This window comes from Sporacetigenium mesophilum DSM 16796, assembly GCF_059569055.1.
On record NZ_JCANUR010000020.1, the window covers coordinates 1 to 44,533 of the forward strand.

General features: G+C 29.3%; 39 protein-coding genes, 2 rRNA genes, 1 pseudogene and 1 other annotated feature. Of the genes and pseudogenes, 6 read left to right on the top strand and 36 right to left on the bottom strand.

Going from position 1 to position 44,533, the window contains the following annotated elements; all coding sequences use genetic code 11:
- Nucleotides 1-392 precede the first annotated feature (392 nt).
- Both argC and argJ read left to right on the top strand, forming a co-directional pair.
- Nucleotides 393-1,430, top strand: coding sequence for an N-acetyl-gamma-glutamyl-phosphate reductase (gene argC, locus BS62_RS13140; protein WP_496491738.1), 1,038 nt, complete (start codon nucleotides 393-395; stop codon nucleotides 1,428-1,430).
- A gap of 3 nt (nucleotides 1,431-1,433) precedes the next feature.
- Nucleotides 1,434-1,644, top strand: a binding site (T-box leader).
- Between the two features lie 47 nt (nucleotides 1,645-1,691).
- Complete coding sequence (argJ, locus tag BS62_RS13145; protein ID WP_496491739.1) at nucleotides 1,692-2,906, top strand: bifunctional ornithine acetyltransferase/N-acetylglutamate synthase; 1,215 nt, start codon at nucleotides 1,692-1,694, stop codon at nucleotides 2,904-2,906.
- 86 nt (nucleotides 2,907-2,992) lie between these two features.
- Here the strand turns inward: argJ and BS62_RS13150 are convergent, their stop codons facing one another.
- From BS62_RS13150 to BS62_RS13165, 4 genes are all read right to left on the bottom strand, one after another.
- Nucleotides 2,993-3,187 (bottom strand): small, acid-soluble spore protein, H family, encoded by a 195-nt coding sequence (locus BS62_RS13150; protein ID WP_496491740.1) that lies wholly within the window; start codon nucleotides 3,185-3,187, stop codon nucleotides 2,993-2,995.
- A 69-nt stretch (nucleotides 3,188-3,256) separates the two neighbouring features.
- Nucleotides 3,257-4,225, bottom strand: coding sequence for a WG repeat-containing protein (locus tag BS62_RS13155; protein ID WP_496491741.1), 969 nt, complete (start codon nucleotides 4,223-4,225; stop codon nucleotides 3,257-3,259).
- A gap of 272 nt (nucleotides 4,226-4,497) precedes the next feature.
- Nucleotides 4,498-4,827 (bottom strand): tRNA-binding protein, encoded by a 330-nt coding sequence (locus tag BS62_RS13160; RefSeq protein WP_496491742.1) that lies wholly within the window; start codon nucleotides 4,825-4,827, stop codon nucleotides 4,498-4,500.
- A 24-nt stretch (nucleotides 4,828-4,851) separates the two neighbouring features.
- On the bottom strand, nucleotides 4,852-6,801 hold the full coding sequence (locus tag BS62_RS13165; RefSeq protein WP_496491743.1) for an ATP-dependent metallopeptidase FtsH/Yme1/Tma family protein: 1,950 nt from the start codon (nucleotides 6,799-6,801) through the stop codon (nucleotides 4,852-4,854).
- Nucleotides 6,802-7,104: 303 nt separating this feature from the next.
- Between BS62_RS13165 and yjeM the strand changes: the two genes are divergently transcribed.
- Together yjeM and BS62_RS13175 are read left to right on the top strand one after the other, a co-directional pair.
- Nucleotides 7,105-8,601: a glutamate/gamma-aminobutyrate family transporter YjeM gene (yjeM, locus tag BS62_RS13170; RefSeq protein WP_496491744.1), complete on the top strand. Its 1,497-nt coding sequence runs from the start codon at nucleotides 7,105-7,107 to the stop codon at nucleotides 8,599-8,601.
- Nucleotides 8,602-8,759: 158 nt separating this feature from the next.
- Nucleotides 8,760-9,944, top strand: coding sequence for a cation diffusion facilitator family transporter (locus BS62_RS13175; protein WP_496491745.1), 1,185 nt, complete (start codon nucleotides 8,760-8,762; stop codon nucleotides 9,942-9,944).
- 39 nt (nucleotides 9,945-9,983) lie between these two features.
- Here the strand turns inward: BS62_RS13175 and BS62_RS13180 are convergent, their stop codons facing one another.
- The 26 genes from BS62_RS13180 to BS62_RS13305 form a co-directional block, all read right to left on the bottom strand.
- Nucleotides 9,984-10,178, bottom strand: coding sequence for a DUF1450 domain-containing protein (locus BS62_RS13180; protein WP_496491746.1), 195 nt, complete (start codon nucleotides 10,176-10,178; stop codon nucleotides 9,984-9,986).
- A gap of 21 nt (nucleotides 10,179-10,199) precedes the next feature.
- Complete coding sequence (gene ric, locus BS62_RS13185) at nucleotides 10,200-10,898, bottom strand: iron-sulfur cluster repair di-iron protein (RefSeq protein WP_496491747.1); 699 nt, start codon at nucleotides 10,896-10,898, stop codon at nucleotides 10,200-10,202.
- A 195-nt stretch (nucleotides 10,899-11,093) separates the two neighbouring features.
- Nucleotides 11,094-13,739, bottom strand: a complete 2,646-nt coding sequence (locus BS62_RS13190) for a calcium-translocating P-type ATPase, PMCA-type (protein WP_496491748.1) — start codon at nucleotides 13,737-13,739, stop codon at nucleotides 11,094-11,096.
- 149 nt (nucleotides 13,740-13,888) lie between these two features.
- Nucleotides 13,889-14,590 (bottom strand): Crp/Fnr family transcriptional regulator, encoded by a 702-nt coding sequence (locus tag BS62_RS13195; protein WP_496491749.1) that lies wholly within the window; start codon nucleotides 14,588-14,590, stop codon nucleotides 13,889-13,891.
- A gap of 95 nt (nucleotides 14,591-14,685) precedes the next feature.
- Nucleotides 14,686-15,897 (bottom strand): NAD(P)-dependent oxidoreductase, encoded by a 1,212-nt coding sequence (locus BS62_RS13200; RefSeq protein ID WP_496491750.1) that lies wholly within the window; start codon nucleotides 15,895-15,897, stop codon nucleotides 14,686-14,688.
- Between the two features lie 190 nt (nucleotides 15,898-16,087).
- Entirely contained in the window at nucleotides 16,088-17,008 is a 921-nt protein-coding gene (locus tag BS62_RS13205; RefSeq protein ID WP_496491751.1) for a DMT family transporter, read from the bottom strand.
- A gap of 165 nt (nucleotides 17,009-17,173) precedes the next feature.
- Nucleotides 17,174-18,373, bottom strand: coding sequence for a dicarboxylate/amino acid:cation symporter (locus BS62_RS13210; protein WP_496491752.1), 1,200 nt, complete (start codon nucleotides 18,371-18,373; stop codon nucleotides 17,174-17,176).
- A 414-nt stretch (nucleotides 18,374-18,787) separates the two neighbouring features.
- On the bottom strand, nucleotides 18,788-19,534 hold the full coding sequence (locus BS62_RS13215) for a DUF438 domain-containing protein (RefSeq protein WP_496491753.1): 747 nt from the start codon (nucleotides 19,532-19,534) through the stop codon (nucleotides 18,788-18,790).
- 234 nt (nucleotides 19,535-19,768) lie between these two features.
- A complete protein-coding gene (locus BS62_RS13220; RefSeq protein WP_496491754.1) occupies nucleotides 19,769-20,482 on the bottom strand; it encodes a CPBP family intramembrane glutamic endopeptidase in 714 nt (237 codons plus the stop codon).
- A gap of 200 nt (nucleotides 20,483-20,682) precedes the next feature.
- Nucleotides 20,683-21,591: a CobW family GTP-binding protein gene (locus tag BS62_RS13225; RefSeq protein ID WP_496491755.1), complete on the bottom strand. Its 909-nt coding sequence runs from the start codon at nucleotides 21,589-21,591 to the stop codon at nucleotides 20,683-20,685.
- 11 nt (nucleotides 21,592-21,602) lie between these two features.
- Nucleotides 21,603-22,622, bottom strand: a complete 1,020-nt coding sequence (locus BS62_RS13230; RefSeq protein WP_496491756.1) for a methylcobamide:CoM methyltransferase MtbA — start codon at nucleotides 22,620-22,622, stop codon at nucleotides 21,603-21,605.
- Nucleotides 22,622-23,296 carry a corrinoid protein gene (locus BS62_RS13235; RefSeq protein WP_496491757.1) on the bottom strand — a complete coding sequence of 225 codons (675 nt, stop codon included), beginning with the start codon at nucleotides 23,294-23,296 and terminating at the stop codon, nucleotides 22,622-22,624. Before BS62_RS13235 ends, BS62_RS13230 begins: the two co-directional genes overlap by 1 nt.
- Before the next feature lie 19 nt (nucleotides 23,297-23,315).
- Nucleotides 23,316-24,389 (bottom strand): uroporphyrinogen decarboxylase family protein, encoded by a 1,074-nt coding sequence (locus BS62_RS13240; protein ID WP_496491758.1) that lies wholly within the window; start codon nucleotides 24,387-24,389, stop codon nucleotides 23,316-23,318.
- A gap of 166 nt (nucleotides 24,390-24,555) precedes the next feature.
- Nucleotides 24,556-25,242, bottom strand: coding sequence for an alpha/beta hydrolase (locus tag BS62_RS13245; RefSeq protein WP_496491759.1), 687 nt, complete (start codon nucleotides 25,240-25,242; stop codon nucleotides 24,556-24,558).
- A 136-nt stretch (nucleotides 25,243-25,378) separates the two neighbouring features.
- Entirely contained in the window at nucleotides 25,379-27,622 is a 2,244-nt protein-coding gene (locus tag BS62_RS13250; RefSeq protein WP_496491760.1) for a PAS domain S-box protein, read from the bottom strand.
- A gap of 140 nt (nucleotides 27,623-27,762) precedes the next feature.
- Nucleotides 27,763-28,512, bottom strand: a complete 750-nt coding sequence (gene nagB / locus BS62_RS13255; RefSeq protein ID WP_496491761.1) for a glucosamine-6-phosphate deaminase — start codon at nucleotides 28,510-28,512, stop codon at nucleotides 27,763-27,765.
- The gene (gene nagA / locus BS62_RS13260) at nucleotides 28,509-29,657 is read right to left on the bottom strand and encodes an N-acetylglucosamine-6-phosphate deacetylase (RefSeq protein ID WP_496491762.1); all 1,149 of its coding nucleotides are present in this window, start codon (nucleotides 29,655-29,657) and stop codon (nucleotides 28,509-28,511) included. Before nagA ends, nagB begins: the two co-directional genes overlap by 4 nt.
- Nucleotides 29,658-29,877: 220 nt before the next feature.
- Nucleotides 29,878-30,681 (bottom strand): class II aldolase/adducin family protein, encoded by an 804-nt coding sequence (locus BS62_RS13265; protein WP_496491763.1) that lies wholly within the window; start codon nucleotides 30,679-30,681, stop codon nucleotides 29,878-29,880.
- Nucleotides 30,682-30,703: 22 nt separating this feature from the next.
- On the bottom strand, nucleotides 30,704-31,777 hold the full coding sequence (gene mtnA, locus BS62_RS13270; protein ID WP_496491764.1) for an S-methyl-5-thioribose-1-phosphate isomerase: 1,074 nt from the start codon (nucleotides 31,775-31,777) through the stop codon (nucleotides 30,704-30,706).
- A gap of 1 nt (nucleotide 31,778) precedes the next feature.
- Nucleotides 31,779-33,011: an S-methyl-5-thioribose kinase gene (gene mtnK / locus BS62_RS13275; protein ID WP_496491765.1), complete on the bottom strand. Its 1,233-nt coding sequence runs from the start codon at nucleotides 33,009-33,011 to the stop codon at nucleotides 31,779-31,781.
- A gap of 243 nt (nucleotides 33,012-33,254) precedes the next feature.
- Nucleotides 33,255-33,929 (bottom strand): Crp/Fnr family transcriptional regulator, encoded by a 675-nt coding sequence (locus tag BS62_RS13280; protein WP_496491766.1) that lies wholly within the window; start codon nucleotides 33,927-33,929, stop codon nucleotides 33,255-33,257.
- A gap of 132 nt (nucleotides 33,930-34,061) precedes the next feature.
- On the bottom strand, nucleotides 34,062-34,685 hold the full coding sequence (locus tag BS62_RS13285; RefSeq protein WP_496491767.1) for a class I SAM-dependent methyltransferase: 624 nt from the start codon (nucleotides 34,683-34,685) through the stop codon (nucleotides 34,062-34,064).
- A gap of 38 nt (nucleotides 34,686-34,723) precedes the next feature.
- Nucleotides 34,724-35,662 (bottom strand): 4-hydroxyphenylacetate decarboxylase activase, encoded by a 939-nt coding sequence (gene hpdA, locus BS62_RS13290; protein ID WP_496491768.1) that lies wholly within the window; start codon nucleotides 35,660-35,662, stop codon nucleotides 34,724-34,726.
- 4 nt (nucleotides 35,663-35,666) lie between these two features.
- Nucleotides 35,667-35,930, bottom strand: coding sequence for a 4-hydroxyphenylacetate decarboxylase small subunit (gene hpdC / locus BS62_RS13295; protein WP_496491769.1), 264 nt, complete (start codon nucleotides 35,928-35,930; stop codon nucleotides 35,667-35,669).
- Between the two features lie 3 nt (nucleotides 35,931-35,933).
- The gene (gene hpdB / locus BS62_RS13300; protein ID WP_496491770.1) at nucleotides 35,934-38,645 is read right to left on the bottom strand and encodes a 4-hydroxyphenylacetate decarboxylase large subunit; all 2,712 of its coding nucleotides are present in this window, start codon (nucleotides 38,643-38,645) and stop codon (nucleotides 35,934-35,936) included.
- Nucleotides 38,646-38,782: 137 nt separating this feature from the next.
- A complete protein-coding gene (locus tag BS62_RS13305; protein ID WP_496491771.1) occupies nucleotides 38,783-39,349 on the bottom strand; it encodes a TipAS antibiotic-recognition domain-containing protein in 567 nt (188 codons plus the stop codon).
- A 227-nt stretch (nucleotides 39,350-39,576) separates the two neighbouring features.
- Here BS62_RS13305 and BS62_RS13310 point away from each other — a divergent pair, with 227 nt between their 5' ends.
- Together BS62_RS13310 and BS62_RS13315 are read left to right on the top strand one after the other, a co-directional pair.
- Nucleotides 39,577-40,338 carry a hypothetical protein gene (locus tag BS62_RS13310; protein ID WP_496491772.1) on the top strand — a complete coding sequence of 254 codons (762 nt, stop codon included), beginning with the start codon at nucleotides 39,577-39,579 and terminating at the stop codon, nucleotides 40,336-40,338.
- 113 nt (nucleotides 40,339-40,451) lie between these two features.
- A pseudogene (locus BS62_RS13315) lies at nucleotides 40,452-40,997 on the top strand (DsbA family oxidoreductase); the annotation flags it as partial.
- Between the two features lie 39 nt (nucleotides 40,998-41,036).
- Here BS62_RS13315 and BS62_RS13320 read toward each other — a convergent pair.
- The 6 genes from BS62_RS13320 to BS62_RS13345 all read right to left on the bottom strand — a co-directional run.
- Nucleotides 41,037-41,399, bottom strand: coding sequence for a VOC family protein (locus BS62_RS13320; RefSeq protein WP_496491773.1), 363 nt, complete (start codon nucleotides 41,397-41,399; stop codon nucleotides 41,037-41,039).
- Between the two features lie 12 nt (nucleotides 41,400-41,411).
- Nucleotides 41,412-41,738 carry a thioredoxin family protein gene (locus tag BS62_RS13325; RefSeq protein WP_496491774.1) on the bottom strand — a complete coding sequence of 109 codons (327 nt, stop codon included), beginning with the start codon at nucleotides 41,736-41,738 and terminating at the stop codon, nucleotides 41,412-41,414.
- 42 nt (nucleotides 41,739-41,780) lie between these two features.
- Nucleotides 41,781-42,452, bottom strand: coding sequence for a DNA alkylation repair protein (locus tag BS62_RS13330; protein WP_496491775.1), 672 nt, complete (start codon nucleotides 42,450-42,452; stop codon nucleotides 41,781-41,783).
- 125 nt (nucleotides 42,453-42,577) lie between these two features.
- Nucleotides 42,578-44,023, bottom strand: coding sequence for an MDR family MFS transporter (locus tag BS62_RS13335; RefSeq protein ID WP_496491776.1), 1,446 nt, complete (start codon nucleotides 44,021-44,023; stop codon nucleotides 42,578-42,580).
- 171 nt (nucleotides 44,024-44,194) lie between these two features.
- Nucleotides 44,195-44,311: ribosomal RNA gene (gene rrf, locus BS62_RS13340) — 5S ribosomal RNA — on the bottom strand.
- A 47-nt stretch (nucleotides 44,312-44,358) separates the two neighbouring features.
- Nucleotides 44,359-44,533: ribosomal RNA gene (locus tag BS62_RS13345) — 23S ribosomal RNA — on the bottom strand; the annotation flags it as partial.

Genomic DNA, 44,533 nt, shown 5'->3' on the forward strand with positions numbered 1-44,533 from the left:
TACTTTCTCTTTCATCGGATTTACGTTTTATATTAATATGTAATATATCAAAATATTTTAAAACTTGCAATATATTTTTTATTAATTTTATTTAATATTAAATTTCTAGTTTTTTTCCTATGCTTTTACCAAGTTTTATGTTGTATTGATAAATAATATACTAAAATATTCTTTAATTTGCAATATATATTTTTATTATTTCATTTTGATAAATTTTTTATCTTTTATGAAAATGGCTAATTGCAAAACTTAAGACTTATTTTATATATTAAATATATATTTCAAAAATATTTTTATGTTGCATTTATAAAATTCATTTTGTATAATCATTCTTAAAATATTTTGAATATTTAAATGCATTTAAAATTCAATAACTAAAAGAAGGTGTAATTATGATAAAAGTAGGTGTAGTAGGAGCTACTGGATATGCTGGCCAGCAATTAGTTTGGTTTTTATATAAACACCCTAATGTTACAATTTCTTATTTATCTTCTAATAGTTATACAGATAATTTATTCTCTACTATCTATGGAAATTACTGTAATAATCTAGATATGTTGTGCATAGACATGAAAGAAGCTGAAGATAGACTTAATGAAATTGATATTGTTTTTATAGCTCTCCCTCCTGGAAAATCATTTAATATTGTTAAAAAGGCACTTGATTTAGGAGTAAAAGTTGTAGATTTAGGGGCTGATTTTAGAATAAAAGATGCAGATTTATATAAGAATTGGTACAATCTCGATCATGAAGCTATCGATTTATTACAGTACTCTGTATATGGGTTACCTGAACTAAATAGAGATTCTATAAGAACTTCTAGTTTAATAGCCAATCCAGGTTGTTATCCAACTGCAAGTATATTAGCTCTAATACCTTTATTGAAAAATAAGCTTATTAAAACATCGTCTATAATCATAGATGCCAAATCAGGAATATCAGGAACTGGTAGATCTTTAAATACATCTACCCTTTATAGTGAATGCAATGAATCAATTAAAGCATATTCTATATCTTCACATAGACACACTCCTGAAATAGAACAAGTGTTATCTGATGTTTCTAATAAAGATATTTACTTGTCTTTTACACCTCATTTAGTTCCAATGAACAGAGGTATATTAGCTACATGTTATGCTAATTTGGTAGATGATATATCAGAAGAAGAACTATATGAAATTTATAACTCATTTTATAAAAATGAATATTTTATAAGAATTGTTAAAAACTTACCAGAAACAAGATGGGTTAAAAATTCAAATATATGTGATATTGGTATAAGAGTTGATAAAAGAACAAAAAGAGTTATAGTTGTTTCAGCAATAGATAACTTAATTAAAGGTGCTGCAGGTCAAGCAATACAAAATATGAATATTATCTTTGGGTTAAAGGAAAATACAGGATTAGATTTATTATCTATGTTTCCGTAATATATAAATCCTATGATAGGTATAGTAGATATAGCAACTGTTTCAGCGAGCTAGAGTTGGTGTGAGTCTAGTAACATAACTATATTGAAGAGAGCCCTTGAGGAGATTTTCTGAACTTAAGTAAGAAGATCCGGTTTCTCCGTTAAAAGAATTGAGTGGATGTAATTTTTTATATCAACAAGAGTGGTAACGCGGGATAACTCTCGTCTCTTAATTTTAAGAGATGGGAGTTTTTTGTATTTAAAAGAAAGGGTGATTATTGTGAAAATTTTAAAAAATAAAACCATTACAGATGTTCCTTATTTTAAGGCAGTAGGTATACATTGTGGATTAAAGAAGAAGAAAAAAGACATATGTGTAATATATAGTGAAAAAAAATCTATAGCCGCTGCTACTTTTACTACAAATAAAGTTAAAGCAGCCCCGATTATCTTAAATATGGAAAATATAAAATCAAATAACACACAGGCTATAGTTGTTAATAGTGGAAATGCCAATGCCTGTACTGGTGATGAAGGATTAACTAATGCCTATATTATGGCTAAAACTTCAGCTGATTGTTTAGGATTATCTCCTGAAGAAGTATTAGTAGGATCTACCGGAATAATAGGTGTTCCTCTTCCAATGGATATTGTTATTCCTGGAATAAAAGAAGCATGTAATTCATTATCCTATATAGGCGGAGAATCTGCAGCCGAAGCTATAATGACTACAGATACTTTTACAAAAAAAATAACTGTAGAAGTAGAAATAGATAAAAAAAATGTATTAATAAGTGCTATTGCTAAAGGTTCTGGAATGATTCACCCTAATATGGGAACTATGCTAAGTTTCATAGTTAGCAATGTAAATATATCAAAAGAAATGCTTTCTCTAGCATTAAAAGATAGTGTTGAAAATTCATATAATATGATATCTGTAGATGGAGACACTAGTACTAATGATATGGTAATAGTCATGGCTAATGGATCTGCCGAAAATTCTTTAATAGATAATAAGGACAATAATTTTATTAAATTTAAAGAAGCATTAGATTTTTTAAACAAAGAAATTTCTAAAATGATTGCCATGGATGGCGAAGGGGCTACAAAGTTAATAGAAGTTTCTTTGTTTAATGCAAAAACACTAAAAGATGCAAAATCATGTGCTAAATCAGTTATTTCATCAAGTTTAGTAAAATCAGCCTTCTTTGGAAGTGATGCTAATTGGGGCAGAATCCTCTGTGCTCTAGGTTATTCAAATGGAGAATTTTCACCTGAAAAAATTGATATATCCTTTAAAAACCACGCTGGAATCGTTGAACTTGTTAAAAACGGTAAAGGCCTATGTTTTAATGAAGATTTAGCAAAAGATATATTAGATCAAAAGAACATAAATATAACAATAGATTTAAAAGATGGTGAGTATAGTGCAACAGCTTGGGGCTGTGATTTGACATACGATTATGTAAAAATAAACGGTTCCTATAGATCATAAAAATTCTCGACCATCATGTCTCAAACAACCTTAAAAAGCTAGTCTATTGCTTTAAAAATGCTCCCTTTAAATAGGGAGCATTTATATTATTTCATACGTTCATTTAATTGTTCTAGTCTAACCTCTAATCTCATATTATCATCTAGAGTTCTAATATATGCAGCTTTTAAATCTCCATCTTGTTCTATACTTTCTATTGTAACTGGTCTATCATTATAATATACAACAGTATTTTCTTTATTATTAGAATTCATTATTTCAACAGCTCTTCTTAATTGCATAATCATACCTCCATACATTGTTTATATAGTAGATATGATAACCTCACAAAAAAATTTTATACAAATAATTTATTTTAAAAAATAAATACCCTCTTTGTTTATATAATTATTATTATTTCCTTCTACTATCTGTGCATATCCATTTTCAAAATCTGAAACTACTCTAAACTGTGGCAATATAACTATATCTCCATGTATATTTATAAATCCCCATACTCCACCTTTTGGCTGGGCTAAGCCTCTACTTAAGTTTGAAGAGCCTAAATTGAACTTTGCCAAACCCTCATTAAATGAACAAGCATAATCAAATACAGGTTTGACAACTAATTCTCCCTGTTTATCTATGTATCCCCACTTATTGTTAATACAAACAGGAGCTAACCCCTCTTTAAAATCTCCTACTCTATCATACAATATGTCTATAACTAATTCTCCATTTTTATTTATATATCCCCATTTATCGTTGAATTTAACCCCTGCTAAATCTTCTGAAAAGCTAGTTGCTAAATCGAAACTAGGTTCTATGATAAAATCTCCATTATTGTCTATGTAACCATATCTTTTTTTATGTTCTACTAAGGCTCTATTTTCTTTAAATAATGATGTATAGGTATAAGTTGGTTTTACAACAACTTCACCTTTTTTGTTTATAAATCCCCATTTTTTATCAGATCTTATAGCTGCTAAGCCTTCACTAAAACTTAAAGCTGATTCAAATTTAGGTTCTATTACTTGTTCAAGATTTGTATTAAGATATCCATATTTCCCGTCTATTTTTACAAGACCTAACCCCTCGCTAAAATCACTTGCATCTTCCCAATGAAGAAATAAGTTTATATCGCCAGTATTACCTATATATCCAAATACCCACCTTATAGAATTAGTTAACTTCTTGATATAGACTATTTTACTATATCCATCTATAAACTTACTTGAAACTTGTTTGAACCTTGGATTTATAACGACTTTTCCTTCTTTATTTATAAATCCATATTTACCATTTCTAAGTATAGGAAGAAATAGGTTTTTTTTATGCATAGCACCACCCCAGAATAATAAAAAATTCGCTACCCTCATGTCGCCAACGACCAGATGGGACCTTGCTCAAGTTTAGCGGTTGGAAATTGTAATTTAAATAAAATAATCAAAAATACCCTATAGTATATAGTTATTATTCTGGTATAAAATTTAGACATAAAACTTTTATAATTTAAAATTCGCTACGCTCATGTCGCCAACACCCTTGAAAAGCAGGCCCGTTACTCAAGTTTAGTAGTTGAAAATTAAAAAGAGCTGTCTAAAAGACAGCTCTATCCTAATTTATCACCTTTATTTACTTTTCGATCAGGTTGAATTAAAACAACTCCTTGTTCTGCATATACACCTAAAACTAAAACTTCAGATATAAAATTAGCAACTTGCTTTGGTGGAAAGTTTACAACTCCCAAGACCTGCTTTCCTACAAGTTGTTCAATTTCGTAACAATCTGTAATTTGTGCACTTGTTTTCTTTACGCCTAATTCACTTCCAAAATCTACCCATAGCTTATATGCTGGTTTTTTCGCTTTTTCAAATACTTCAGCATTTATTATTTCTCCTACTCTAATATCTAATTTCATAAAATCATTAAAATCAGCCATATCTTCCTCCTTTGTTGTAATATTCTAACAATTTAAACTAGTTATACCCATTAGATTGTCTATCTCATCCCCTGACAATGTTTCTTTTTCAATTAAAGCATTTGCTATATTGTCCAGCATATTTTTATTTTCTTTTAAAATTTTTATACTATCGCTATACAAATTTATAGCAATTTTTTTTCTTAATTCAAATAATTTTTCTTTATCATTATTATTGTCAAATTTAATAGGACCTATATCACTCATTCCATAATAACATATTATATTATCAATTATTGTAGTTGCTTTTTCTATATCATTTATGGCTCCAGTGGTTACTTGTTCTTCATCTTCATTAAAAAATATATATTCAGCTGCCCTTCCTCCGTATAATATCTTAACTTCATTATATAATTCTTTTTTAGATAATAGCCCCATCTTCTTTGGAGTTATAGCGGTTAGACCTCCTGCTCCATTAGTTGTTCCTATTATAGTAACTTTATGAACATCATTTTTTGTCAATAATTTAGTTAAAATAGCATGACCTGCCTCATGATATGATACAAGTTCTTTATCTTCTATACTCTTACTTTTATTTTTCACTAAATTTGCCTTGGTTATCATTTTTAGATAAGCTTCTTCAATATCTATCTTTGAAATTGAATCTTCATCTTTTATGGTTGCTATAATGGCAGCTTCATTTAATAAAGCTTTTATATCTGCACCTGAAAATCCTATAGTAAGTTTTGATAGTTCTTTAAAATCAACATCCCAAGCCAATGTTTTATCCTTCGAGTGTAGTTTTAATATATTTTCTCTGTCTTTTATGTCTGGAAGCCTAATTGCTATATGCTTATCAAATCTTCCTGATCGAACCAAAGCAGAATCTAGCATATCTATTCTATTAGTTGCCGCTATAACGACTATTTGGCTACTTTTGTTAAATCCATCTAATTCTGTTAATAATTGATTTAGAGTTTGATCTTTCTCATTATTATTAGACATTCCCCTTTTACCACCTACAGCATCTATTTCGTCTATAAATATTATACAAGGAGAATTATTTCTAGCCTTATTAAATAAATCTCTTACTCTTTTAGCTCCTACCCCTACGTACATTTCTACAAAATCAGAACCACTAGCATAAAAAAACGGAACATTAGCTTCTCCTGCTATTGCTTTGGCCATTAGTGTTTTTCCTGTACCTGGTTCACCATAAAATATAACACCTTTGGGTATTTCAGCTCCCATTTTATTATATTTCTCAGGATTTTTTAAAAAATCAACTAAGAATGTCATTTCTTCTTTTGCTTCTTCATTTCCTGCTATATTACAAAACTTAATTGATGTAGATTCATCGTTATTAATAATTACTTGATTATTTATACTATTAGAGTTAGCCTCCCTTTGTCTTGAAACAAATTTATATAGTGTAAATATCAACAATCCAACAAACAAAAATCCAAAAAAATTACTTCCTAATGATTTTTGTGTATTTTTACTCACTTGTTCAAATACTTGAATATTGTGTTTTAATAAATAATATTTAAAATCTTCATTCTTTGGGTTAAATGTCCTATATCCTAATATTGCATTTACATTTTTCTTCGAATTATCTTCGTTTATTTTTTCTTGAACTGTTTTCTGTTGATCATTACCTTTATGATATACTTGAGACACATTTACGTTATCTTTTACAGTAAAAAATATATATTCGTAATCTTTATCGTAGTATACGACATCTACATATCCTTGTTCGCAAAGTTTTTCAAAAGAATTAAAAGGAGTTATTTTTGTACTTTCTTTTAAAACTAATATTTTACCTTTATAAGACTTCATTGTATCGTCTACTTCTTCTTGAGATACAGTTTCAGAAGTTAAACTATATGAATAATTATTAAGGTTAAAACTTATTAAAAGCAGTAATATCAATAAAATTTTTATTACATTCTTCAAATATATTCTAACTATATAGTTATATATAGTTAGACTCACCCCCTTTAAAATATAAAATGAAAAAGAAAAATAAATATTTATATAAAATTAAACAATAGTAATAGTATTTCCTTCTATATTTTATATGTTTGTTCATCATTATTTTATGATTGATGCTTTTCATTGCATAAGAAAGAAGAAAGTAGTTTGAGAATAATACAAATTAAAATTGTAATACTAACTAATATGTATGATAATGCTCAATCTATATTGTTCCATTATCTACAATATCTAAAATTGTCATCAAATAATGTTTTGAGACACTAATGTGCACAGTTTAGAAATATAAAAGGAGGTAAAAAAATGGGCGCAAATACAAACAATGCTAAAAAGTTGTCTATGTCAGCTTTAATATTGATGATTTTTACATCGGTATTTGGTTTTGCTAATATGCCTAGATCGTTCTACTTAACAGGTTATGCTGCAATACCATGGTACGTAATCTCTGGACTTACATTCTTTATACCTTATGCTTTTATGATGTCAGAGTATGGTGCGGCTTTTAAGCAAGAAAAAGGTGGTATATACTCTTGGATGGAGAAATCTGTTGGAGCTAGATATGCATTCATAGGAACATTCATGTGGTATGCATCTTATATAATATGGATGGTTAACGTAGGTTCAGCAATTATGATACCTTTATCTAATGCCATATTTGGAACAGATACAACAGCAACTTGGTCATTATTTGGACTAAGTTCAACTCAAACTCTAGGTTTAATAGGCGTTTTATGGATAACTCTTGTAACATTTACAGCTACTAAAGGTTTAGAACAAATCTCTAAAATAACATCTGTAGGTGGTACTGCAGTTGCATTGCTTAATATAGTGTTAATATTAGGTGCTTTAGCTGTATTAATAGCAAATGGCGGAGAATTAGCTCAGCCAATAACTTCGGCTCAAGCATTTACAAGTGCACCTAACCCAGCTTATCAATCGCCACTTGCTATGTTATCATTCCTGGTGTTTGCTATATTTGCTTATGGTGGTATAGAAGTTGTCGGTGGATTAGTTGACCAAACTGAAAACGCTGAACAAACATTTCCTAAAGGTGTTACATTAGCTGCTATAATAATAACTATAGGGTATTCCGTAGGTATATTTATGGTTGGTATATTTACAAACTGGGCAAGTGTATTATCTTCAGAAAATGTACACATGGGTAATGCTGCTTATGTAGTTATGGCTAACTTAGGATATCAATTAGGGCAAGGATTTGGAATGGCTGAAGCTGCTTCATTAACACTGGGAGCATGGGTAGCAAGATTCGTAGGGTTATCAATGTTCTTAGCATTAACAGGAGCATTCTTCACACTAACTTATGCTCCACTTAAACAATTAATAGAAGGTACTCCAAAGGAATTATGGCCAGGTAAAATGGGTGAAATAAACGATGGAATGCCTAAAAATGCTATGTGGATTCAATGTATAGTTGTTGCAATTATGATGTTACTAGTATCATTTGGTGGTGAGGCAGCTGCTGCATTCTTTACTAAACTAGTATTAATGACTAACGTTGCCATGACATTGCCTTATATGTTCTTATCAGGGGCATTTGCTAAATTTAAGAAAAATAAAGATATTATTAAACCATTTGAAGTTTATAAGTCTTATGGAAGTGCTTTGTTTGCCACTGTAATAGTTACATTTACTGTAGGTTTTGCAAACTTCTTTACAATAATAGAACCTGCAACTAGAGGAGATATGTCATCTACAATTTGGATGATTGCAGGACCGTTATTTTTCACAATAGTTGCATGGTTGATGTATTCTAGATATGAAAGTAGAACAAAAGCATAATAAAATTTAAAACTAATGATAATAGTAGCTGACATGAAAATTATCTTGTCAGCTATTATTTATTATTGGAAAATAACATATTATTAAATCTTATATTGTATTTATCATGCTCGTATTATATATTAGAACTTATATATAATAACTAAAGAGGTGACTTAATGATTTCTAAACTTTTAATTAAGTCTTTTATAAAAGACTATGAAAACACTGACAACCCAGATATAAGAGAAAGATATGGATATCTAGGCGGTATAGTTGGTATATTTTCCAATATATTATTATTTATAGTAAAGTTTTTTGTTGGGACAATAACAAATAGTATTGCAGTAACTGCAGATGCATTTAATAATCTCTCTGATGTTTTATCATCTGTAATAACTGTATTAGGTTTTAAACTTGCTAGCAAACCTGCTGATGAGGAACATCCATATGGACATGGTAGAATAGAATATATATCTGCTTTAATAATAGCATCTCTTGTTTTATTAGTTGGATTTAGTTTCCTTAAGGCATCAATTGATAAAATTAGAAATCCAGAACCAGTTTTCTTTGAAATAATCCCTTTTTCTCTTTTACTTATTTCTGTAGGAATTAAGTTTTGGTTATCTAGGTTTAATATGTATGTTGGAAAAACTATAGACTCTTCTGCTCTAAAAGCTTCCTCAGTAGATGCTCTAAGTGATGTGTTTAGCTCTTTAACTGTGGCTATTTCTCTTTTAATATCTACATGGATAGACTTTCCAATTGATGGTATTATGGGTATTTTAGTTTCAGGTTTTATACTTTATTCTGGATATAATATATTAAAGGAAACTATAGATGATCTTTTAGGAACAAGACCTAGTGATGAACTTGTTGAAAATATTGAGCAAGCGCTTTTAAAATATAAACCAATAATAGATGTCCATGATTTGATTATTCATACTTATGGACCAAACAAGTATATGGCATCCATTCATGCTGAGGTTCCATCAGATTCTTCTCTTGTTGAAATTCATGATGTTATAGATCAAGCTGAAAGAGAAGTATCAAGGAAATTCAATGTTTTACTTGTAATTCACATGGATCCTGTTGTTACAGATGATAAGGAAGTTAATACAATAAGAAATATATCTGAAGAAATATTAAATAAGTTTCCTGATATTGAATCTTATCATGATTTTAGAGTTGTTGAAAGTGGAGATCATAAAAATGTTATGCTTGACGTTGTTGTAAAATCGCCTAAAAGTTATACTAGGAAGGATAAAGAAAAGCTTGAAAAAGAAATTGATTTTTATTTAAAAGCTTATAATCCAAATTTAAACGGTATAATAACAGTAGAACAAAATTTTAAAAAGGATTAAAAAAATTATAGGAAGGTCAATTGACCTTCCTTATTTATATTAATCTATTTTTTCAATTAATTCATCTATTGTATCCGCTTCTACTACTTCTCCATCTACTAATGCAACAGGTGTAGTTACTCCACATTGACCTGTACATATTGTATCTAAAGAATATCCTTTTTTATTTAGCTTTTCTTCAAATTCTTCAATAAAATCTGCATTGCAAGCTGGGCACATTTCTATAGTTTTCATAATTTTCAACCTCTCATGTTATTATATATTTTTTAATCTTTCAAATAATATATTATTTTCTAAGTGTATATGTTGGAATAAATCCGATTCTATTGCTTCTATCTTTTCATATGTTACTTCAAATGTTCTACATACATCTTGTGGAAGTTTAAATCCTTCTGTTATTTTTCTCATTTCTTTTATAATATCACCTGCTGCGTCATGTTCACTTTCTGTTTCATTCATAACCTTTATTGCTTTTTCTAAAGTTTCTTTTGATGGATTTTTTTCATATTCCTTTATTAATGGGAATAATAATACCTCTTCTTTTACTAAATGTTCTTCAAGTTCTGTTTTTAAGGCACTAAATAGCTTGTTTAATTTAGAAAGAAGTTCTCCATTGTGTTCATAATGAACTTGTAGTATTTTATTTAAATACTGTGCTGTAATAGGTAATTCTTCTTTTAAAAATGCATGATGCTTATTAACTACAAAATCTATTAAATCTGACATTTTTTCATTTCTCCAGTCAATATCATCACTCATAGTCTTTTTAAATTCATCGTATTCATTGTTTAGTTCATTCATTATTTTATTTTCATCTATACCTTGTTTTACTATTGCTTCTTCTAATAGTCTATCTCCTCCACAACAAAAGTCTATTTCATACTTCATAAATATATTTGTTGCTTTTGGGAATATTGTAGCTATTTCACCTATTCTTTGCTTTTTATTAAACATATATATTACCTCCTTGGGATATTGTTATTGTTTGCTTCCTGTTGATGATTTAATTATATTATATTATTATTATTAATTCTGTGACTCAAATCAAACTACAAAAAATTCGCTTTGCTCATGTCGCCAACGACCAGATGGGATCTTGCTCAAATTAAAAAGTGGCATTATTATAATTTATAATAATGCCACTTAGGTCTATTTATCTTCTTTTTTATTAAAGCTCTTTTCAAATTCAACAATTAATATAGGAAGTAATGATAATATAATTACTTCTAGCCAGTGTTGCCATCTTAAAGAAGTTATTTTAAATAAATTCCTTGTAAATTCACTAGATATTACACTGTATTGTAATAATGCTGATATAGCAACTGCTCCTACTAAATATTTATTCTTAAAAAATCCTACATCAAATAGTGAAGTTCTATCTGATCTTGTATTAAATGAATGAACAAGTTGAGAAAAACTCAATGTCATAAATGCCATAGTTTGAGCTATAATTGGATATCCATTTACAAATCCTTCTTTATAATCATATGGTAGGCCTAGTAAAAATGCATTAAATGCTAAAGCACCTATCATAAATCCTTGATAACCTATTTTAAATCCTAACCCATCGCTAAATACAGAGGCCTTTGCTCTTCTCGGTGGCCTATTCATAATATCAGCTTCTGCAGGATCTACCCCTAATGCAAGTGCTGTTAATCCGTCAGTTACTAAGTTTACCCATAATATATGAATTGGTAAAAGTGGGCTTGGCATTCCAATAAGGGTAGTAATAAAAATTAGAGCTATTTCACCAATATTACAGCTTAGTAAGAAGTGTATACTTTTTCTAATGTTTGCAAATATAGTTCTTCCCTCTTCCACTGCTGATACAATAGTTGCAAAGTTATCATCAGCCAATACCATATCTGCTGCACCTTTTGCAACCTCAGTTCCAGTAATACCCATTGCAGCTCCTATATCAGCTGTTTTAAGTGCCGGTGCATCATTTACACCATCTCCAGTCATAGCAACTATTTCTCCGTTAGATTGCCATGCTTTTACAATTCTTACTTTGTGTTCTGGGGAAACTCTAGCATATACAGAGTATTTTTTTACATTTTTTATTAATTCATCATCACTCATATTTTCTAGTTCTATTCCTGTAAGACATTCTTTTTTATCTTTTAGTATATCTAGCTGTTTCGCTATAGCAATTGCAGTGTTTTTATGATCTCCAGTTATCATTACAGGTTTTATTCCAGCATTTTTACATTTTGCAACTGCATCTTTTGCTTCTTCCCTTGGTGGATCTATCATGCCATATAACCCTAAGAAGTTTAGATCTTTTTCAAGGTCTGAAATATCACATGGAATACAATCTATTTCTTTATATCCTATTGCTAACACCCTTAGTGCATCATTTGCCATACTGTCATTAGCTTCATTTATAATTCTAGTATATATATCGTTAATATCCTTATGTTCATTATTTGATAAAATTCTACTACATTTATTTACTAATATATCAGGAGCTCCTTTTGTTATAGAAACTAACCTTCCATCAATATCATGTACAGTTGTCATTAACTTTCTATCTGAGTCAAAAGGTATTTCTGCTACTCTTTCATACTTTGACACTATATCTATTGGATCATGTCCTGTTTTTATTGCCAAATCTATTATTGAAACTTCAGTTGGATCTCCTATTTTTGTCCAATCTCCATTTATATATTGTACTTTTGTACCGTTACAAAGCACACCATATTCAATTAGTATTTTTTCTTCTTTCGAAATTGAATCTGAATTTTTTATAGGTAATACACTATTGTTAAAATATATTTTTTCTATGGTCATTTTATTTTGAGTTAAAGTTCCTGTTTTATCAGAACATATAACACGAGCTGCTCCTAATGTTTCTACTGCTGGAAGCTTTCTTATAATAGCATTTCTTTTTATCATTTTTTGTACTCCTAATGCAAGTACAATTGTAACTATTGATGGAAGCCCCTCTGGTATAGCAGCTACAGCTAAACTTATAGATGTCATAAACATTTCAAACATTTCATGACCTCTTAACATTCCTACAACAAATATTACTCCACATATTCCTAATGCTAAAATACCAAGTGTTTTGCCTAACTCTTCAAGTTTAACTTGTAATGGTGTTTGTTGTTCCTCAGCAGTATTAATCATTTCTGCTATTTTTCCTATTTCAGTATTCATTGCCGTTTCTACTACGATGGCACGTCCTCTTCCATAGGTTGCCAAGCTTCCCATAAATGCCATATTCTTTTTATCGCCTAAAGGTAAATTTTCATCATCTAATTTGTTACATATTTTATCTACAGGTATGGACTCTCCAGTTAGTGACGATTCTTCTACTTTTAAATTTACAGATTCTATTATTCTCACATCTGCAGGTATATAATCTCCAGCTTCAATTAATACAAGATCTCCTGGAACTAACTCTTCAACAGAAACAACACTTTGAACTCCAGCTCTTATTACATTTGCATGGGGAGATGAGAGTTTTTTTAGTGCCTCAAGTGACTTTTCTGCTTTACTTTCTTGTATAACACCAAGAGTAGCATTTAAAATTACAATAGCAATAATTATCATTGAGTCTGTTGTTTCACCTAAAAAGAATGATATTACAGCAGCAATAATTAATATAATAACCATAAAATCCTTTAGTTGGTCTATAAATTTTTGTATTATATTTTTTGATTTCTTTTCTTTTAACTTGTTATATCCATACTCGTTTAGCTTTTTTGAATATTCTTCTTTACTAAGTCCAGTTTGGATATTTGTATTAAAGTTTCTTTCGATTTCGTTTACACTTTTGTTATACCACATAATATAAAAATTCCCCCTTAAAAATCTTTTGTTCATAACTATAATTCAAATAGTTTGTCCTTTTAATGTTTACTAATTTATATGATAAAGTATTCTATTTTATTACTTATTTTTCAAAAAAAAATAAAGCTTATTAAATAAGCTCTATTTTATATATAGTCTTGTAGACTTTCTTCGTCTATTATTAATATTTTCTTAATTCCAATAAGTTTTATTAGACCTTCTTCTTCAAATTTCTTTAGTTTTCTACTTATTGTTTCTCTAGCAACTCCAGTATAGTTAGACATATCCTCTCTATTTATTGGAAGTTCAATTTCTATACCTTTTGAAGTTTCTTTTCCATATTTTTCTCTTAAATCCATTATTAAATATGCTAGCCTAGATTCAACATCATTAGTCGCTAGATGTTGTGCAAGATTTTCTACTTCTGATAATCTATTTCCTACAACTTCTAGTATTTTAATTCCTATTTCAGGTCTTTCTAATATTATATTTTTCATTTTGTCCTTTGTAAGTGTACACAACTTGGTTTTTGTTATAGCTTCTGCATTGAAATGGTATTCGCCTTTATTAAATAAATTTAACTCTCCAAAAAACTCTCCCTCAGAAAGTATATGTAGTATTTGTTGCTTACCATCTTTTGTATACTTATAAAGTTTGATTTTTCCCTCGTTTATAAGATATAGCTTGTCAGCTTCATTACCTTCTAAAAATATAGTGTCACCTTTAGTATAATCTGTATGACCAGTCATTTTAATAATTTCTAATAGTTCTTCTTCATTTAAATTTGAAAATATAGAAACTTTACTTGCACATAATTTATTTTTACATCTATCGCATGAACAATTCATTAAACTCACTCCTTCATGTATATTATACCATTGTTTTAGAAATTAAAACTAGCTCATATGTTACATAATCTGGTAACATATGAGCTAGTTTCATTTTATTTTGACGAATGTTTTTGTGATACATATTCATGAATAGTTTCTGCAACTTGTTTTGAGTATTTAACTGCCTCTACTACTGTTCTTGCTCCAGTAACTACATCACCTGATGCAAATACTCCTTCTTTTGTAGTTCTACCATATTCATCTGTAATAACAAGTCCATATTCATTTAACTCTATACCCTTTGTCGTTGATACTATATTTGATCTTGGTCCTTGGCTTACAGCAATAATTACCGAATCACATTCAAATAATCCATTAGGGTTTTCTTCATTTTGAGTATCTTTGTATACAACACCCTCATCTGTAATTTCAACAGGTGATTTATAAAGTTCAAATTTAACTCCATCAATTCTTGCACTATCTATTTCATGTTTTCTTGCTGACATGTTTTCCATGCCTTTTCTATACATTATATAGCTTTCTTTTGTCCCTTTTCTCAAAGCTGTTCTAGCTACGTCCATAGCAACATTTCCAGCACCTATAACACATACTTTATTCCCTAAGCTATAAACTTCTGGATTTTTTAAGTAGTCCATAGCATAATGAACATGGCCTAGTGATTCACCCTTTATATTAAGCTTATTAGGTTTCCATACACCAGTTCCTATAAATAATGCATCAAAGCCATCTCTAAATAATTCTTCAACTGTTATTACATTACCTATTCGTGTATTAGGTCTTATTTTAACTCCTAGATTTATAAGTTTATTTTTTAGCCTATCTAGTGTACTTTTAGGTAGTCTAAATTCTGGTATCCCATACCTTAATACGCCACCTATTTTATCATGAGCTTCAAATATTGTTATACTATATCCTTTTAATGCCAAAATAAGTGCTATAGTTAATCCAGCAGGGCCAGACCCTATTATACCAATATTTCCCTTTAGTTTTTGTGTTGGCTTTTCATCTAATATATCTAAATAATAATCAGATATATAATTTTCTATATTACCTATATTAACAGGAGTTGATTTTATTCCCATTACACAATTTCCTTCACATTGTTTTTCATGAGGACAAACTAGTGAACAAACTGAAGATAATGGATTGTTTTCAAATAAAATTTTACCTGCTTCTTGTATTTTCCCGTCTAAAAATAATTCGATAACCTCTGGTACAGATGTACCTACAGGACATGCTTTTTTACATCTTGGGTTTTTACATTTAAGACATCTTTGTGCTTCATTTAATATATGATTTGACATAATATCACTCCTATGACGATAATTATGCTTACTATATAATATGGCATATAAATTTTTTATAACATATAGTATCGCATATAAATACTTATTTCTATTATATAGTATCACAAATACCAATTTTTTTGTATACATGATACAATAAATAAAATAATAACAACTAACTAATAATTATTAGCCAGTTGTTATTGTTTTATTCTACTTCCATATCTAATTCAACACTTGGATTTTCCTTTTTATTTATAAATTCCCATCTTGTTTCGGCTGTTATTATTGCAAGGAATATTGATATACAACCTAAAATCATTCTGCCAGTTAAACTTTCTTTGAGAAAAATCACTGAGAATATTATGCCAAATACAGCTTCCATACTTATTATTATAGCTGCATGGGTGGAGTATGTGTATTTTTGAGCTAGTGTTTGAAGGAAAAAAGCAATACAAGTAGCAAAAACTCCCATATAAAAAATAGACATCCAACTACTAGTAGGGATACTTGCTGGTAGTTTTTCATATATTATAGCTGTAAATGAACATAATAAAGCTACTACTCCAAACTGAACTACTGTTAGTATCATTATGTCAATTCTTTTAGAATAATATCCTGTTAAAACTATATGACACGCGTAAAAGAATGCACATAAAAGTGTTAGACCTTCACCTATACCTATTGAACCTAATTTTTCATTTAAAGTTAATATTGCAATTCCTACAAAACAAATTATAACTGCAATAAACGAAAACTTATCCGGTTTTTCTTTAAATATTGCCCAGTAAATAAAAGGAACCATTACAACATTTGTGCCTGTTAAAAAAGCAGTTTTTCCTACACTTGTATACTGCATCCCTATTGTTTGAGTAGCAAATGCTATATAAAGAATAAGCCCCACAATTGCTGCCCCTTTTATATTTTTTAACTTGATGTTTTTTAATTTTTTTGTAGATATTATTCCGACTATAAAAAATGCTATCCAAAATCGCATTGCAGATAAATACAGCGGAGGAATATGGTCAAGTGTATTTTTAGTAGCTATATAACCGCTACCCCATATTATTGTAACAATAAGTAGTGCTACATCTGCAAATAATATTTTCTTTTTATCTGTTATTTTCAAAAAATCACCTCTATTATAAATATATACTAAATACTTTATTTCATCCATACTTTATACCATATAATTTAAAAGGCCTGTTCTTTAAATTCAAGAACAGGCCTTTTAAATTATATTTTTATTTTATTTTCAACAGTTACCAAAACTATACTTCTGATGATTTATCACTTAACCATTTATTTCATTTTCAGTAGCTGCTACAACGATTGCTGCTGATGTATCACCTACAACATTTACAGTTGTTCTTGCCATATCAAGTATTCTATCAATACCGGCGATAAGTGCTATTCCTTCTAATGGAAGTCCCACTGACTGTAATACTAACGAAAGCATTATAAGACCCGCTCCTGGAACTCCAGCAGTACCTATAGAAGCCAAAGTAGCTGTAAGAATAATAGTTGAGTATTGAGCCGCTGTAAGATCAATTCCATAAACTTGGGCAATAAATAGTGCACATACACCTTGATAAATTGCTGTTCCATCCATATTTATTGTAGCTCCAAGAGGAAGTACAAAACTTGCAATTTTGTCTGAAACCCCTAGATTTTCTTTCACGCATTTTATACTTACAGGTAAAGTTCCTGAACTACTTGTAGTACTAAAAGCTGTAAGTGCTGCTGGCATAACACCTTTAAAGAATTTAATAGGACTTATTTTTCCAAAAACCTTTACAGCAGAGCTATATACTATAACAGAGTGTATTAATCCTCCTATATATACAGCCATAATAACCTTTATTAATGGTAATAACACAGATATTCCGTTTGTTGCAACAACTGGTACTATAAGTCCAAATATTCCATAAGGTGCTAGTTCCATTATAAAAGAGGTTATATTATACATTGTCTCTGCTAAACTATCAAAAAAACTAATAAAAGGTTTTCCTTTGTCATCTGGAAGAGTTGTAGCTCCAATGCCAAGGAAAAGTGCAAAAATAATAATTTGAAGCATATTACCTTCTACTAATCCTTGTAGCGGATTACTAGGTACCATGTTTAATAATGTTGTTATTATACTTGGAGCCTCTTGTGCAACTGCCTCAGCCTCTGCCGGTATACTTAAGCCCGATCCTGGTTGAAATAATGTTCCCATTGAAAGTCCTATCGCTACAGCAATCCCTGTTGTTAAAAGATAGTAGATAAATGTCTTTCCACCTATTCTACCAAGAGCTTTGATATCACCTATGCTAGATGCCCCAACAATAAGAGATGATAATACTAAGGGTACTATTATCATTTTAATCATATTGATAAATAGAGTCCCTATAGGCTGAATATAAGTAGTTGCTATATCGGGATTATTTGTTAGTAATAAACCTACAGCAACACCTATTCCTAACCCAAGAATGATTTTTGTTGTTAATTTCAAACACTACACCACCTTATTAATTTTGTCTTTTATATTCTTCGACAATATTTTCTTAATTCCTTTGTTTTTCTATGTTTTTTTATATTTTACACTAAAAATAGCTATATATTTTAAAAATATATAGCTATTACTTAATAATATTAACTTTTTTCAAGTTTCATTTTTTTTAAAAAATTCATATTAATTCTTTCAAACATTCCTTAATATTGTTTTAAGGTTACTTAAAAATTAGCTAATTGTTCACCTAACATCTTACATAAATCTATACCATCATCATCAGAGGTCTGATTGATTATCAATCCATCATCTACTAATTTTGCACTATAGTTAGATTATTTGGATATTCAACTAGATAAGTAAAAAAATTAATAACAAAAGAGGTGCAAGATTTTATTTTGCACCTCTAGGTATAACTTATTTATTTGGAGTAAATGTACAGTATCCAACCTTATCACAGTCATCTTTCATTTTTGCCCATGCTTCTTTGTCAGTTATTGATTCCATAGCTGTTGGGTAAAGTATATAATTTTCTTTAAATATGTGATCTCTTAAGTGGAATACTACATATTTAGCTGCTTCATCTAATCTTTCTTTAAATTCAGCAAAGTCCATTTCTGCTACTTTTTCTGCTAATTCTTTTATTGTATGTTTTCTTATTCTTAAATCATCGTGTTCCATTCTCATTATTCTAGTAGGGCCTGTTATTTGTCTATTTTCCATTGCTATAAACAATACATCTTCTTCTCTCTTGTGATGTGGTTCTGCCCCTAGTAATCCTTCTGCTAACTCTCCTAATCTATTGAATATAGGATCTTCTTTGTATGAATCCATTTTTTGAATATCTAAATTTAATTCATCTAATTCTGATAAGAATTTTAATATTTCATCATGTTCAATTATTAATGTATGAAGAACATGACCTTCTTCAACTTGAGCTCTAAGTTTTTCAAGCTCATCTTTTAATACTTCCATGTGTATATCACATAAATGTCTCAAATCTTCTGGCTTCATACCTTCTTCTATAAGTTTTTGTTCAGCCATTGATAATTCTAATGGATTTATGTCAGATACTAGTTCTAGTGCTACTTTTCTATTTTCTTCAGTTGCACCTTCAACGTTTAACTTTTTTAATATTGCTGCTAATTTATCTATTTTGTTCATGTAAAACACCCCTTATTTTTATATTTTAATTTATTTTAATTCGATGATTTTATTATATAAATAATTTACTTATGATTCTGTGATTGTAATCAAACTTTGTAAATTTATTTTTATTAATGTTTTGTTTTTTTCTATAATCAAATTATAATAAAATAAACATAAAAAAGACGTATCCTACGTTACATAAAAAAAGACCATGCTAAAAATAACACAGTCTTAAATAAGTATCTTAATTTATAATAATATCATAGGTAAAAATGCTACTAAATTATTTAGCATATGGGCTATTATTGGAGCTGATAGTTTACCTGTAGAATCATAAGCATATGCAAAAACCGCACCTAGCATAGTATATACCGGAAGTAATATAATATCTTGACCTAATGAACCTTGATAAACACTCATTATTAGGTGTACACTTCCAAATATTAATGATGATACTACATATGCTAATATTTTGTTTTTATGCAATATACTTCTAAATATAACAAATCTAAATATAATTTCTTCCATAATAGGAGCAAATACTACTACTGCAATAAATTGAGTATAAGGAGATTCTTTTACCATATTATTGATGGCCTCTTGGTTGGCCCCTTGTTCAGTAATAAATAACCCCATTATAATATTAAATATCATTATTACAAAATATAGCTTTAATGCCAATGTGTATATTTTAATGTCTTTAAATCCCTCTAGTATTTTTGGTATATGCTTTCTCATTATAAATAACATAATAGACATTGTAATGAGTGTAACTACAGTGTCTATTCCGTAAGAAAGAACATCCGGGATATTCATACCTAATATAAGATCAATAATTATAAAATATACTAAGTACAAAATCTGAGGAAATACAAGATATGCTATTATTAACCAAGAAACTTGTTTTTTTCCTAACCTTAGATTAATATCATTATTATTGAATAACAAATTTGTTTTTGTCATAATTCTATTCCTTTCAACTATAAAAGTTAAATTACATATATTCAAAATATATTTATATTTCTATATATTATACCAGAATAAAATATGTTACAAAACAAAAATTCGCGACCCTCATGTCGCCAACGACTAGATGGGACCTTGCTCAAATTTATCGGTTGAAAATTAAAATACCGTACTTTTACAGTACGGCATTTTATAAACTATTGAAAGACAAGTCTTATATTATCTTTATTTAAATTACTACCTATAACACAAAGCTTTCCGCAATCTTGGATTTCACTTTTATTTATAGTGTAATGACCATTTGTATAATTAAATTCTAAATTACCATCATTACTTTTTAAAAAACCTTTAGCTCTTAGTATTATTCCATCTTTTCCTTCACTAAGAGAGTTTAGTATATTCTCTATTTCCTTCTTAGTGTATATGTTAGGTGTCTTTATTGATATACTGCTTATATTTGGAGTTGTTTTAAAAATACTTTTTATATTATAAGCATGTTCTAAATCAGCAAGTATATTTCCTTGAAGCAATTTTATTATTTGATTTGGAGATAAGTTATCCCAGTCTTCACTTATTATATAGGCCTTAGGATTTAATTCTCTTAAAGAACTTATTATATCATTTATTTCTTTGTCATCAATATGTTGAGTCTTGCTTAATATTAATGTTGAAGCATTTACAATTTGATCCTCAAAGAAATATCCAAAACTATCTATATAATCAAAGTAATTAACACTGTCAACAACAGTAACTAACGAAGTAATAGCACATTTTTCTTTTAAGTAAGGCTTATTCATTATTTCTATTATTTCACTTAACATACCTATTCCTGTTGGTTCAATTATAATACGTTCTGGATTTAAGTCTTCAATTATATTGGAAATTGTATCTGTAAAATTCAATTTTATACTACAACATATACAACCATTTTGAAGTTCTATTACTTCATATCCATCACCTTTTATAATTTCTCCATCTATTCCTATTTCTCCAAACTCATTTTCTATTATAATTACTTTTTCATCGCTGTATGACTTTAATAGCTTTCTTATTAATGTTGTTTTTCCTGAGCCTAAAAAACCTGAAATTATGTCTACTTTTATCATTAATGTCACCACTATTTCTTATAATTCTTAGCACAATCAACTAAGATTTGTATATTTTCTAGTTTAGTTTTTGGGCCTATTCCACAAGCAGGAGATAATATATGTACTCCACTGTCTAAACATGAGTTTGATATGGACTTAATATTGTCTTTGTTATTTTCTAATGCAAATGTACTTACATTTCCCATGATTACCTTATTATGAACATTTTCTACTACATGTCTAGCACTAGTTATAGAATCGAAGCTAATTGCATCGCTATTTAAAGCATTTAAATCATCGTATATGGTCTTTAGCTTCCCACATATATGTATTATAGTACCACCAGGTGCATGGTCCTTTAAGCTATCAATAATCATATTTAAATATGGAGTAGCAAATTCCCTAAATGATTTTGAACCTAATATTTCACCTGTCCCACTTGGATCAGAAATAGTTAAAACATCAGCTCCTGCATCTAACTGTGCTTTTCCAAATGATATAAGATTTTCTGTAACGAATTTCATAAATTCATGAGACTCTTCATTTTTCTTTCTTAATTGTTTGTAAAAAATCATAGGTTCCATTAATGATGATGCTAAACTTATAGGGCCAGTTAAGTTGGCTATTATAGGCACATCATTGTTGTTTTCTTTTAATATTTTTATTGAATCTAAAACAACCTTAACTCTTCCTTCAGTTGTATCTATGTATTTTAATTTATTCCAATCTTCTACAGTTTCAATTGGATATTCTGTGACTCTAGGTTCAGTAGTTTTAGTACCCATATTTACTCCTGCTCCCATAGCCTCAGCTTCTACAGTCATACAAAATGGAACACCAAAGTTTTCAAATCCTCCATTTTCATATATTCCATGTGTTAACTTTGCCATCATTAAAGGATTTGTATGTGCATCTGGCCACTTAACATCTACAATGTCCATAACATCTTCTATTATCATGTTCATCATTCCACCAGGACATATGCATGGTGGGCGATCTACTTTTTCCCCTTTTAATACTTTGTACAATCTTTCTTTTGGAGTAAACATTAAATCACTTCCTTAGATAATTTTATTTTTTCAACTAAGTCCTTTGCAAGTTTTACTCCCTTTGATGCTTCTGAGGCATACCCGTCTGCTCCTATTTTATCTGCGAAACTTTGAGATATTGGTCCTCCACCTACCATTACCGCTATTTCATCTTTAATATTTTCACTTTTTAATATATTAACAACAGCTTCCATGTTTTCCATTGTAGTTGTCATAAGAGTAGATAACCCTATAAGATTTGCCCCTACTTCTTTTGCTTTATTTACAAAATCAACTGGAGGCACGTCTCTACCTAAGTCATATACTTCAAAACCTGAAGTTTCTAACATAATCTTAAATAAGTTCTTGCCTATATCGTGAGTATCTCCTTCCACAACACCTACAACTGCCTTATAAACTTCCTTCTCTGAATCAATTTTTAGATGTGGCTTTAATACATCTATTCCTGCATACATAGCATCTGAACATACTAAAAGCTCTGGAATAAAATACTCTTCTTCTTCATATAATTTTCCTGCTTTTTCCATACCATCTGCTAGCCCATTAGATATTCCTTCATACGCATCAAACCCGTTATTTATGTAATCTATAGCAACTTCTTCTACTCTGTCGTCTTCCATTTCTAAAACACATTCTGATAGTTCTTTTAATAATTTTTCCTTTAAATTATTCATGTTTATCCTCCTTAAGTTTCTATAATTCATTTATATTAATAGGGTACGTGCCGTATATTCTTGCAGCATCCATAAGGGCTATTATTTTATTTGGATCTGTTCCAATAGGTACATCACATCCTGTACTTAATATAAATCCCTTTGGACTATCATAAGCCTTTGATATACACACTCTTGCTGCTTCGTATATATCTTCTATTGACCCTCTCATTATTGTATCAACAGGGTCTACGTTTCCTATTAAACGTACTTTATCTCCATAAGCTTTTTTAAGTTCTCCTATGTCATCTACATTATCTAAACTTAAGTTTGCTATTCCTACATCAACCATATGCCCCCATATCTTTTTTGTCTTCCCACATATATGAAGTGTAGTTCCTCCACCAGTTCTTTTTATTATTCTATCCATACATCTTTTTAGGTATGGTTTAGCGAACTCTACAAAGTTCTTTTCGCTTATCATGGTAGAAGACGCATTTGGTTCTGCGATTCCTGGAGCTAACCCTATATCGCAAGCTGCATCTATATAATTTATAACACTTTGTGTAGCAATTTCTAAAAGTTTGTGAGCCATTTCAGGATCTCTATTTAAGTCTCTTAAAAAGTTATCAGTTCCTCTTAAGAAAGAAGCAGTAGTAAAAGGCCCTCCCATAGTTGTTCCTACCCCTATTACAGGGCTTAACTTTTCATTAGTTATTTTAAGTGCTTCTAAAAAATAATGTATTCTTCCATCTTTATATGGATCTATTGGTCTCAGCTTATCTATTTCACTATAATCATTTATTGCAGGGGCGCTAATGTATGGAGTACTGTTTGTTGTAATTGTAAGTTTACTTCCCATTGCCTCTGGTATACCTTGAAGTCCCGGTCCAAATCCTACACTATCAGGGCGAAACTTTTCATAACTTCCTACAGCTACGTTAACAAGAGCCTCTACCGAATTATTATATTCATATATTGTGTGTCCAAATATAGGTGCAACACTTTCTCCTAGAAATGGAGAACATGGAATTCTATCTATTTCTTTTCCACTTGCAAAAGCCTCCATTCTTTCCTTTGGAGTCATTTCATCTTTTTTAATTATGTATGCCACAAGTAACACTCCTTTTTCAATTATATCCACTCTTATTCAATATTTTACATCATTATGCAATATGCGACTAATTGGAAAAATCAATAGTTACTTAGTTATGTATTAGTTTTATTTATAACAGATAAAAGCCGTTCTTTTGGTATTAAATAAAAGAACGGCTTAAAAATTAAATTATTAATTTATTTATAAAATTATGTATCTCCTTTGATACAGCTTCACATGTATTACTGCATAAAATTACATGGCCACCTTCTTCAAAATATCTTATATCTTTTATATTTCCGCATACATTGTCATATATATATTTTCCACTGGTATTTTTAACAGTATCGTCATCCATAGCTTGTATAACCAATATAGGACATTTAATATTTTTAACTAACTGCTTAGTTTTATAAAGTAATACCCTAAAATTTATAAGAGATAATACAGGAAATTTCAAACTTGAGTCTATATATCTTTTTATATTATTAGGCTTTTTATTTTTTATATCACTTACTATATTTGATAATATCTTTTTTATATCCCAGTAATATATTGGCGAGTTTATTGTGACCAAACCTTTAATGTTATACTTTAAAGCTAAGTTAATACAAATAAGCCCTCCCATAGAAAAACCTATTAAAAATATATCATCACATCTTTCTTTCAATTTGATTAGTCCTTCTTCAGCTGAATTTATCCAGTCATTATAATCTGCTTTTCCTAGATCTTTTCTTATTCCTGTATGGCCTTTGAGTATAGGACTTTCTATATAGTATCCCTTATTTTCTAAATAGTTTTTTAGATATTCAATTTCAAATAAATGCCCTCCAAATCCATGAACTATTAAGAATCCTTTATTATTTTTCATATTATTATTCCTTCATATAGTTTTTAATTAATATATTCAATAAATGATATAACTATCCTTCTTATAACCTATTTAGCGAATATTTTGCAAAGAATTTCCTCTGAAAATATAAATAGCTTCCATTAAAGGAAGCTATTTATATAGTAAGTCCATAAATATCAGAAAACTCTATTTGCACTCTTTCAACTCTAGAATTGCTTTTAATTTGGTTTTTGCATGAAGCTTTGTCACACTCATTTAATATAGTATCTGGTAATTTAACTATAAATTCAGTACCCTCTCCAAAATTACTTTTTATCTCAATAGTTCCTCCTTGCATTTCAACTAGAGATTTAACTAAAGATAGCCCTATTCCACTTCCCTCACTTACCTTAGTCAATCTATTATTTACTTGTTTAAATCTTTCAAAAACATAAGAAACTTTATCTTGAGCTATACCTATGCCTGTATCTTTAACATGTATTTCAACAGAATTTTCTCTTGAAGCTATATTAATCTCTATTTTTCCATTTGGAATATTAAATTTAATAGAATTAGATATTAAATTCAATATTATTCTTTCCATCTTATCTAAATCAAAAGATATTACCTTTTCTTCTATTTCTGAATTAAATACAAGTTCTATATCCTTTTCCTTTGCAAACCCTGATACTGAACTACATATATTTTTTACATAACTAACTATATCATGGTTTTCGCGGCAACATTCCACATACCCTGCATCTATTTTTGTAGAATCAATTAGATTATTAACAAGCCTTAAAAGTCTAAAGCTATTTTGTTTAATTATGTTTGTATATCTTTCAAAACTATATTTATTATCACAAGGACATTTACTAAGTTTTAGTTCTATCATTTGAAGTGAGCTAAACATTAAATTTAAAGGCGTTCTAAACTCATGAGATAAATTTGCAAAAAATTCAGTTCTAAGTCTTTCAATTTCTACCTCAGCTTCTTTTATAGCTGTAATATCTTCTCCTACCCCTACTGTTCTAACTACTTGTCCACTTTCATCTTTTATTGGAAATGTTTTTCCCCATATCCATCTAACAGTCCCATCTGGCTTTATTATTCTAAATTTTTCATCTATATACTCATTATTTATAGCATTAAAAAATAACTCTCTATCTTCAGGATCAATGTATTCTATTATTGACATAGGGTCTTCGTATAAACATTCTTTGCTTCTTCCAAATAACTTCTCGTATCCTGGACTTATGTAAATTATCTTTTCATCTTCTACTATTAAAAACACACCATCAATGTTTTCAGCAAGTTGGCGGAATTTTTCTTCGCTTTCTTTTAATTGTTTTCCTGCTATTTTTCTATGAGTTATATCTCTAGAAATACCTATTATGCCAATAATCTCATTATTTTCATCAAAGAAAGGCGACTTAACAGTTTCGTATTGTCTAACACTACCATCAAGTAATGTAAGAGTTTCTTCATATATCTTAATTTCACCATCTTTAATTAATTCTTCGTCTTGAACTTTAAAACTATTTAATAATTCACTATCTCTTATTATTTCTATATCTTTTTTTCCAATAAGCTCATCTGCATTTTTTCCAAAATATTCTTTTGCAAGACTTTGATTTATTGCCATATATTTTCCATCTAAATCTTTATAAACAATATGATCTGGTATGCAATCTATTAAAGTTTTTAAAAGTTTGTTGTTTTTTTCTATTTCACTTTTTATTCTTTTTTCTTCATTTATATTTAATGAAAAACCTACCGTTCCAATCGGATTTCCATTTTCATCGTATACAGCAGTTTTATACGACTCATACCATTCATTGTTAACACCAAATTTATATATTTTCTTTATATTTTTATCAGTCATTGCATTGTTATCTTCTTCTTTAAATTGATTTGCTATATCAATAGACCAAATATCAAAATCATCTTTACCTCTTATCTCTTCTGATACTAAGCCAGTATCATGTTCATATTTTTTATTAACAGTAATATGCCTACCTTCTTTATCCTTTGCCCAGGCACAAAACGGTAAACTGTCTATTAATGCTTTAATAAACGGGTCTTCTTTGTGAGTCTCCATTAATTGTACAACAATATATTCATTATCATTGGAAATAACGTTTACTTTGAACCATCCATTCAAGGATCTAATAAATTGATCAGTAGAGTTAAAACTAAATAAATCATGTTTTTGGTTATTAATAGAAGGTATTATATCTAAAATATTTTTCCCAATAATATCTTTTTCTTTTAGATTAACTATGTTTTCAAATTTTGTGTTTGTATCTAATATTCTAATATCAGTAACTTGTCCCTGATTATCTTTAATTAATTTTCCATAAAAATAACCAAATGGAGATTGCTTTATAATCTCCTTATAAAAATTTTCATTCATCATAATGAACCTCACCCCACTTACATATATTGTAAGCTAATTTTACAGATTATTCAATAAAATATGGTGTTTGTCTATATTCTGACAAACTTTTTTAAAAGTTCATTATTGTTATGTGGACAACTATCTGAGAGTATGTCTTATTATACTAACTCATACTCATTTGGGTTTAATTTAGCAGCAGCTTCTTTATCAAGTATTAATACCACATCATTGTGAAACTGTAGTATAGATGAAGGAACCTCTGGGGTTATATCACCATAAACTGTGTTATATATGGCATTTGCTTTACTTTTTCCATAAGCTAAAAGCATTATCTTCTTTGCTTTAAATATAGAACCTATTCCCATAGTTATAGCTTTTTTAGGAACATCATCTATGTTTTCAAAAAATCTAGAGTTTGCTTCTATGGTAGAACTTCTTAAATTTACTAAATGAGTTTCCTTTTCAAAACTTATTGTAGGTTCATTAAAGCCAATATGTCCGTTATTACCTATTCCAAGAACTTGAATATCTATCCCTCCATATTTTTCTATAACTTTCTCGTAGTTTTCACATTCTTTATCTATATCTAAAGTCATACCATTTGGTATATGTATATTTTCTTTATTTATATTAATATGGTTAAATAAATTATCATACATGAAATAATAATAACTTTGTTCATTATTTCTAGGTAAGTTGTAGTATTCATCCAAGTTAAAAGTTATAATCTCTGAAAAGTCTATAACTCTATTTTTATACATTTCAACTAAATTTTTATACATACCTATTGGCGTACTTCCTGTAGCAAGGCCTAAAACAGAATTTGATTTTAGTTTAATTTGGCTTAGTATTATTTGAGATGCAACTTTACTTATTTCATCGTAATTTTCACAAACTAGTATTTTCATATGTGTCTCCTTTGCATTTCGTTAAACACTATAGTCCCTTCGACTATAGTCATATAACAATTAAAATTATCATCAAATATAGCTATATCAGCATCTTTTCCTATATCTAAACTTCCTTTTTTATTATCTATATTTATAGATTTAGCTGGATTAAATGAAGCTAAGTTTATAACATCATTTAAGTTCAAGTTTGTATTTTTGTAAAAGTTATAAACAGCATTATTTAACTTAAGTACACTTCCTGCTAATGTATTGTCTTCTAGCCTAGCACTATTATCCTTTACGTATACATATTGACCACCTAAATCATATTTTCCATCTTTTAAACAACCAGCTCTCATAGAATCAGTTATTAATATTAACTTATCTTTTCCTTTGTTATTTAATACAAACTGGAATAAATCTTTGTGTATATGAATTTCATCACAAATTAATTCACAATATACATCTGTAAATAATGCCGCTCCAACTACACCAGGATTTCTGTGGTTTAGTGGCGTCATAGCATTAAATGTATGCGTTATATTGGTTATTCCAAGATTTATAGCTTCCTTTGCAAGTTCATAATCAGCATTACTATGACATATGGATAAAACTATGTCTGTATTATTTTTAATATCCTTAATGAAATTAAAATCTTTATCAACTTCTGGTGCTAAAGATATTATTTTTATAACATCTAAATAATCCATTATAAAATCAAAATATGGTTTGATTATATATTTTGGATTTTGAGCACCTTTATATTTTTCATTTATAAATGGTCCTTCCATATGAGCTCCTAGTACTTTAGCTCCATTAGGTTTCATACTCATAGTAACTTTTATTGCCTCAAAAGCATCATATATGTCTTCTTTATCCATGGTCATTGTAGTTGGAAGGTATGATGTTACTCCATTTTTGCATATTACACAACTTATTTTGTTTATAGAATTTATGGTGGCATCCATAGTATCAGCACCACCACTACCATGTATATGAATATCTATAAGTCCTGGAGATATGTACATCCCATTTGCATCTATAATATCTATTCCTACTGGGATATTTGATGTTATATCTATTATATTTTTATCAAATACTATTACTTTGTCTTCAACTATTTTATCTTTTAATATTATCTTCCCATTTTTAATAGCCTTCATATAGTAATCTCCTATTGAGTTAATAAATCTTATATTTATATTCATTTTTATTAATATTTAAATTACTACCCATATTATGTGTATTCACATTAACAAGTTATTTTATGCATCAAAAAATTCGCTACGCTCATGTCGCCAACGACCTTGAGAAACGGATAAATTATAATTCCTTGTAATTAGAAAATGACCTCAATGAGGCCATTTTAAAATAGTTTAATGATTATTTTATATTTAGACTTTTTATAACCTCTTCAGTAACTTTAGCTGTGATCTTACTAATAAGTTCTTCATTAAATTTGTCTACATCATTAACTTTACTTTCTTGTTTTTCATTATCTGTTGAACAGTTTGGAACTCCTCCTGTTTTTATTCCAAGATTTGTTCTTATTTTGATTAAATCTGACACCTGACCACTGTCTAATTCATTAGCCTTGTTGATAATATTTCCTGTATACATATGAATTAAGGCATAGTGTTCTAAAGATTCCAATCTATAATATGCCTCTATTATGTCTTTTCCCCATGTAAGTACCCCATGATTTGCAAGTAATACTGCATTGTATTCTTTACAATAAGGTGCTATCGACTCTGGTACTTCATTAGTTCCAGGTGTTGCATAAGGAGCAACAGGTACTTTTCCAAGTAATACTACAGCCTCTGGTAATATAGGTTTATCTAAATCTATACCTGCAATTGCAAATGAAGTTGAAACAGGTGGATGCGCATGAACAACTGCATTAACCTCAGGATTTTCTTTATATACTCTAAGATGCATTTTTACTTCAGATGAGGGTTTATTTTTTCCATCAATAGTATTTCCATCTAAATCTAATTTAACCATCATATCTGGTGTCATAAATCCCTTGCTTACACCTGTAGGAGTTACCCAAATACTATTAGATCCTGTTTTTATAGATATATTTCCATCGTTTGCTGCAACAAAACCTTTCATATAAATTCTTTGTCCTATTTCACAAAGCATTTTCTTAGCTTCAAAATCTGAATAGTATACCTTTTCTATCATAATGCTACCTCCTTATTATTTTTTACTTGAACATCTTAGGAAGACTTTCATTATAAGGAGGATAAGCTATTCCATTTTCAGTAACAATAGCAGTTATTAAGGTATTGTCTGTTACATCAAAACATGGATTATATACATTTACACCCTCTGGAGCCATAGGTTTTTCATACCATTTGCCAATTATTTCGTCATTTGGTCTTAACTCTATTTCTATGTCTTCTCCATTTTCACATTTTAAGTCTATTGTCGGAGTAGGTGCACATACATAAAATGGTATATTATAGTATTTTGCAAGAATTGCAACACCAGAAGTACCTATTTTGTTTGCTGTATCTCCATTTTGTGCAACTCTATCACATCCAACCAAAACTGCTTGTATTTTTCCTTCCTTCATAACTATAGATGCCATATTATCACATATTAATGTTACATCTATTCCAGACTCATGAAGCTCCCATGCTGTTAATCTTGAACCTTGAAGCAATGGTCTTGTTTCATCTGCAAATACCTTAAAGTTATATCCCCTTTGTGCACCAAGGTATATAGGTGCTAAAGCTGTTCCATATTTAGCAGTTGCAATAGTTCCTGCATTACAATGAGTTAATATTCCAAAGTTAGGTTTTAGTAGTGAAAGAGCGTTTTCTCCAATAGACTCACAAACTCTTTCATCTTCTTCTCTTATAAATTCAGCTTCATCTCTTAATGCATTCTTAATTTCATTTACAGATTTTTCTTTTTCTTTTATTAGTCTATCTTCCATTCTATTTAATGCCCAAAATAAGTTTACAGCAGTTGGTCTTGAACTAGCTAAATAGTCTTTTACTTTTTTAAAATCATTGTATAATTCTTCATAATTAGATGCATTTGAAGACTTTGTTCCTAGATAAACTCCATATGCGGCTGCAATTCCTATGGCAGGAGCTCCACGTACTTTAAGCATATAAATAGCATCCCAAACATCTTCCATTGTTTTTATTTCCAAAAATCTTTTTTCATTTGGAAGTAATGTTTGGTCTAGTATTATCAATGTATCTTTTTCATCATCTAGTCTTACTGATTGTATTATAGAAATTCCTGATATGTCTTTGTCTATCATTTTAAGCCTCCATCAAAATTTGTTTTTCAGATTCTTTTATAATTTTTATATAATCTTGTCCATTATTTATAGATTCTCTTTTTATAATTAATTTTTTGCCTAGTAATACACATGTTTTTTCTGCGATTGCCCTTTTGTTTAAATTTTTTATTGAAGTTAAATCTTTTACATGAGCAAGACCTACTGTTCTTCTACAAAGTTCAAGACCTGCAACAGCACTTGTATCTCTAATTATGTTTTCTAAGTAAAATTCTTTGAAACCCTTGTATTTTGCAACTTTTTCAGTAGCTTTTTCGTCCCAAAGTTTATTAAATTTATCTTTAAATACATCTACAACATCTTTTATAGTATATAAAATCCAATTTTTATAATCTTCTTTCTCAATAGGATCTTCTATTGTTGCATCTGCATTGAAGTAAGCAAATATTAAATTTGCTACTACATTTCCAACATCATATCCAGCAGGTCCATAAAATGCAAATTCAGGATCTATAATCTTAGTTGAATCTTCTTTTACAAATATAGAGCCTGTATGTAAGTCTCCATGTATAAGAGATTGAGCATTATTCATAAACTCAAATTTTAACTTTGCTGTTTCAAGAAGTAAAGCTTCATCTTTCCAAAGTGTTTTTGAAACAAATTCTTTTATTGGCTCAAATACATCATTTCTTTCACAGTTATAAAACGGTTCTGTGTAAACTAAATCCTCTGTTATTTCACAAAGCTCTGGATTTATAAAGTTTTTTACCAAATTTTTTTTAGCTTTATGGTCCATAACTACATCAGTTGTTAAGAAAAGAGAATTAATCATAAATGTAGTTATATGGTCTACAAATAATGGGAACTTTTTGTGTTTTAGAAGAGCAGTTCTCATAATTTCATGATCTGACAAATCCTCCATTGCACAACAGTTCATTATGCTATCATAGTTGTATACCTTAGGAACAAGGCCTGGTGATAATTCATATTGAAGTTTTAGTATTTCGCTTTCTATTCTATTTCTATCTGTAGATAATACGAATTCATCAGAAATTCTAGCTACAGGACCAGCTTGTTTAATTATAATAGACTTCCCTGATTTATTATCTACAACTCTAAATACGTAGTTTAAGTTTCCATCCCCTATTTCTTTACATGTTAATTCTGCATCTTCATTAAAGAAATTAAGTATAGTTTTTGCATACTCTACAGCGTCATTTTCTTTCATTGTAAAATACTTCGTTTTGAAATCCATAACCTAGCCTCCTAAAATTTATTATTTTAATAAGTTAAAGCTAGAGCAAATGCTAATATACTACCTTATAGCAGTTGCAACGGCATCTTTATTATTATGAATCAATTTAATAAACCTGATACTAAACATAGGGATAATGTTAATATTACTTCAAAAATTGTATTTTGTGAATAATAATAATTCATTCGTGTCTATAAAAAAAGTCTTCTTTACAAAAATATAAAGAAGACCTAAAAAAGCTATTTATATGTTAAATTTAAAATCATTTTTCCCAGTTTCGTTAAATTCTCTTATATATACAGAGCTTTCATATAAATATTTCTTATCTAAAATAGTAACTAAGTTTTTATCCTTTTTTATATAGCCTTTTTCAATAAATTTATTTATTACATTATATAATCCCTTTCTACTTACTGACAGTGATTTACAAAGGCTGTACATACTTTTAAATTCAAATTTATTATTCTCACAGTTTTCTAAAATATGAAAAGCAACAATTTCTTCTAATGTGAATAAGTCTTTCATTAATAGTTTCTTATATATGCAGTATATTCTTTTACTAGTTTTGAAAAAAAATATTTTTAAAAACTCAGGATTCTTTTCTAATTTCTTTAAAGTATTCTTATTTATCTTAAGTAATAATACTTCACTTTTAGCAATTATATCGCAGAAAAGGTTTTCATCGTACATATAGCTTATCTTTCCTACAAATTCATTTTCCCATAAATCGTCTACTAAAAAACTTCTTCCATTTTTAGTTGTGTATTCTACCTTAACATTTCCATCTAATATATAAAAAATTTCTTGTAGGTTTTGACTTGAATAAGTTATACAATCCCCTTTTTTATATTTTACTATTTCAATTTCATCTAAGTAGTCTTTTATATGTTCATATATGTATATATTTTCTAAATTCATATTGCACCCCTTATGAATAATTAGTTATGTCTATCTCTTATTCTATTATATAAGGAAAAAACTAGTAATTCTATATAAGAATTACTAGTTTTTTAAATTTTTGTATTTGACTTTGTTAAACAAAAATAATCGTTATTTTTCTCCTTTAATTGAAGCTGTATGAAACTCTCTAGAATTTGGACCTCTAAGTATTTCGATGTTTTTAAATCCATTATTACACATTATAGGAATTACTTGTTGTTCTATAATGTCTTTTATATCATTTGATGTCTCCCCGTTTTTGCCATCACAAAAAGTTAGTATTGTTGTTCCTTTAGGTTTAAGCACCCTATAAATCTCCGATATAGTTTTAGGCATATCTTCCCAGAAATAAATTGAATGTATGCTAAATACCTTGGTAAAACTTCCATCTTGAAAATCTAAACAGCTTACATCACTTTGTACTAATTTAGCTCTTCCTTTTCTAAGTGCATCTCTATTTCTAATAGTTGATGACCTCAGAACTGGTTGAGATATGTCCAGTCCTACAATTTGGCTAACAGCTGATTGTTCTAAGAGAAGCTTCATGGCATACCCTGCACCGCATCCTAGTTCTAATATATGTTCGTCCTGTTGAAGTTTCAATAGCTCGATTGTCCATAGTGTTTCAGGTCCATGTTGCTTAACCATCTTCTCGCCAATATACATACCTAAAACTCCTCTTGGATTACTATATTGACTGTCAATGAATTCTTTAAACGATTTAATGAATTTCAAAAAGCACCTCTCTTATAATTGTCTACTAAAGCCTTATATTAAAATAATGTATCGTGTGCAATATAACAAGCAATATCAGCTTCTAAAAACATATCTTGTATTTCTTCTAGTCTAGTATAATTAATGTCTCCATTATCAGCATAATCGTATTTTTTTCCAAGCTGTTCCCACTTAGATTCACCTAGTCTGTGGAAAGGAAGAATATTTATTTCAAAAAGGTTATTGTTGTGCATAAAATCAATTAAATCTTGTATGTTTTCATTACAGTCATTAAAGTCCCCTATAACAGGTACTCTAAGGATAATTCTTCCATTCCAATTAGATTTTTTTAGAGCTGATATATTGTTTAATATTAAATCATTATAAACCCCTGTTTTTTCCTTATGTTTTTCTCTATCCATATGCTTTATATCTACAAAAGCAAAGTCTATATATTTCATTGCTTTTAAAAATATATCTTCGCTAGTATATCCACTTGTTTCAATTGCAGTATGAAAATCATATTTCTTACATTCTTTTAGTGTATTTATTAAAAATTCACTTTGCATAAATGGCTCTCCACCGCTAAAAGTGACTCCCCCATCACTTCTCCAGTTATTAGAGTCCCTTTTTAAAACATTTATTAATTCATCTAAATAGTATTCTTTAGAGCATGATTTTAGAGCATTGTAGTAACACGCATTGCTACACTCAAATGTATTGCAGTCTTTGCATATATCCCAGTTTAAAACTGGTTTATTTTCATTATCAAAGATAAGTCCACCTTTAGTGCACTTATCTTTACATGTAGAGCAGCCTTTTTTGTATCTACATGATAATTCACTAAACATAACTTGAGGCTTTTTACTCCAACTTTCAGGATTTGCACACCACTTACAACTTAATGGACATCCGCTCATAAAAACAGTGGTTCTGCACCCTGGACCATCATGAACTGAAAAACTTTGTATATCAAATATATTTCCTTTAATATCCATAAGTTTACTCCTTATCTAAAAATTCATGACCTTCACAAGTTATGGTACTTAATTCACCAAATGTCCAATCTTCATATTCTAGCCCCTTACATATACCCACTCCTTTTTCATCTGGTTCATGGAAGTTTCTACAGTTATTACACTTAGGCGCCAACACTAAACATTCACATATATCACTATCTATATTTACAAATCCTTTTGTAAGTCTACATATCCCCTTTGCAGCATCTATACTACAAAAATTTAAACAATCATTATGTTTTAACATATATTACACCCCTTTGTACTCAGTTCTTGATATAACTTCATCTTGTATAGGTTTTCCTAATTCACACCAATATTGAGTAAATCCTGCTACCCTTACCATTAAATCTCTATTTTCATCAGGCTTCTTTTGAGCTTCCTTTAGTGTTTTAGAGTCTATTATATTGTATTGAACATGGAATCCACCTTTTCTCATATATGAACGTGTTAAATCTAAAAGTTTTTTACTTCCCTGCATACCAACAAGTGCTGTTGGATGTAGTTTAAGATTTAACTGTGAGTTTTGAGATGTAGTTTGATCCCATATAGTAGCTGATTCAAATAATGCATATACTCCATTTTTATCTGTTCCTGGGTAAGCCGAAACTGATCCATCTGAGTAAGTTGTTCCACTTAATCTTCCATCTGGAGTAGCTAAAGTAGCGGCCCCTTGAGGTCCATGTGTAGATACAGATATTTGACAAGCATATAATTTCTTACCGTATAATGATTCATATTTTTTACAAGCTTCAGTAAACCATTCTTCATAGTCCCTTAACACAACATCTGCATAAAAATCGTTGTTTCCATACTTAGGCGCCCTTAAACAATCTCCATACATCTCATCATATTTTCCACTATCATCTACTCTAACTTGATCTACTAATGAATAACTACCAACTTCTGAAGCATTTTTAAATCCAAAGTTATTTAAAATGGCATCTTTTACTTCTTCAAGAGAATATAACTTTTTATCGTATACTATATTTTTCAGTGATACTAATGAGTTAACCATAGTAATAGTCCCGCAGCTTTCAACGTTAAATGTAGCGTTATATCTATATCCCATATTTCCTATGTGTTGCCCCTTATCTAAGCAATCAGGCTTTAGGAATGAATTTATTATAGACATATTTTGCTTTCTCCAAATATCATGTTCTACGTTATTTGTCTTACATAATACATCCATAGTCTCTTCATAATATTCTTTAAAAGTATCAAATAACTCTTCAAATGTTTCTAATTTTCTATTATGTGGTTTGTATATTTGTAATCCTGTTCTATGATCTTTCCCATTTGTAAGAACTAGTTCAAGTACCTTAGGATTTGCTATAAAGTGAACCCCTACACTAGTTGGCTGACCTGCTCCACCAGGCACTTCATATTTTTTACCATTTAAATTAAGCTCTTTCCAACAACACGGAGAAGTTTCTAAACACCCTCCTATTGCAATAGATCTAGCTTCCTCTATAGTCATACCTTCATCGCTAAATTGATTCATTAAAAATTCCATAGAATTTCTATTGTTAACCCAAGCTGGATATCCAGATCCGACCTTATTACTTTCTACCCCTTTTAATAAAAATTCTTCTGGTAGTTTTTCATCATATAATATAGTTAAAGTCGGTTGTGGTGTTTTGCAAGTTATACCAGCCTCTAGTATTAAAAGTTCTAATTCATTAGCTGCAGATTGACCTTGTCTAGTAAGACCACCCATACTTAAATTGTTAAATGTGTTTCCAGATAAAACTCCACCATTTACTCCAGCAGAAGCAAAACAGTCAATACAAGTTATTTTTATTCTATAAAGCTCCATAAGCTCTAATACTTCTTCTTTAGTAATTTTTCCGTTTTCAATATCTTGTTCATACCAAGGATATAACACTTGACCTAATCTTCCTATAGACATTCCTGATATAGCATCTTCGTTTACAGAAGCTATATGTAGTGTATATGTAAGTTGAAGTGCTTCTCTAAATGTACGTGGCTTATTGTGTGCTATCCACTCAAGACATGACGCTATTTCATTGTATTCTTTTTTCTCACTATCTATAGTTTCAATTCCTTCTAAGAATCTAGCATGTTTTGCGTAGTTCAGTATCCATGTTTGAAGTCCTTCTATAGCATGTATTACCCCTTCGTAGAAATAAAGTCTATCCATTCCTATTATTCCGTCTCCTCCTGCACATCCAGCTACTTCATCTCTACATTCTTTAGCCATTTTAATAAGATTATCAAATCCATGTTCAAGAGGATAATAGTAATTTATAACTTCTCTACCTTGAGGTATTGTATATCCTGAATCAAACATACAAACCAAACTTCTCATTATTTTTTCTTTTGTATCATAACCTGGAACCATTTTTTCATATCTCAGTCCCACATCTTCTACTGATTTATTTACCCATTCTTTTGCAACTTTTAAAAGTGCTGGAACTTCTTCTTTCCTCATTCCAAATTTTCCTGCAATAGAAACTATATTTCCAAAGCTTTTGGTAACATTTCCTCCACCTTGGCCAATTTGACTTAATTCATCAGCACTACTTCCAGTTGATTTTGAAGCTTCTTTTGAAATCTCATCACCTTGTGCGACGAAGAAGCTTTCACTAAGCCATGGCATTGGAAAAGAACCTCTATAATTACGTGTTTTTTGCATTACTAATTTTTCACCTGGAACAATATTTGGAGTCATATGTGAAAAAGCTGATTTTAAAGCCTTAGCTCTTCTTACTACTAATACATCTCCATCTAATGCTTTCCATGCTCTATTATACCAATAAGGAAACTCCATATCTGCCGTAGCTAAAGTGTTATAAAATACATCTCTCAATGCATTTGCCCTTGGTGTTGGCTCTTTTTTTATTTCCTCATAACTTTTATTTTCCTTTGAATGATTATCTGTATTTATTCCCCTTGAATTTAAAATACTTTTTATCTTATCTTCTTTTAATTTCTCCATGTACGTGTCCCCCCTACGTTAAATCTATATATAGTATATATTTATAGATTTAAATATAGTAGTGTAAAGTACACAGTTTTTGTTTTAATTTCACAAAAAAATGACCTCATTGAGGTCATTCAATTTATATTATTTAATTATCTATTTTCTAAATTATCGCAGTAAATATTCATTGCATCTCTTAAAAACTTTGCAAGACCTTTGCCATATTTATCAATATTTTCTGTAAACTTCTCATCATATACATACATATCTCCAAGTCCTCTGAATATCTCTGGAGTACAATTATAATAATACTTTGTAATGTGGTTTCTCCATTCTTCTACAAGTTCTTGAACTTCATTATCTTCAGGCCCTTTATCCATATTACTACCTATTTTTTTGTATATTTCATCTGCTTCATTTTGTATTATAGCCCAATCATTTTTATCGTAACTTGATGTTTTCTTTTGACTTTCTTTATATGCATCAGTATTACCGTATTTTTCTTCAGTTTCTTTAGCGTATTTTTCCTTGTGTCTTTCTATTTCAGTCATATCAAATCCTTCAAACATATCTTTTTTACTCATATCTATCTCTCCTTCAATTGATTTTATAGTGTTACTTACAGTGTTGATTATTTTTTCAAGTCTTTCTTTTTTCTTTAATAGCAGATCTTTGTGAGATTTTAATGCTTCTTTTTTATCAAAGCCTGGACTATCCATAATTTCTTTTATTTCTTGGAGGCTAAAATATGGTGAAGCATGCGCACGCTTATTCCTACCATATCAGCTACTTCTTTTACCTTATAATTCATATTGTCACCTCCATATTTATATACTAATCTATGACACAATGTTAGGGTCAATATATATTTAATAATTTTTATATTATTTTTTGCTATAATTAATTGTATTATAATAATATACAATTTAATAATGGGGGGATATTAATGAATAATTTAAATGAATTTATAGCTAATGAAATAAAAAATATTGTCAAATCATCTAATGTATCAACTACATACAGAACACCTTTAGTATGTTTTGGGGATGCACAAAATCCTTTATTTAATGACCTAAAAAACTTTATTGATGAAGATCACTACTTACCATCTGACTTGTTAGAAAATGGTAAAACCGTTGTTTCTTTTTTCATTCCTTTTAGTGAAGATATTGCATATGGCAATATAAAAAATGATATTACTACAAAGGAATGGGCCTATGCAAAAAAAGATACAGAAGGTGTAATCGATGAAATTATCGCAGAAATGAAGATAAAACTTTCTGATATTGGTATTAATGTTTCTAACAACCCAAGTAAAGCTCCCTATACTAGTGATAATTTCATCCATAAATGGTCTCAAAGACATGTAGGTTATATATGTGGCCTTGGTAACTTTGGACTTAATCACTTACTTATTACCGAAAGTGGTTGTGCAGGTAGATATGGGAGCTTTGTTATAGATGCTAAAACTGATTATAACTCTGTTGTATCTGAAGAATATTGTTTATATAAAGTTGATAAATCATGTGGTGCCTGTGTTAAAAACTGTCCATCTGGTGCATTAAATTACGATGGAATTGACAAAGTTAAGTGTAGTAGTAGTATGGATGTTATTAATGAAAAATATTATGACGGTATAAAAGCGCTTAAATCATGTGGTAAATGTATAGCACTACCATGTGCTTTAAAAAGGCCTACAAAAAAATAAGTCATATTATAACTTAAGCTTAAAAGCGATATTACGGGGTATAATATATTCGAGGTGATTTTATGAGTCTTAAAATTAAAGTATATTCAGATTATGTATGACCATTTTGTTTTTTAGCGGAAGTTCCGCTTAATAATGCAATTACAGGAAAAGATGTGGAAGTTGAATGGATGCCATATGAACTCTATCCTTATCCTAATAAGTCAACATTGACAAAAGAGTATATAAAAGAAGCATGGGAAAATTCTATTTCTCCCCTTGCAAATAAATTTGGTGTAAAAATAAACATGCCAGACTTTTCTAAGCAAACTTATACAAACCTTGCATTTGAAGGCTATCAATATGCTAAAGAAAATAACAAGGGAAATGAATACAATCATCGTATTTTAAATGCATATTTCCAAGATGGTATGAATATTGGAGATATAGACGTTTTGACAAAGTTAGCAGGCGAAGTAGGCTTAAATGAACAAGAATATAGAGAAGGTCTTGAAAATGGTAAGTATGAAGATGTTCACAAGAAAATGTTACAACATGCATATTATGGAATGAAAGTAGAAGTTGTTCCTACATTTATTATTGGCGATACTAGGTTAGAAGGTGTAGTTAGCGAAAAAACCTTAAAAAATGCAATAGATAATGAATTAAATAAATTATAAAGAACCTAGGTATAGAATTTTCTATACCTACGTTTTTTATTAACCTATTTCTACATATTCTAATTTTTCTCCTTCTGGCCCTTCAAAGAAAAATATTTTATCATTTTCAAAACTTCCTGGTACTTCAGAAATTAATTTTATATTTTCATCTTTTAGGTTTTGTACTGCTTCCTCTATATTTGGAACTGTATAGGCTATATGATCGATTCCTATTGTCTTCTTTTCATTATCTTTTAAGTACTCAATAAATTCAACTACTCCTGTACCTGAATTTACAAATATAATATTAACTCTTTCATCAAGATGACGGCGAGTTATTTTAGCCCCAAAATTTTTTACATAAAATTGAGCAGATTTTTCTGCATCTTTTACAATTATACCAGTATGGTTTATTTCATACATTATACTTCCTCCTTAATAATAAAATAGCTCATAATATCTCTTTATTTTATTTTCTAAATCATCTATACTTAAGTATCTAGCTTCTCTTATATTTTCTTTTCCTTCAATAAATACAAGAATAGCAGGAATAGTGAAAATATTAAATTGTGAAGATATCTCTAGATGTTTTTCTACATCTATTTCTATACTTTTTATTTTAGGATAATTATTTAATATTTTTTCTACCTTGGGTTTTAACACATTACAAACACCACAGGTTTTATTTCCAAAATAAATTAATACAATTTCATTTTCTTTTATTAGGCTTTCAATACTTTCCTTTGTATATAAATTGTTCATCGTATCAACCACCTATATTATATAATGCCTAACTTAATATATTTAAGCTTTATTAATTATTTTTAGTCCTTCTCTACGGCTTAATGGTTTTAATTCGTTGTTGTTTATAAACTCAATAACTGAATTTGGATTTGTTTTGCTATATTCCCTAAGAGCCCATCCTATAGCCTTTTGAATAAAAAACTCTTTTGACGAACTTAATTTATTGATAACTTCATAAAGAAGTCTTTCATCAGTATCATTTTTATATTTTAATTGAAATAATATAGCTGTCCGGTTTAACCACATATTATCACTTTCTACCCAATTATTTATGTAAGTCTTAATAACACTAGTATTGTCTTTTAATATATATCCTATTAGATTTGGCGATAGTGAATCTACAGTATCCCACCAGGATTTTGTTATAACTAACTTTTCTAAAAATCGTAAATCATTAACATCCAAAAGTTTTTTGTATTTTAATAATAAATCCAAGGCAACATATTGAAATTCTCTAGCTTCCTCATTCCATAAATCCTCTACTATTTTTATTAACTCTTCTTTTGATAGTTTTTTGTTATTACTTAGGAATTCTTTTAAAAGAGCACTCCTTTGTGGAGCTTTAATTCCTAGATATTCAAAGTTATCCTTCATATATTTTTTCATAGGAAGAGCGGTTTCTTCATCTGCATGTTGTTTAAATAATTTTATAATTAATTCAGTGTTATCCAATAAATTTCACCTTCTCATATTTATTATATTTCTATAACCATTTTACTACTGCTACTATATTTTTTCACCATTATTTGTAAATATTCTCTTTATATTGCATAAAAATAAGCCCCCTTATTGGGAGCTTATTCTTCCTTTAATCCGTCATTAAGCATAAAAGAAAGTATAAAACATACTAAAGCTATTATAATAGTAGATATAAATACTATATGAAGAGCCGAATTTAAAGAGTTTTTTATAAGCTCTGTAGTTAATCTAGTTGCTAAGTTTGATGTGGAATATAAATTACTTGGATCAATTCCCTTAATTCCTAATTTATCAAAATGTTTTATTATGTTTATATTAAAAATACTTCCAAAAACACTTATACCTATCGTTTGTCCTAATGTACGAACAAGTGAATTTGAAGCAGTTACAGCGCCTCTTTTACTATAATCTACTGATGCCTGAATAACTATTGTCAACGTTGTAAAACTTCCTCCAAATCCAAATCCCATTATAAAATTATATAGTATAACTAAAATAAGAGGAGAATTAATAGTTAATGTAGATATAAGGAAACTACTTAATGCTAAAATTAATAAAGAAGCTCCAATTATTATTCTTTCTCCATACTTAGGTATTGCTTTTCCTAGAATAAAAGAAGATAAAAGCCAAGCAACAGACATAGGTGCCATAGAAAGTCCAGAAATTGTTGCCCCATATCCTAAAACACTTTGCGTATATATAGTTAAATAAACGTTAACACCTATTAAAATGGCTGATCCAAAGAAACTAATTATATTTACAATAGTATTAGTTTTTGTGAAAATTTCAAATGGAATCACAGGCTCCTTGGCTTTTATTTCTATGAAATAAAATATTATAAGAAGTATTGCTGTAGCCACAAAAGTTATTGCTGCATATATGGTAAAACTATTGCTTTTTTCCAATGACATTAAACCATATAAAAAAATCAATATTGTAGATGATAACACTGCAATACCTGCAAAATCCATACTGTGCTTCTTTTTTTCAAAACTTTCTTTAAGACTAGCATTGAGAAGTATTAGAGAGCCTATTCCAAATGGAATATTTATAAAGAATATCCAATTCCATGAAAGATAGTCAATAAAAAAGCCCCCTAAAAATGGACCAATTAAACTTGATATTCCCCATACCGAACTTACCCAACCTTGAACCTTTGTTCTTTCAGATAAACTAAATACATCTCCAATTATAGTATATGTAACTGTAAATATAGCCCCTGCTCCTAGTCCTTGTAATGCACGAAATGCTATAAGTTGATACATATTTTGAGACAAACCACAAAGAGAACTTCCTATTAAAAAAATTATAATTCCAACAGACAAAGTATTTTTTCTTCCATATAAATCAGCTAATTTACCATATATAGGTGTAGAAATAGCTGATGTTAATAAATATGCTGAAAATATCCAGCTTATTAGTTCAAATCCACTTAAATCCTTAACTATTGTTGGTATGGCAGTTACTACAACAGTTCCTTCAATAGCCCCAAGAAACATAGCAACCATTATTGCAATAACTATATTCTTTTTTCTCATATCCATATAATTGATCACTTCCTTTATGTCTTATTTCGACGTTTTTTGCAGTCATATAATATAATATCACATATTTTCATTATATCGATTTTCTTCAATATTTAGATAATTAAATTAACACATAAATATAAGCTAGAGATTATCTCTAGCTTATATATCACAAAAAATAAAAAAACTACGCGGCTACGTCCTACTCTCCCAGGCAGCTTCCCACCAAGTACCATCGGCGCTAAAGAGCTTAACTTCTGTGTTCGGAATGGGAACAGGTGTATCCTCTTTGCTATAGTAACCACATAATCTTATTTATAGTGTTAGCACACTAAAAACTAAACAGCATATTATTGGTCAAGTCCTCGACCTATTAGTATTCATAAGCTAAATCCATTACTGAACTTACACCTTGAACCTATCAACCAGGTAGTCTTCCTGGGGTCTTACCCTTACGGTGGGAAATCTTATCTCAAAGTCGGCTTCGCGCTTAGATGCTTTCAGCGCTTATCCATTCCGTACGTAGCT

What these genes read in the sequence shown, in the direction of transcription:
- argC (WP_496491738.1), top strand. Translation starts at nt 393, where the DNA reads ATGATAAAAGTAGGTGTAGTAGGAGCTACTGGATATGCTGGCCAGCAA.
- BS62_RS13150 (WP_496491740.1), bottom strand. Translation starts at nt 3,187, where the DNA reads ATGCAATTAAGAAGAGCTGTTGAAATAATGAATTCTAATAATAAAGAA.
- BS62_RS13155 (WP_496491741.1), bottom strand. Translation starts at nt 4,225, where the DNA reads ATGCATAAAAAAAACCTATTTCTTCCTATACTTAGAAATGGTAAATAT.
- BS62_RS13160 (WP_496491742.1), bottom strand. Translation starts at nt 4,827, where the DNA reads ATGGCTGATTTTAATGATTTTATGAAATTAGATATTAGAGTAGGAGAA.
- yjeM (WP_496491744.1), top strand. Translation starts at nt 7,105, where the DNA reads ATGGGCGCAAATACAAACAATGCTAAAAAGTTGTCTATGTCAGCTTTA.
- BS62_RS13175 (WP_496491745.1), top strand. Translation starts at nt 8,760, where the DNA reads ATGATTTCTAAACTTTTAATTAAGTCTTTTATAAAAGACTATGAAAAC.
- BS62_RS13180 (WP_496491746.1), bottom strand. Translation starts at nt 10,178, where the DNA reads ATGAAAACTATAGAAATGTGCCCAGCTTGCAATGCAGATTTTATTGAA.
- ric (WP_496491747.1), bottom strand. Translation starts at nt 10,898, where the DNA reads ATGTTTAATAAAAAGCAAAGAATAGGTGAAATAGCTACAATATTCCCA.
- BS62_RS13190 (WP_496491748.1), bottom strand. Translation starts at nt 13,739, where the DNA reads ATGTGGTATAACAAAAGTGTAAACGAAATCGAAAGAAACTTTAATACA.
- BS62_RS13195 (WP_496491749.1), bottom strand. Translation starts at nt 14,590, where the DNA reads ATGAATTGTTCATGCGATAGATGTAAAAATAAATTATGTGCAAGTAAA.
- BS62_RS13200 (WP_496491750.1), bottom strand. Translation starts at nt 15,897, where the DNA reads ATGTCAAATCATATATTAAATGAAGCACAAAGATGTCTTAAATGTAAA.
- BS62_RS13215 (WP_496491753.1), bottom strand. Translation starts at nt 19,534, where the DNA reads ATGAACAAAATAGATAAATTAGCAGCAATATTAAAAAAGTTAAACGTT.
- BS62_RS13220 (WP_496491754.1), bottom strand. Translation starts at nt 20,482, where the DNA reads ATGACAAAAACAAATTTGTTATTCAATAATAATGATATTAATCTAAGG.
- BS62_RS13225 (WP_496491755.1), bottom strand. Translation starts at nt 21,591, where the DNA reads ATGATAAAAGTAGACATAATTTCAGGTTTTTTAGGCTCAGGAAAAACA.
- BS62_RS13230 (WP_496491756.1), bottom strand. Translation starts at nt 22,622, where the DNA reads ATGTTTACTCCAAAAGAAAGATTGTACAAAGTATTAAAAGGGGAAAAA.
- BS62_RS13235 (WP_496491757.1), bottom strand. Translation starts at nt 23,296, where the DNA reads ATGAATAATTTAAAGGAAAAATTATTAAAAGAACTATCAGAATGTGTT.
- BS62_RS13245 (WP_496491759.1), bottom strand. Translation starts at nt 25,242, where the DNA reads ATGAAAAATAATAAAGGATTCTTAATAGTTCATGGATTTGGAGGGCAT.
- BS62_RS13250 (WP_496491760.1), bottom strand. Translation starts at nt 27,622, where the DNA reads ATGATGAATGAAAATTTTTATAAGGAGATTATAAAGCAATCTCCATTT.
- nagB (WP_496491761.1), bottom strand. Translation starts at nt 28,512, where the DNA reads ATGAAAATACTAGTTTGTGAAAATTACGATGAAATAAGTAAAGTTGCA.
- nagA (WP_496491762.1), bottom strand. Translation starts at nt 29,657, where the DNA reads ATGAAGGCTATTAAAAATGGGAAGATAATATTAAAAGATAAAATAGTT.
- BS62_RS13265 (WP_496491763.1), bottom strand. Translation starts at nt 30,681, where the DNA reads ATGATAGAAAAGGTATACTATTCAGATTTTGAAGCTAAGAAAATGCTT.
- mtnA (WP_496491764.1), bottom strand. Translation starts at nt 31,777, where the DNA reads ATGATAGACAAAGACATATCAGGAATTTCTATAATACAATCAGTAAGA.
- mtnK (WP_496491765.1), bottom strand. Translation starts at nt 33,011, where the DNA reads ATGGATTTCAAAACGAAGTATTTTACAATGAAAGAAAATGACGCTGTA.
- BS62_RS13280 (WP_496491766.1), bottom strand. Translation starts at nt 33,929, where the DNA reads ATGAATTTAGAAAATATATACATATATGAACATATAAAAGACTACTTA.
- hpdA (WP_496491768.1), bottom strand. Translation starts at nt 35,662, where the DNA reads ATGGATATTAAAGGAAATATATTTGATATACAAAGTTTTTCAGTTCAT.
- hpdC (WP_496491769.1), bottom strand. Translation starts at nt 35,930, where the DNA reads ATGTTAAAACATAATGATTGTTTAAATTTTTGTAGTATAGATGCTGCA.
- hpdB (WP_496491770.1), bottom strand. Translation starts at nt 38,645, where the DNA reads ATGGAGAAATTAAAAGAAGATAAGATAAAAAGTATTTTAAATTCAAGG.
- BS62_RS13305 (WP_496491771.1), bottom strand. Translation starts at nt 39,349, where the DNA reads ATGGATAGTCCAGGCTTTGATAAAAAAGAAGCATTAAAATCTCACAAA.
- BS62_RS13310 (WP_496491772.1), top strand. Translation starts at nt 39,577, where the DNA reads ATGAATAATTTAAATGAATTTATAGCTAATGAAATAAAAAATATTGTC.
- BS62_RS13320 (WP_496491773.1), bottom strand. Translation starts at nt 41,399, where the DNA reads ATGTATGAAATAAACCATACTGGTATAATTGTAAAAGATGCAGAAAAA.
- BS62_RS13325 (WP_496491774.1), bottom strand. Translation starts at nt 41,738, where the DNA reads ATGAACAATTTATATACAAAGGAAAGTATTGAAAGCCTAATAAAAGAA.
- BS62_RS13335 (WP_496491776.1), bottom strand. Translation starts at nt 44,023, where the DNA reads ATGGATATGAGAAAAAAGAATATAGTTATTGCAATAATGGTTGCTATG.